51 protein-coding genes and 1 tRNA gene (1 of these 52 cut by a window edge) are annotated in these 56309 nt (G+C 66.0%); 32 read left to right on the top strand and 20 right to left on the bottom strand.

Annotation, left to right across the window (positions count from 1 at the left end):
- The first annotated feature begins 22 nt into the window (after positions 1-22).
- The 6 genes from M4578_RS05040 (at position 23) to M4578_RS05065 (ending at position 4758) form a co-directional block, all read left to right on the top strand.
- Entirely contained in the window at positions 23-802 is a 780-nt protein-coding gene (locus tag M4578_RS05040) for an ABC transporter ATP-binding protein (protein ID WP_258092349.1), read from the top strand.
- 85 nt (positions 803-887) lie between these two features.
- Positions 888-1715 carry an ABC transporter ATP-binding protein gene (locus M4578_RS05045; RefSeq protein WP_258092350.1) on the top strand — a complete coding sequence of 276 codons (828 nt, stop codon included), beginning with the start codon at positions 888-890 and terminating at the stop codon, positions 1713-1715.
- Between the two features lie 19 nt (positions 1716-1734).
- Positions 1735-2100 carry a hypothetical protein gene (locus tag M4578_RS05050; RefSeq protein WP_258092351.1) on the top strand — a complete coding sequence of 122 codons (366 nt, stop codon included), beginning with the start codon at positions 1735-1737 and terminating at the stop codon, positions 2098-2100.
- Positions 2100-3110, top strand: coding sequence for a branched-chain amino acid ABC transporter permease (locus M4578_RS05055; RefSeq protein WP_258092352.1), 1011 nt, complete (start codon positions 2100-2102; stop codon positions 3108-3110). The genes M4578_RS05050 and M4578_RS05055 overlap by 1 nt, the downstream gene beginning before the upstream one ends.
- A complete protein-coding gene (locus M4578_RS05060; protein ID WP_258092353.1) occupies positions 3107-4396 on the top strand; it encodes a branched-chain amino acid ABC transporter permease in 1290 nt (429 codons plus the stop codon). The genes M4578_RS05055 and M4578_RS05060 overlap by 4 nt, the downstream gene beginning before the upstream one ends.
- Positions 4397-4527: 131 nt before the next feature.
- Positions 4528-4758, top strand: coding sequence for a hypothetical protein (locus tag M4578_RS05065; protein WP_258092354.1), 231 nt, complete (start codon positions 4528-4530; stop codon positions 4756-4758).
- 6 nt (positions 4759-4764) lie between these two features.
- Here M4578_RS05065 and M4578_RS05070 read toward each other — a convergent pair whose 3' ends face one another.
- A complete protein-coding gene (locus M4578_RS05070; RefSeq protein ID WP_258092355.1) occupies positions 4765-5385 on the bottom strand; it encodes a helix-turn-helix domain-containing protein in 621 nt (206 codons plus the stop codon).
- Positions 5386-5449: 64 nt separating this feature from the next.
- Here M4578_RS05070 and M4578_RS05075 point away from each other — a divergent pair, with 64 nt between their 5' ends.
- On the top strand, positions 5450-6961 hold the full coding sequence (locus M4578_RS05075; protein WP_258092356.1) for a class I adenylate-forming enzyme family protein: 1512 nt from the start codon (positions 5450-5452) through the stop codon (positions 6959-6961).
- Between the two features lie 161 nt (positions 6962-7122).
- Here M4578_RS05075 and M4578_RS05080 read toward each other — a convergent pair whose 3' ends face one another.
- From M4578_RS05080 to pdxH, 6 genes are all read right to left on the bottom strand, one after another.
- Positions 7123-7335: a DUF3892 domain-containing protein gene (locus M4578_RS05080; protein ID WP_258092357.1), complete on the bottom strand. Its 213-nt coding sequence runs from the start codon at positions 7333-7335 to the stop codon at positions 7123-7125.
- Between the two features lie 210 nt (positions 7336-7545).
- Positions 7546-11187 carry a vitamin B12-dependent ribonucleotide reductase gene (locus M4578_RS05085; RefSeq protein WP_258092358.1) on the bottom strand — a complete coding sequence of 1214 codons (3642 nt, stop codon included), beginning with the start codon at positions 11185-11187 and terminating at the stop codon, positions 7546-7548.
- Between the two features lie 522 nt (positions 11188-11709).
- Positions 11710-11786 (bottom strand) — tRNA-Pro (locus M4578_RS05090).
- Between the two features lie 45 nt (positions 11787-11831).
- Positions 11832-12299, bottom strand: coding sequence for a DUF192 domain-containing protein (locus M4578_RS05095; RefSeq protein ID WP_258092359.1), 468 nt, complete (start codon positions 12297-12299; stop codon positions 11832-11834).
- Complete coding sequence (locus M4578_RS05100) at positions 12272-12814, bottom strand: cold-shock protein (protein ID WP_258092360.1); 543 nt, start codon at positions 12812-12814, stop codon at positions 12272-12274. Before M4578_RS05100 ends, M4578_RS05095 begins: the two co-directional genes overlap by 28 nt.
- A 106-nt stretch (positions 12815-12920) precedes the next feature.
- Positions 12921-13526, bottom strand: a complete 606-nt coding sequence (gene pdxH, locus M4578_RS05105) for a pyridoxamine 5'-phosphate oxidase (protein WP_258092361.1) — start codon at positions 13524-13526, stop codon at positions 12921-12923.
- Positions 13527-13630: 104 nt separating this feature from the next.
- On the opposite strand from pdxH, the gene fabI reads away from it, so the two are divergent.
- Positions 13631-14437, top strand: a complete 807-nt coding sequence (fabI, locus tag M4578_RS05110; RefSeq protein WP_258092362.1) for an enoyl-ACP reductase FabI — start codon at positions 13631-13633, stop codon at positions 14435-14437.
- An 11-nt stretch (positions 14438-14448) separates the two neighbouring features.
- Entirely contained in the window at positions 14449-14949 is a 501-nt protein-coding gene (gene gpt, locus M4578_RS05115) for a xanthine phosphoribosyltransferase (protein WP_258092363.1), read from the top strand.
- A gap of 99 nt (positions 14950-15048) precedes the next feature.
- Here the strand turns inward: gpt and M4578_RS05120 are convergent, their stop codons facing one another.
- Positions 15049-15918: an NmrA family NAD(P)-binding protein gene (locus M4578_RS05120; protein WP_258092364.1), complete on the bottom strand. Its 870-nt coding sequence runs from the start codon at positions 15916-15918 to the stop codon at positions 15049-15051.
- 96 nt (positions 15919-16014) lie between these two features.
- On the opposite strand from M4578_RS05120, the gene M4578_RS05125 reads away from it, so the two are divergent.
- The 4 genes from M4578_RS05125 to trpE all read left to right on the top strand — a co-directional run bounded on the left by M4578_RS05125 (position 16015) and on the right by trpE (position 21122).
- The gene (locus tag M4578_RS05125; protein WP_258092365.1) at positions 16015-16434 is read left to right on the top strand and encodes a winged helix-turn-helix transcriptional regulator; all 420 of its coding nucleotides are present in this window, start codon (positions 16015-16017) and stop codon (positions 16432-16434) included.
- A gap of 79 nt (positions 16435-16513) precedes the next feature.
- Positions 16514-17716, top strand: coding sequence for an aminotransferase (locus M4578_RS05130; protein WP_258092366.1), 1203 nt, complete (start codon positions 16514-16516; stop codon positions 17714-17716).
- Between the two features lie 35 nt (positions 17717-17751).
- Positions 17752-19599: a peptidyl-prolyl cis-trans isomerase gene (locus M4578_RS05135; RefSeq protein ID WP_258092367.1), complete on the top strand. Its 1848-nt coding sequence runs from the start codon at positions 17752-17754 to the stop codon at positions 19597-19599.
- 8 nt (positions 19600-19607) lie between these two features.
- Positions 19608-21122, top strand: coding sequence for an anthranilate synthase component I (gene trpE / locus M4578_RS05140; RefSeq protein ID WP_258092368.1), 1515 nt, complete (start codon positions 19608-19610; stop codon positions 21120-21122).
- A 24-nt stretch (positions 21123-21146) separates the two neighbouring features.
- Here trpE and M4578_RS05145 read toward each other — a convergent pair whose 3' ends face one another.
- A complete protein-coding gene (locus M4578_RS05145; protein ID WP_258092369.1) occupies positions 21147-21449 on the bottom strand; it encodes an SH3 domain-containing protein in 303 nt (100 codons plus the stop codon).
- A 253-nt stretch (positions 21450-21702) separates the two neighbouring features.
- Here M4578_RS05145 and M4578_RS05150 point away from each other — a divergent pair, with 253 nt between their 5' ends.
- The gene (locus M4578_RS05150; RefSeq protein ID WP_258092370.1) at positions 21703-23286 is read left to right on the top strand and encodes an ABC-F family ATP-binding cassette domain-containing protein; all 1584 of its coding nucleotides are present in this window, start codon (positions 21703-21705) and stop codon (positions 23284-23286) included.
- Between the two features lie 130 nt (positions 23287-23416).
- Here M4578_RS05150 and M4578_RS05155 read toward each other — a convergent pair whose 3' ends face one another.
- Positions 23417-25531 (bottom strand): Ig-like domain-containing protein, encoded by a 2115-nt coding sequence (locus M4578_RS05155; RefSeq protein ID WP_258092371.1) that lies wholly within the window; start codon positions 25529-25531, stop codon positions 23417-23419.
- 771 nt (positions 25532-26302) lie between these two features.
- Entirely contained in the window at positions 26303-28039 is a 1737-nt protein-coding gene (locus tag M4578_RS05160) for a sugar phosphorylase (protein WP_258092372.1), read from the bottom strand.
- A 292-nt stretch (positions 28040-28331) separates the two neighbouring features.
- On the opposite strand from M4578_RS05160, the gene purU reads away from it, so the two are divergent.
- A complete protein-coding gene (gene purU / locus M4578_RS05165) occupies positions 28332-29216 on the top strand; it encodes a formyltetrahydrofolate deformylase (protein WP_258092373.1) in 885 nt (294 codons plus the stop codon).
- A gap of 100 nt (positions 29217-29316) precedes the next feature.
- On the opposite strand, the gene M4578_RS05170 is transcribed toward purU, so the two are convergent.
- From M4578_RS05170 to M4578_RS05180, 3 genes are read right to left on the bottom strand one after another with little or no spacing between them, the layout of a single operon-like run.
- Positions 29317-30210 (bottom strand): endonuclease/exonuclease/phosphatase family protein, encoded by an 894-nt coding sequence (locus M4578_RS05170; protein WP_258092374.1) that lies wholly within the window; start codon positions 30208-30210, stop codon positions 29317-29319.
- Positions 30211-30228: 18 nt separating this feature from the next.
- Complete coding sequence (mfd, locus tag M4578_RS05175) at positions 30229-33705, bottom strand: transcription-repair coupling factor (protein ID WP_258092375.1); 3477 nt, start codon at positions 33703-33705, stop codon at positions 30229-30231.
- Between the two features lie 33 nt (positions 33706-33738).
- The gene (locus M4578_RS05180; RefSeq protein WP_258092376.1) at positions 33739-34266 is read right to left on the bottom strand and encodes a component of SufBCD complex; all 528 of its coding nucleotides are present in this window, start codon (positions 34264-34266) and stop codon (positions 33739-33741) included.
- A 101-nt stretch (positions 34267-34367) separates the two neighbouring features.
- Between M4578_RS05180 and hemB the strand changes: the two genes are divergently transcribed.
- Together hemB and M4578_RS05190 are read left to right on the top strand one after the other, a co-directional pair.
- A complete protein-coding gene (gene hemB / locus M4578_RS05185) occupies positions 34368-35366 on the top strand; it encodes a porphobilinogen synthase (RefSeq protein WP_258092377.1) in 999 nt (332 codons plus the stop codon).
- 126 nt (positions 35367-35492) lie between these two features.
- Complete coding sequence (locus tag M4578_RS05190; RefSeq protein WP_258092378.1) at positions 35493-36047, top strand: lipid-binding SYLF domain-containing protein; 555 nt, start codon at positions 35493-35495, stop codon at positions 36045-36047.
- A 223-nt stretch (positions 36048-36270) separates the two neighbouring features.
- Here the strand turns inward: M4578_RS05190 and M4578_RS05195 are convergent, their stop codons facing one another.
- Positions 36271-36540 carry an usg protein gene (locus M4578_RS05195; RefSeq protein WP_258092379.1) on the bottom strand — a complete coding sequence of 90 codons (270 nt, stop codon included), beginning with the start codon at positions 36538-36540 and terminating at the stop codon, positions 36271-36273.
- A 231-nt stretch (positions 36541-36771) separates the two neighbouring features.
- Here M4578_RS05195 and gyrA point away from each other — a divergent pair, with 231 nt between their 5' ends.
- The 3 genes from gyrA to M4578_RS05210 all read left to right on the top strand — a co-directional run bounded on the left by gyrA (position 36772) and on the right by M4578_RS05210 (position 41484).
- Positions 36772-39468: a DNA gyrase subunit A gene (gene gyrA / locus M4578_RS05200; protein ID WP_258092380.1), complete on the top strand. Its 2697-nt coding sequence runs from the start codon at positions 36772-36774 to the stop codon at positions 39466-39468.
- A 203-nt stretch (positions 39469-39671) separates the two neighbouring features.
- On the top strand, positions 39672-40367 hold the full coding sequence (locus M4578_RS05205; RefSeq protein ID WP_258092381.1) for a M48 family metalloprotease: 696 nt from the start codon (positions 39672-39674) through the stop codon (positions 40365-40367).
- Between the two features lie 214 nt (positions 40368-40581).
- Complete coding sequence (locus M4578_RS05210; RefSeq protein ID WP_258092382.1) at positions 40582-41484, top strand: hypothetical protein; 903 nt, start codon at positions 40582-40584, stop codon at positions 41482-41484.
- A 155-nt stretch (positions 41485-41639) separates the two neighbouring features.
- Here M4578_RS05210 and M4578_RS05215 read toward each other — a convergent pair whose 3' ends face one another.
- Positions 41640-41945 (bottom strand): hypothetical protein, encoded by a 306-nt coding sequence (locus M4578_RS05215; protein ID WP_258092383.1) that lies wholly within the window; start codon positions 41943-41945, stop codon positions 41640-41642.
- A gap of 217 nt (positions 41946-42162) precedes the next feature.
- Here M4578_RS05215 and thrS point away from each other — a divergent pair, with 217 nt between their 5' ends.
- From thrS to M4578_RS05240, 5 genes are all read left to right on the top strand, one after another.
- A complete protein-coding gene (thrS, locus tag M4578_RS05220) occupies positions 42163-44112 on the top strand; it encodes a threonine--tRNA ligase (protein ID WP_258092384.1) in 1950 nt (649 codons plus the stop codon).
- Between the two features lie 305 nt (positions 44113-44417).
- Positions 44418-44723 carry a BufA1 family periplasmic bufferin-type metallophore gene (locus tag M4578_RS05225; RefSeq protein WP_258092385.1) on the top strand — a complete coding sequence of 102 codons (306 nt, stop codon included), beginning with the start codon at positions 44418-44420 and terminating at the stop codon, positions 44721-44723.
- Between the two features lie 60 nt (positions 44724-44783).
- Positions 44784-45647, top strand: a complete 864-nt coding sequence (gene bufB, locus M4578_RS05230) for an MNIO family bufferin maturase (protein ID WP_258092386.1) — start codon at positions 44784-44786, stop codon at positions 45645-45647.
- On the top strand, positions 45644-46390 hold the full coding sequence (locus M4578_RS05235) for an HvfC/BufC N-terminal domain-containing protein (protein ID WP_258092387.1): 747 nt from the start codon (positions 45644-45646) through the stop codon (positions 46388-46390). The genes bufB and M4578_RS05235 overlap by 4 nt, the downstream gene beginning before the upstream one ends.
- Complete coding sequence (locus M4578_RS05240; RefSeq protein WP_258092388.1) at positions 46387-46956, top strand: DoxX family membrane protein; 570 nt, start codon at positions 46387-46389, stop codon at positions 46954-46956. The genes M4578_RS05235 and M4578_RS05240 overlap by 4 nt, the downstream gene beginning before the upstream one ends.
- 8 nt (positions 46957-46964) lie before the next feature.
- Here the strand turns inward: M4578_RS05240 and M4578_RS05245 are convergent, their stop codons facing one another.
- Entirely contained in the window at positions 46965-47285 is a 321-nt protein-coding gene (locus M4578_RS05245; RefSeq protein WP_258092389.1) for an ArsC/Spx/MgsR family protein, read from the bottom strand.
- Between the two features lie 228 nt (positions 47286-47513).
- Between M4578_RS05245 and M4578_RS05250 the strand changes: the two genes are divergently transcribed.
- On the top strand, positions 47514-47720 hold the full coding sequence (locus M4578_RS05250; RefSeq protein ID WP_194135753.1) for a cold-shock protein: 207 nt from the start codon (positions 47514-47516) through the stop codon (positions 47718-47720).
- Positions 47721-47795: 75 nt separating this feature from the next.
- Here the strand turns inward: M4578_RS05250 and M4578_RS05255 are convergent, their stop codons facing one another.
- Positions 47796-48701 (bottom strand): LysR family transcriptional regulator, encoded by a 906-nt coding sequence (locus M4578_RS05255; protein WP_258092390.1) that lies wholly within the window; start codon positions 48699-48701, stop codon positions 47796-47798.
- A 97-nt stretch (positions 48702-48798) separates the two neighbouring features.
- On the opposite strand from M4578_RS05255, the gene metF reads away from it, so the two are divergent.
- The 4 genes from metF to M4578_RS05275 all read left to right on the top strand — a co-directional run bounded on the left by metF (position 48799) and on the right by M4578_RS05275 (position 52805).
- Complete coding sequence (gene metF / locus M4578_RS05260) at positions 48799-49665, top strand: methylenetetrahydrofolate reductase [NAD(P)H] (RefSeq protein ID WP_258092391.1); 867 nt, start codon at positions 48799-48801, stop codon at positions 49663-49665.
- Positions 49666-50061: 396 nt separating this feature from the next.
- Entirely contained in the window at positions 50062-50844 is a 783-nt protein-coding gene (locus tag M4578_RS05265; protein WP_258092392.1) for an HAD-IIB family hydrolase, read from the top strand.
- Complete coding sequence (locus M4578_RS05270) at positions 50845-52065, top strand: glycosyltransferase family protein (protein WP_258092393.1); 1221 nt, start codon at positions 50845-50847, stop codon at positions 52063-52065.
- Between the two features lie 95 nt (positions 52066-52160).
- Entirely contained in the window at positions 52161-52805 is a 645-nt protein-coding gene (locus M4578_RS05275) for a bifunctional 4-hydroxy-2-oxoglutarate aldolase/2-dehydro-3-deoxy-phosphogluconate aldolase (RefSeq protein WP_258092544.1), read from the top strand.
- Between the two features lie 4 nt (positions 52806-52809).
- On the opposite strand, the gene M4578_RS05280 is transcribed toward M4578_RS05275, so the two are convergent.
- Positions 52810-53928: a DUF6456 domain-containing protein gene (locus M4578_RS05280; protein ID WP_258092394.1), complete on the bottom strand. Its 1119-nt coding sequence runs from the start codon at positions 53926-53928 to the stop codon at positions 52810-52812.
- Between the two features lie 225 nt (positions 53929-54153).
- Here M4578_RS05280 and M4578_RS05285 point away from each other — a divergent pair, with 225 nt between their 5' ends.
- Positions 54154-54438, top strand: coding sequence for a DUF6477 family protein (locus tag M4578_RS05285; protein ID WP_258092395.1), 285 nt, complete (start codon positions 54154-54156; stop codon positions 54436-54438).
- A gap of 15 nt (positions 54439-54453) precedes the next feature.
- Here the strand turns inward: M4578_RS05285 and M4578_RS05290 are convergent, their stop codons facing one another.
- The gene (locus M4578_RS05290; protein ID WP_258092396.1) at positions 54454-55998 is read right to left on the bottom strand and encodes a trimethylamine methyltransferase family protein; all 1545 of its coding nucleotides are present in this window, start codon (positions 55996-55998) and stop codon (positions 54454-54456) included.
- Positions 55999-56298: 300 nt separating this feature from the next.
- Here M4578_RS05290 and M4578_RS05295 point away from each other — a divergent pair, with 300 nt between their 5' ends.
- Positions 56299-56309, top strand: the 5' end (the start) of a protein-coding gene (locus M4578_RS05295; protein ID WP_258092397.1) for an OmpP1/FadL family transporter. Its footprint extends 1249 nt past the window's final position; only the first 11 of its 1260 coding nucleotides appear in the window; the start codon lies at positions 56299-56301; its stop codon lies off the right edge, out of view.

Here is a 56309-nt window from a genome sequence, read left to right on the forward strand (position 1 = left end):
CGCCTCTGGGGATAGACACAACGTGATCCGGGTCGAGAACCTTCACCGCCATTTCGGCGGCTTCCGTGCCGTTGACGGCGCATCGCTTGAGATCGCCACCGGCTCGATCACCGGGCTTGTGGGGCCGAACGGCGCGGGCAAGACGACGCTGTTCAACGTGATCGCGGGTGCCCTGCCGCCGACCAGCGGACGCGTGATCATGGACGGAGAGGACATCACCGGACTGCCGCCACATGCCTTGTTTCACAAGGGGTTGCTGCGGACCTTTCAGATCGCGCATGAGTTTTCCTCGATGACCTGCCGCGAGAACCTGATGATGGTGCCGGGCGGTCAGGCGGGCGAGACGCTGTGGAACGCCTGGTTCGGACGCGGCCGGATCGCGCAGGAAGAGGCCGTACTTCTGAAGAAAGTCGACGAGGTTCTTGATTTCCTGACGATTTCCCATCTCAAGGACGAGAAGGCCGGGAACCTCTCCGGCGGGCAGAAGAAGCTGCTGGAACTGGGCCGCACGATGATGGTGGACGCCAAGATCGTGTTTCTCGACGAGGTCGGCGCGGGGGTGAACCGCACGCTGCTGAACACCATTGCCGACACGATCCTGCGGCTGAACGCCGAGCGCGGCTATACCTTCTGCGTGATCGAACACGACATGGATTTCATCGGCCGCATCTGCGACCCGGTCATCGTCATGGCCGAGGGCAAGAAGCTGGCCGAGGGCACGCTGGATCAGATCAAGGCCAATGACGCGGTGATCGAGGCCTATCTCGGCACTGGCCTCAAGAACAAGGAGGCGGTCGGATGAGCCCCGCCCTTGCCAAAGCGCCGCGCGGGCGGATCCGCCGCGCCGTTTGCGTATTTGTGAAAGAGAAGAAGATGCGGGGGCGGAGATGAGCGGCGGCGACGGCTATGGCGACCGGGGGAACCGGGATCTCAGCATCGCCAACGCCGGGGGCATGGGAGAGGACTCGCCGGTGCACGAAGGCGGGCACGCCTTTGTCGCGCCGGGCGGGCCGTTCCTGATCGGCGAGGCGATGACCGGCGGCTACGGGCGCGGCGCGGATATTCTGCACGGCTGCACCATCGCGGTGGAGCGCGGCGAGATCGCGGTGATCGTGGGGCCGAACGGCGCGGGCAAGTCGACCGCGATGAAGGCGGTCTTCGGCATGCTCAATCTGCGCGAGGGCGCGGTGCGGCTCGACGGCGAGGACATCACCGGGCTGAGCCCGCAGGCGCGGGTGCGCAAGGGCATGGGCTTTGTCCCGCAGACCCACAATATCTTTGCCTCCATGAGTGTGGAGGAGAACCTCGAGATGGGCGCCTTTATACGGCGCGACGATTTCCGGGACACGATGGCGCAGGTCTATGACCTGTTTCCGATCCTCAAGGAAAAGCGCCGCCAGGCGGCGGGCGAGCTGTCGGGCGGGCAGCGCCAGCAGGTCGCCGTGGGCCGGGCGCTGATGACCCGGCCCAAGGTGCTGATGCTCGACGAGCCGACGGCGGGCGTGTCGCCCATCGTGATGGATGAATTGTTCGACCGGATCATCGAGGTGGCGCGCACCGGGCTGCCGGTGCTGATGGTGGAACAGAACGCGCGGCAGGCGCTGGCGATCGCCGACAAGGGCTATGTGCTGGTGCAGGGGCGCAATGCGCATACCGGGACCGGCAAGGGGCTCCTGGCCGATGACGAGGTCCGGCGCAGTTTCCTGGGCGGCTGAGCGCGTGGAGGGGCGGGGTTTGCGTATTTTGAAAGAGAAGAAGGGGCTTGGGGCGGTGCTTTTGAGCTGCGGTCTGGCAGGGCCGGCGGCGGCGCAGGAGATGCGTTGCGTAGCCGAAGAGCAATGCCGGGGCGATGCCGAGGCCATGTGCGCCCCCTCGGAGCTGAGCATCGACATCGCGCGCAACGGCGCGGCGGCGGCACGGCTCTGGATCGACCTTCAGGGCCCCTATCCGGCGGCACTGGAGCGGCGGGAGGACGGGATGCGGCTGGTGCTCGACGCTTTCGGCGGCGGCTATGAGATGGAGATCGGTGCGGACGGCGCCTTTGTCTATCGCGGCAACCGGGGCAAGCGCTATCTGGGAACCTGTGAGGGAGCGCTCTGATGGAGATCCTCAACGCGCTTGTGGCGCTGTCCAATTTCGTGCTGATCCCCGCCATCGCCTATGGCAGCCAGCTCGCGCTTGGCGCGCTGGGGGTGACGCTGATTTATGGCATCCTGCGGTTTTCCAACTTCGCCCATGGCGACACCATGGCCATCGGCACCATGGTGACGATCCTCGCCACCTGGGGCTTGCAGGCTTTGGGCGTGAGCCTCGGGCCGCTGCCCACCGCGCTGCTGGCGATCCCGGTGGGCATCGCCGGGGCGGCGCTGCTGGTGCTGGGCACCGACCGGCTGGTCTATCGCTTCTACCGCGAGCAGAAGGCCAAGCCGGTCATCCTGGTGATCGTTTCCATGGGGGTGATGTTCATCTACAATGGCATCACCCGCTTCATCATCGGGCCGGACGACCAGAATTTCGCCGATGGCGAACGGTTTCTGATCACCGCGCGGGAGTTCAAGGAGATGACCGGGCTCAAGGAAGGGCTGGCGCTGAAGACCACCCAGGGGATCACCGTGATCACCGCCGTGCTGGTGGTGGCGCTGCTCTTCTGGTTCCTGAACCACACGCGCACCGGCAAGAGCATGCGCGCCTATTCCGACAATGAGGATCTGGCGCTGCTCTCGGGCATCAACCCCGAGCGGGTGGTCATGGTGACCTGGCTCATCGTCGCGGCGCTGGCCACCGTGGCGGGCACGCTTTACGGGCTCGACAAGAGCTTCAAGCCCTTCACCTATTTCCAGCTTCTGCTGCCGGTCTTTGCCAGCGCCGTGGTGGGCGGCATCGGCAGCCCGCTCGGCGCCATCGCCGGCGGGTTCGTCATCGCCTTTTCCGAGGTGGGCATCACCTATGCCTGGAAGAAGGTGCTGGTCTATCTGATGCCCGAGAGCCTGGAGCCCTCGGGGCTCGTGCAGCTTCTGTCCACCGATTACAAATTCGCCGTCAGTTTCGTGATCCTGATCATCGTGCTGCTGTTCCGTCCCACGGGGCTTTTCAGGGGGCAATCCATATGAGAACCGCGGGGCTTTTCGCGCTGGTCGCGGCGCTGATCCTGGGAACGGGGTTCCTGCAAAGCTGGAACTCGGCGCTGATCATCCTGAACATGGGGCTGGTGAGCGCGATCATGGCGCTGGGGGTGAACCTGCAATGGGGGCTTGCCGGGCTCTTCAACGTCGGCGTCATGGGCTTTGTGGCCCTGGGCGGGCTGGCGGTGGTGCTGACCGCCGAGGCGCCGGTGCCCGAGGCCTGGGCGGCGGGCGGGCCACGCATCCTCGGCGCGCTGCTGCTGGGGGTGGCCACCATCGCGGCCTCCGCTCTTGCCTGGAAACGGCTGCCGCGCGGGCGGCGCGGCTGGGCGGTGGCGGCGCTGAGCATCGGCGGCTTCTTCCTCTACCGCGCGGTATTGGACCCGGCGGTGGACGCGGTGGAGGCGGTGAACCCCGCGGCAACCGGTTATCTCGGCGGGCTCGGCCTGCCGGTGCTGCTGGCCTGGCCGGTGGGCGGGCTCTTGGCGGCGGGCGTCGCCTGGCTCATTGGCAAGACCGCGCTGGGGCTGCGTTCGGATTATCTCGCCATCGCCACGCTGGGCATTGCCGAGATCATCATCGCGGTGATGAAGAACGAGGATTGGCTGGCGCGCGGCGTCAAGAACGTCATCGGCCTGCCGCGGCCCCTACCCTATGAGATCGACCTGCAAAACGATCCAGGCTTTGTGGAGCGCGCCGCCGGGCTGGGGCTCGACCCGACCACCGCCTCGACGCTTTACGTCAAGCTGGGCTATTCGCTGCTGTTCACCGCCGTGCTGGTGATCGTGCTGGTGCTGGCGCAGCTTGCGCTGAACTCGCCCTGGGGCCGGATGATGCGGGCGATCCGCGACAATGAGGAGGCCGCCGAGGCCATGGGCAAGGACGTGACCGCGCGGCATTTGCAGATCTTCATCCTCGGCTCGGTGCTCTGCGGCATGGCCGGCGCGATGATGACCACGCTGGACGGCCAGCTCACACCGTCGAGCTATCAGCCGCTGCGCTACACCTTCCTGATCTGGGTGATGGTGATCGTCGGCGGCTCGGGCAACAATCTGGGCGCGGTGCTGGGCGGCTTCCTGATCTGGTTCCTCTGGGTGCAGGTGGAGCCCATGGGGCAATGGCTGATGGCGGCGGTGACGTCGGGCATGGCGGAGGGCTCCTGGCTCAAGGGGCACCTGCTGGACAGCGTGCAGCATATGCGCCTGCTGACCATGGGGGTGATCCTGCTGCTGGTGCTGCGCTTTGCCCCGCGCGGGCTTTTGCCCGAGCGCTGATAACCCTCTGTTAAACCCTTCGGTGCATGGTGGCGCCGGTTGCGGGTCTACCGGCGGCGGGCGGGTCATCACCTGCCCCGCCCGGTCCGGGCCCGGACCGGCTTTGCGGGACATTTGGGAGGGATCGCGCGATGGAATGGAAACAGGTCACCCGGAACTGGGAGGCGGTGGCGGCGCGTCTCAAGGCGCGCTTTCCGGAGATTGATCCGGCGGCGCTGCATCACCCGCCGGCCCAGATCGAGGCGCTCGCCGAGCATGTGGCAGAGCGCCACGATCTGACCCTCTACGAAGCGCATGACGAGGTGGAGCAGATTCTCTTCGCCGACAGCCTGTCGTTTCAGATCCGTCGCATGGCGGGATAACGGCGCTCAGCCGAGCGAGGTCACCCAGAGGATCGTGGCATCCTCCGGGCTGACCGAAACCACGTTATGGCCCATCGTGGCATCGTAATAGGCGCTGTCGCCCCGGCGCATTTCGATGGGTTCGTAGAATTCGGTGTAAAGCCGGATGATCCCGGTCAGCACATAGAGGAATTCCTCGCCGTCATGGCGTACCCAGCCGTCGAATTCCTCCATGCTGCGGGCCCGCACACGGGCGCGATAGGGCAGCATCTTCTTCTTGGTCAGGCTTTCGGCCAGAAGCTCGTGTTCGTAGGTCACCGTGACCTGGGTCTGCCCCGCGCCATCGCGGGTATGCACCATGCGGCCCGACACCTGTTCCTTCTTCGGCGGGGTGAAAAGCTGCGGCACGCCGATCCCAAGGCCGACGGCGAGCTTTTTCAGCGCATCATAGGTGGGCGACATCTGGCCGTTTTCGATCTTCGACAGGGTGGAGCGCGCCAGCCCCGCCTGTTTCGCCGCCTGTTCCAGCGTCCAGTCGCGCTCCTTGCGCAGCTCGCGCACGCGCGCGCCCAGATCCAGCGGCTCGGCCGAGGCTTCTTCGCCGGTTTCCCGGGCAAGGCGGATCAGGGTCTTCGGGTCGCGCGTCATGCCCTTGCTATAGGACCGCCGCCAGCCCCTTGCAACCACGCCGCGACGGGCCTAAGCCCGGAGCATGCTTTCGGAATTCGATGAAGGCGCCTTTGCGCCCTGCCCCGCGCCCTTCAACCTCGCCGCCCATGTGCTGGCGGCCGGAGAGGCCACGCCCGACAAGATCGCGCTCGCCATCGTCAAGCCCACAGGCGCCGAGCGCTGGTCATATGCGCGGCTCACAGCGGCGGTGCGCGGCACCGCGACGGGGCTTTTGCAGGCGGGGCTGAAACCCGGTGACATCCTGCTCATGCGGCTCGGCAACACGGTGGATTTCCCCATCGCCTATCTTGGCGCCATCGCCGCCGGGATCGTGCCGGTGCCGACCTCCTCGCAGCTCACCGCGCGCGAGGTGGCCCCGATGCTCGCCCATCTGCGCCCGGCGGCGATCCTGCTGGGCGACGGCATCGCCTGCCCCGAGACCGCGCTGCCGGTCTTCGACCGCACCACCTATGAGGGCTGGCACAAGCTGCCGCCCGCGGACTACGCCATGGGCGATCCGGAGCGGCTGGCCTATATCATCTACACCTCCGGCACATCGGGCGTGCCGCGCGCCGTGGGCCATGCGCATCGCGCGATCTGGGCGCGGCAGATGATGATGATGGGTTGGTACGGGCTCACCTCCTCTGACCGGCTGCTGCATGCCGGCGCCTTCAACTGGACCTATACGCTGGGCACCGGGCTGATGGACCCCTGGACCATGGGCGCCACGGCGCTGATCCCGGCGGCGGGCACTGATCCGGCGCAGCTCGCGCTGCTGCTCAAGCGCAACGACGCGACGGTGTTCGCCGCCGCCCCCGGGGTTTACCGGCAGATCCTGAAATATCCGTTACCGCCGATGCCCAAGCTGCGCCACGGGCTGGCAGCGGGCGAAAAGCTCTCCGCCCCGATCCGCGAGGCCTGGGCCGAGGCCACCGGCACCGCGATTTACGAGGCCTATGGCATGTCGGAATGCTCCACGTTCATCTCGGCCTCGCCTGCGCATCCGGCGGCGCCGGGTGCGCTCGGGCGGCCTCAGACCGGACGGCGCATCGCGCTGCTGGGGGAGGATCACAAGTCGGTGCCGCGCGGCACGCCGGGCATGATCGCCGTGCATCGCTCCGATCCGGGGCTGATGCTGGGCTATGTCGGCGCCGCCGAAGAGACGGCGGCACGTTTTGCCGGCGACTGGTTCCTGACCGGCGATCAGGGGATCATGAATGAGGACGCCCAGATCGCCTATCTGGGCCGCGACGACGACATGATGAATGCCGGCGGTTACCGCGTCTCGCCGCTGGAGGTCGAGGCGGCGCTGGCCGATCTGCCCGGCGTGACGGAGATCGGCGTGACCGACCTGGTGGTGAAGGAAGGTGTTTCCGTCATCGCCGCCTTCTACGTCGCCGATGCAGAGCTGGACGAAGACCTGCTCAAAAGCCGCGCCGCCGAGCGTCTGGCCCGCTACAAGCAGCCCCGCGCCTTTGTCCGCGTCGATGCGCTGCCGCGCAATCCGAATGGCAAGCTCATCCGCAAGGCGCTGAAGGATCACGTTCTTTCGTGATTTCGGGAAACCCCGAAAGAGCGTTCTCCACGAAAAAAGGGCCTCCGCGTGGGAGGCCCTCAGGTTCGCCGACAAGGCTCAATTATGTTACCGCCCGTTTTGTCTCTGCCTGCGGCCTTGTCTGCGCGGGATGAGCGCACCCATCCCGTGTTCAATGGGGGTTAGCCCAGATTGTCGTTCTCACTTCCGTTCGGATTGGAGCGCGGGATCCGACGCCCGTCGGGCAGCTTCTGGACGTGATAGTCCGGATGCTGCCCGCGCTCGATTTGATCGGCCAGACGTCCTCTGGTAATTTCCCCCTGGCCAGGAACATTGAAGTGCGTGTTCAGGCCGCTCTCAGATTCACGGGTTACCGTGATGCGTTTCTTAGCCATAGCTAAGTCTCCTTATCCACAGGCTGCGAGCATAAGTTGGTGGCAAGCCTGTGTGTAACACAGCACGTTATTGATCCGCTTTCTCGTCCATGGTCTTGGTCTCCCATCGACCCGAGAGGGCCGAGTTTCGCTTGTCCCGCACTGTGCTGCTTACATGCGGGATAGGCTGGGGGATGGTGCGCCAACACTGTCCCCCAACCCTCAATTCTCTCAGCTACACCCGCTCGTCGAGCCGCAGGTGTTGCACTTCATGCAGGTGCCGTTGCGTACCAGCGTGTAGTTGCCGCATTCGCCGCAGGCCTCGCCCTCGTAGCCCTGCATCCGCGCCTTGGCGCGCGCATCCATGGCCAGCGAAGAGCTGGTGGCGGTCAGCGTCGCAACCGTGGTCTGCGTGGCCTCGACCGTTTCCGGCATCAGCCCGCTCAGCGCGCCGCCGGTCTGGCCGCCCTGCAGCACCACCAGCTCCTGCGGCAGACGCTTGCGGAGATAGCCGGTGGAGGAGATCTGCTTGAGCACCTCCAGCGAGCGCGACGCGGCGGTTTCCGACAGTTCCTTGACGTTCGACACGCCCTCTTCCTCGCCGCGACCGAGATCGTCGAAGGTGGCGCCCTGCGGGGCCACATGCGCCAGATCGGTGCGGTCGAGATAGCTCACCGCCAGCTCGCGGAAGATGTAGTCGAGGATCGAGGTGGCGTTCTTGATGCTGTCGTTGCCCTGCACCATGCCCGCCGGTTCGAACTTGGTGAAGGTGAAGGCATCGACGAATTCCTCAAGCGGAACACCGTATTGCAGGCCGACGCTCACAGCGATTGCGAAGTTGTTCATCATCGCGCGGAAGCCGGCGCCTTCCTTGTGCATGTCGATGAAGATCTCGCCCAGGCTGCCGTCCTGGTATTCGCCCGTGCGCAGATAGACCTTGTGCCCGCCGACGATCGCCTTCTGGGTATAGCCCTTGCGGCGCTCGGGCATCTTGGTGCGACCGGCGCGGACCACTTCCTTGACGACCACCTTCTCGACGATCTTCTCGGCGATGACCTGGGCCTTTTCCTGGAGCGAGCCGCTTTCCAGCACCTCCATCGCCTCGTCGTCGTCCTCGACCAGCGCGGCGGCCAGCGGCTGCGACAGTTTCGAGCCGTCGCGGTAGAGCGCGTTGGCCTTCACCCCCAGCGACCAGCTCAGCTCATAGGCCTTCTGGCAATCCTCGACCGTCGCCGCGTTGGGCATGTTGATGGTCTTGGAGATCGCGCCCGAGATAAAGCTCTGAGCGGCGGCCATCATGTAGATGTGGCTGTCGACCGAGAGGTAGCGCTTGCCCTTCTTGCCGCAGGGGTTGGCGCAGTCGAAGACCGACAGGTGCTCGGGCTTCAGATGCGGCGCGCCTTCGAGGGTCATGGTGCCGCAGACATGGTCGTTGGCCGCCTCGACGTCGCGCTTGGCAAAGCCCAGATGCTTGAGCAGGTCAAAGCTCGGGTCCACCAGCTTTTCCGCCGGGATGCCCAGCGTGTCGCGGCAGAAGGCTTCGCCCAGCGTCCACTGGTTGAAGACGAAGCGGATGTCGAAGGCGGTGGCGAGCGCGCTTTCCACCTTCTCGATCTGTGCCGGGCCGAAGCCATGGCCGATCAGCGCGGTGTGGTTGATGCCCGGCGCGTTGCCCAGCGTGCCGTGGCCCACCGCGTAGCTGATGATTTCCTCGATCTGGCTGGAGCTGTAGCCCAGCTTGACCAGCGCCGAAGGCACCGAGCGGTTGATGATCTTGAAGTAGCCGCCACCGGCGAGCTTCTTGAACTTCACCAGCGCGAAATCGGGTTCGATGCCGGTGGTGTCGCAATCCATCACCAGACCGATGGTGCCGGTGGGCGCGATGACCGAGACCTGCGCGTTGCGGTAGCCGTGCTGTTCGCCAAGGCGCAGCGCCTCGTCCCAGCTCGATTTCGCCAGCGCGACCAGCGCCTGGTCGGGGCAGTTGGCGTGATCGAGCGCCACCGGCTTGACGGCGAGACCCTCGTAACCGTCGGTCTTGCCATAGGCGGCGGTGCGGTGGTTGCGGATGACGCGCAGCATGTGCTCGGCGTTGCGCTCGTAGCCGGGGAACGTGCCCAGCTCGCCGGCGATTTCGGCCGAGGTGGCGTAGGAGACGCCGGTCAGGATCGCGGTCAGCGCGCCGCAAAGCGCCCGGCCCTCGTCGCTGTCATAGCTGAAGCCCATGTTCATCAGCAGCCCGCCGATATTGGCGTAGCCGAGGCCCAGGGTGCGGAAATCATAGGAGAGCTGGGCGATTTCCTTGGAGGGGAACTGCGCCATCAGCACCGAGATTTCCAGCGTCAGCGTCCACAGACGGGTGGCGTGGATATAGCTTTCCGCGTCGAACTTGCCGTCATGCAGGAAGGTCAGCAGGTTCATCGAGGCCAGGTTGCAGGCCGTGTCGTCGAGGAACATGTATTCCGAGCAGGGGTTGGAGCCCCGGATCTCGCCATCCGCCGGGCAGGTGTGCCAGGCGTTCACGGTGTCGTGGAACTGGATGCCCGGATCCGCGCAGGCCCAGGCGGCATGGCCGATCTGCTCCCACAGCTCCTTGGCGTCCACGGTCTTGGCGACCGAGCCGTCGGTGCGGCGGATGAGTTCCCAGGGCTTGCCCTCTTTCACCGCTTCCAGGAAGGCGTCGGTGACGCGGATCGAGTTGTTCGAGTTCTGACCCGAGACCGAGGCATAGGCCTCGCTGTCCCAGTCGGTGTCATAGGTCGGGAACTCGATCGAGGCATAACCCTGACGCGCGTAATCCAGCACGCGCTTGATATAGGTCTCGGGGATGGCGACCTTTTTCGCCTCGCGGATCGCCTTTTTCAGCGCCGCGTTGGCATTGGCCTCATAGGCGTCGCTTTCCAGCCCGTCCCAGCTCCGGATCGCCTCGAAGATGCCGTTCAGCATCTTTTCGTGCATCTTGGAGCCGGCGACGATGCTCGCCACCTTCTGCTCTTCCTTGACCTTCCAGTTGATGAATTCCTCGATGTCCGGGTGGTCGGCATCGACGATCACCATCTTGGCGGCGCGGCGGGTGGTGCCGCCCGACTTGATGGCGCCGGCAGCGCGGTCACCGATCTTGAGGAAACCCATGAGACCGGAGGATTTGCCGCCGCCGGACAGACGTTCGCCCTCGGCACGCAGCGAGGAGAAGTTGGTGCCGGTGCCCGAGCCGTATTTGAACAGACGCGCCTCGCGGACCCAGAGGTCCATGATGCCGCCATCGCTCACCAGATCGTCGGCGACGGACTGGATGAAGCAGGCATGCGGCTGCGGATGCTCGTAGGCGGATTTGGATTTGGTCAGCTTGCCGGTCTTGTAATCGACGTAATAGTGGCCCTGGCCCGGACCGTCGATGCCATAGGCCCAGTGCAGGCCGGTGTTGAACCATTGGGGAGAGTTCGGCGCGGCGGTCTGGGACGCCAGCATGTGGCGCATCTCGTCGTAATAGGCCTGGGCATCGGCTTCGGTCGAGAAATAGCCGCCCTTCCAGCCCCAATAGGCCCAGGCACCGGCCAGACGGTCAAAGACCTGCTTGGCAGAGGTTTCACCGGTGCGGGGCGTGTCGGAGTTTGCAGGTGCAGAGCGCCAGAGGAATTCGGGCACGCCCTTTTCGGCGACCTTCTTCAGCTCGGTGGGAACACCGGCCTTGCGGAAGTATTTCTGCGCGATGACGTCCGAGGCAACCTGGCTCCACTTCGCGGGCACTTCCAGTGTGTCGAGTTTGAACACGGTGCTGCCGTCGGGGTTGCGGATTTCCGAACTCGTGGTGACGAATTCGATACCTGCGTAAGCGTCCTGCCCTGCCTTGGTATATTTTCTTTCGATCTTCATCGCTGCCTCTGCTCCAGCATGTCCCCAGTTCCAAACCGGCGCTCGGGAACAGACGGATCGGGCAGCGGTGAGAGTGCGTCACCGCCGGCATGACATGTTGTATGCAAATTCGGTCTGTCCCCGCCGATAGCCACTATATCTTGTGGCTTTTCGTCCGGCCTGCACAAACTGGCGCAAAATCCGGTAGAGGGTCAACGGCTTTTTTCTCGAAAACATCACATATTTTGTGTTGACGCTGGAGGGGCACACAAGGGCTATGGCTTGTCCTCGATTCATCCACATCCCGGGGGCGCCTTGCCGTCATCGCGATTAAAGCGAAAATCGCCCGCTGAGGGGGAAGTTATCCACAGGTGTTGAGAAATCGCCTGAAGACGGGCGGAACATCCGGCAAGGTTCTGCCGAGCGACGCAATGACGCTGGGGAAATTTGAGGGCCTGCTGAAAATTCGGGCAGCGAGCGCGACTCGGTGTGCTGTGCACGGAGGGCGCAGCGGATCGGCTGGAGGTGGGAAAAAGCAGGGAATGGTCGGGGCGGCGAGATTCGAACTCACGACCTTCTGTACCCAAAACAGACGCGCTACCAGGCTGCGCCACGCCCCGACGGACCCCGCATATAATCTGGCCGGGGCTTTGAAAAGGGTCAAATCACTCGCAGGGCCAGGCGGGCTCGGCAATTGCGGGATGTTGCATTTCGCTGCCCGGCGCAATGCCAAGCTGCGCCGCCAGCCCGCCGTTGATTTCCAGCACGAACTGCACCGGCGCGCCGCTGGGGATCGCGGTTTCGTCATGCGGCACCGCATTGGAATGCACGGACACCACCCGCCCCTCCGCATCGGCAAAGATCATGTCGAGCGGGATCAGCGTGTTCTTCATCCAGAAGGCGGCGGGGCGTTCCTGCGGATAGACGAACAGCATGCCCGAGGCGGCGGGCATCGACTCGACGAACATCAGGCCGCGGGCGCGTTCCTCGGCGTCATCGGCCACGTCGACGCGGAATCGCGCACTGCCCCAGTCTCCGCGCAGCCAGAGCGTATCCTCCCGGCATTGCGCGGAAACCTCGCCTGCGGCAAGCGCCGCGGCGGCGATCAGGAGGGCTGCAGCGCGGCTTCCCATGCACAAACCTCGGTGGCCATCAGGCCCCGTTTGCCGTCGATCACCCGGATCGCCAGCGCCTCGCCCGGCTGAAGATCGGCCAGGCCCGAGCGGCGCAGCACCTCGATGTGGATGAACACATCTTCCGGGCGGGCGAAGACATTGGCAAAGCCAAAGCCCTTGGCCTTGTCGAACCATTTCACCCGCGCGGGTTCCAGCGGCGCGGCGCGCATCACCTCGGGGTCGATTCCTTCGAAATCCGCAAGCGGCGCACCCGCCGGAACTTCCGGCGGTTCGATCCGATGCACCTCGGTCGCCTGAATGCCGCGCTCGGTACGTTGCACCTCGACCTCGATCCGCGCGCCGTCGGCCACGGAACTCTGGCCGAAGTTGCGCAGAACATTTGCGTGCAGCAGAATGTCCGGCCCGCCCTCGTCAGCGACTACGAATCCAAATCCTTTAACAGGATCGAACCATTTCACCTTACCGAGAACGCGACGCGTTCCTTCGTCATGCTGTGTCAACTGCGTTTCCATTGATCGTCTAGCGTATCCCCAGACCCTCTTGCGATAAGGCGAGGAGGAAATGCAAGCCTTCGCTACCTGTATTTTGTGACTGTTCGCAGTTCACGTTACGTGAAATTCACGGGTTCAGCCGGGTGATATTCCAGTCATCGGCGGGGTTCCGCCGCCGCCAGACAAAGCGGTCGTGCAGCCGGAAGGCGCCATCGGCCCAGAATTCGATTTCCACCGGGGTGATGCGGAACCCGCCCCAGAACGGCGGGCGCTTGGGCATCGGCCCCTGGGTCGCGGTCACCTTGGCGACTTCGGCCATCAGCGCGGCGCGTGACGCAAGCGGTCGCGACTGCTCCGAAGCCCAGGCGCCGAGCCGCGATTTCAGCGAGCGCGAGGCGTAATAGGCATCGGCCTGGGGCCCCTCCTCACGAGTGACGGGGCCGCGCACGCGGATCTGCCGGCGCAGCGACTTCCAGTGCATCACAAAGGCCGCCTTGCCGGTGGCGGCGATCTCCTGCCCCTTGGCCGAGCCGTAATTGGTGTAGAAGACAAAGGCCGCATCCTCGATCTCTTTCAGCAGCACCATGCGCACATTCGGCAGCCCGTCCGCGTCGGCGGTGGCCAGCGCGATGGCGTTGGGATCGTTGGGTTCGGATTTCTCCGCCTCCGCCAGCCAGCTTCTGGCCAGCGCGAACGGATCGTCGCCCGCAAAAATTCCGGTCCGGTCGGACATGACCATGTCTCCTTTGTGAGCGATATCAGGCGCGAAGCCTTGAAGCCCCCCCGGCCTTGGCCTAAAGGACAAGCTCAAACACCAATGCCGGGTGGAGGAAGGGTATGTCAAACACTCTGATGGCGGGCAAGCGCGGCCTGATCATGGGGCTCGCCAACGACAAGTCGATCGCCTGGGGCATCGCAAAGGCGTTGCACGAGGCGGGCGCCGAGCTTGCCTTCTCCTATCAGGGGGAGGCCCTGAAGAAACGTGTCGATCCGTTGGCGGCGCAATTGGGCTCGGACCTTGTCCTGCCCTGCGACGTGTCGGACGAAAGCTCGATCGACGCGCTGTTCGACGGGCTCAAGGCGCGCTGGGACGGGCTGGATTTCGTGGTGCACGCGATCGGCTTTTCCGACAAGAACGAGCTGCGCGGCCGCTACGTGGACACCACGCGGAACAATTTTACCACCACCATGGACATTTCGGTCTATTCCTTCACCGCGGTGATGAAGCGGGCCGAGAAGATGATGCCGCCCGGTGGCGCGGCGCTGACCCTCACCTATTACGGTGCCGAACGGATCATGCCGCATTACAATGTGATGGGCGTGGCCAAGGCGGCGCTGGAGGCCTCGGTGCGCTATCTGGCCGAGGATCTGGGCAAGGACGGCATTCGCGTGAACGCGATCTCGGCCGGCCCGATCAAGACGCTGGCCGCCAGCGGCATCGGCGATTTCCGCTACATCATGAAGTGGAACGAATACAATTCGCCGCTGCGCCGCAATGTGACCATCGAGGATGTGGGCGGATCGGCGCTGTATCTGCTGTCGCATCTGGGCGCGGGGGTGACCGGCGAGACGCATCACGTGGATGCGGGCTATCACGTCGTGGGCATGAAGGCCGTCGACGCGCCGGACATCGCCAAGGGCTGAGGAGGCTTTCCATGGATCGCTTGCCGCACGAGAAGGGCTTTCACGTCAGCTGGGACCAGCTTCACCGCGACGCGCGGGCGCTGGCCTGGCGCCTGCAGGGCCACGGCCCCGAGGAGAACGGCGAATGGCGCGCGGTGGTGGCAATCACCCGCGGCGGCATGGCGCCGGCGATGATCGTGGCGCGCGAGCTCGACATCCGCATGGTCGATACGATCTCGGTGAAAAGCTACAATCACCAGACGCAAAGCGCGCCCAGGGTCATCAAGTTCCCCGATATGTCGGTGATGGGCGACGGGTCCGGTGTGCTGATCGTCGACGATCTCGTCGATACCGGGCGCACGCTCGAGGTGGTGCGCAGCCACCTGCCCAAGGCGCATGTGGCGACGGTCTATGCCAAGCCCAAGGGCAAGCCGATGGTCGACAGCTATATCACCGAGGTGAGCCAGGACACCTGGATCTTCTTCCCCTGGGATATGGCGCTGCAATATGTCGAGCCCTATCGCGGCACCTGACCACTCCCTTGATACCGCAAGAGTTTTCGAAAACTCTTGCAAATTCCTTCAAAGGAATTTGCCCGCCCCGCGCCCGATCATGGCGCGGGGCGGTTTGCGTCAGAGCGCGGCCTTCAGCGTCTCGCGCCAGGGGGTCGTGGGCCGTCCGATGAGCCGCGACAGCGTGCCGTCCTCGCTGAAGAGCCCGCCCTGCGACGCCCCTGCCTCGCTGTCGGCCAGCATCTCGGCCAGCGGTGCCGGAAGCCCCGCGCCGACCAGCGCGCCGGCAAAGGCCTCGGGCGACATGTTCGTGTAGCCGACCGGCTTGCCCGACAGCTCCGACAGCGCCGCCGCGAATTCCGCCAGCGTGTAGGACGTGTCGCCCGCCAGCTCATAGACGGTGCCCGAGGCCGGCAGGTCGCCGGTCAGCACGGCGGCGGCGGCGGCGGCGTAATCGGCACGCGCGGCGCTGGAAATCCGCCCCTCGCCCGCCGCGCCGATCATGCCGCCATGTTCCAGCGCCATGGGCACGCCCATCGTGTAGTTCTCGGTGTACCAGCCGTTGCGCAGCAGCGCGTAATGCAGCCCGGAAGCCGCCAGCGTCTGTTCGGTCGCCACATGCTCGCCCGGCAGCACGGTCAGCGGCGAGTTGTCGGCCTTCAGGATCGAGGTATAGGCGACAAAGCCCACCCCCGCCGCCTTCGCCGCGGCGATGGCATTGGCGTGCTGTGCGGCGCGCTGGCCGACCTCGCTGGAGGAGACCAGCAGCAGCCGCTCGACGCCGGCAAAGGCCGTCTCAAGGGCCGCCGGGTCGTCATAGGAGGCGACGCGCACGGTGACGCCCTTGGCCTCCAGCGGGGCCGCGGCCTCGGCGCGGCGCACCAGCGCGCCGACCTCGGAGGCGGGCACGGTTTCGAGCAGCGCGTCGATCGCCAGCGCGCCAAGCTGACCCGAGGCGCCGGTGACCAGGTATTTCAACGATCCGGACATGGGATCTCCTTTCCTTTTGCGATATGTCGGTCTACTTCTGCAATATGGTCTCGGATGTAGACCGCCATCGGGCGCCCGTAAAGGAGGCACTTTTTCATGACCAGGGAACAGTCAGGTAACCACCCCGCCCGCGAGACGCTTGCCGGGATGGCGGCGCTGCACGGTGCGCCGGAAAATCCCGCCGCCTGCCCGATCCGCGACGTGCTCGACCGGGTCGGACAGAAATGGACCCTGCTCATCCTCATCGCGCTGATGCCCGGGCCACGGCGGTTCTCGGCGCTGCAACGGCGGGTCGGCGACATCTCGAAACGCATGCTGACCCAGAGCCTGCGCGAGCTCGAGCGCGACGGGCTGATCTCGCGTCAGGTCTATCCGACCAAGCCGCCGGCGGTGGAATACGCGCTGACCGCGCTGGGGCGCTCGGCGCTGGATCCCATCGCGGTTCTGACCGACTGGGCCGACCGCAATCACGACCGGATCCGCGCCGCGCGCGCAGCCTTCGACGCGGCGGCCTGATCGCCTTTGCCGGGCCGCCCCTTTTCCCCGTCGGATCCTGCTGCTAGCGTGCCGCGACTTCTCGGGGGACCCGCAAGACATGCCGCATCTGAGCCGCACCGAATCCACCTTCACCCCGCCCGTTCCGGAGGCCAAGCGCTGGATCGAGGGCGTCACCTTTCCGCCCGACCGCCCGCTGATCAATGTCAGCCAGGCGGCGCCGGTCGATCCGCCGCCGCCGGCGCTGCGCAAGGCGATGGCCGAGGCGCTGGAGCTGCCCGAGACGCATCTTTACGGCCCGGTTCTGGGCCTGCCGGCGCTGCGCCGGGCGCTGGCGGAGAACTGGAGCGCGCATTACGGCGCCGCGGTCACGCCCGACCGGGTCGCCATCACCGCCGGCTGTAACCAGGCCTTTGCCGCGACGCTGGCGGCGCTGTGTGGGGAGGGAGATGAGGTTCTTCTTCCAACGCCTTGGTATTTCAACCACAAAATGTGGCTCGACATGCAGGGCGTTGTGACCGTTCCGTTGCCCACCGACGCGGCGCTTCTGCCGCAGGCCGAGGTGGCGCGCGGCCTGATCACCGCGCGCACCCGCGCCATCGTCGTGGTCTCGCCCAACAATCCCGGCGGCGTGGAATACCCGCCCGAGACGCTGCGCGCGCTTTTCGATCTCGCCCGGGAGCATGGCCTGCGGCTGATCGTGGACGAGACCTACAAGGATTTCGACAGCCGCAGCGGCCCGCCGCACGATCTTCTGTCGCTGGAGGGGCACGAGACCACGCTGATCCAGCTCTACAGCTTCTCCAAGGCCTACCGGCTCACCGGCCACCGCGTCGGCGCCATCATCGCCGATCCGGCGCTGCTGCACGAGATCGAGAAGTTCCAGGACACGGTGGCGATCTGTGCGCCGCAGCTCGGTCAGCACGCGGCGCTCTGGGGGCTGGAGAATCTCTCGCAATGGCTTGCTGGCGAGCGTGACGAGATCCTCGCGCGCGGCCGTGCCATCGCGGCCCAGATGCCCCGGCTCGAGGCCAAGGGCTGGCGGCTGAAGGGGCTGGGCGCCTATTTCGCCTATCTCGAACATCCCTTCGCCGATCCCGCCGATGTGCTGGGCCCGCGGCTGGTGCGCGAGGCCGGGGTTCTTGCCCTGCCCGGCACCATGTTCGTGCCGTCCGGCGACCCCAGCGGCGCCCGGCATTTCCGCCTGGCCTTCGCCAATCTCGATGCCGCGGGGATCACAACCCTGTTCGACCGGCTGGCGGCGCTGGACTGGCCCCTTGCGGGGCCGGACAGCGCGGCGTAGACACGGGCGCCAGACACATAGGGGAAGAGGCAGCCATGGCAGGCGGCAAGAGCGGCATCACGAAATACATCGTCTGGGGGATTCTCATCGCCTCCTTCCTGGGCTTCGGCGCCTTCGGGACGGTGAATTTCTCGGGCGGGGTCGGCAGCATCGGCTCGGTCGGCAACACCGACATCTCGACCAACGACTATGCCCGTGCCCTGCAAAACGAGCTGCGCGCCATCGAGGCGCAGACCGGCCAGCCCATGACGCTCGAACAGGCGCGTCAGCTCGGGCTGACCGATCAGGTTCTGGCACAGGTCGTGACCAATGCCGCGCTCGATGACGAGGCCGCGCGCATTGGCCTGTCGGTGGGCGACGCGCGCGTCGCCGAAGAGCTGCGCAACGTCTCGGCCTTCCAGGGCCCCGATGGCAGCTTCGACCGCAGCGCCTATACCTATGCGCTTCAGAATGCCGGCATGAAGGAGGCCGAGTTCGAGGCCGGTCTGCGCCGCGACAGCGCGCGCTCGATGCTTCAGGCGGCGGTGATCTCGGGCACCACCCTGCCCGACACCTACGTGACCACGCTGCTCGATTATGCCGGCCAGACGCGCGGCTTTACCTGGGCCGCGCTGGGGCGCGACACGCTGACCACCGGCCTGCCCGTTCCCTCCGAGGAGGAACTTCTGGCCTGGTACGAAGCGAATCTCGACCGCTTCACCCTGCCCGAAACCAAGGTCATCACCTTCGCCTGGCTGACGCCGGACATGATCGTCGATACGGTCGAGGTCGACGAGGCGGCGCTGCGCGACGCCTATGCCGAGCGCGAGGCCGAGTTCAACATGCCCGAGCGGCGGCTGACCGAACGCCTGGTCTTTGGCAACGAGGCCGAGGCGCAGGACGGCATGGAACGCATCGCGGCGGGCACGGCGGATTTCGAAACGCTGGTTGCCGAGCGCGGGCTCGAGCTGTCCGACACCGATATGGGCGATCTTTCGCGCGCCGAGCTGGGCGCGGCCGGCGAGGCGGTCTTCGCGGCCGCGGTCGGCGATGTGGTCGGCCCCGCCTATTCCCCGCTTGGCCCGGCGCTTTACCGGGTGAACGGGGTGCTGGCGGCGCAGCAGACCTCCTTTGAGGAGGCCATCCCCGATCTGCGCGATGCGCTGGTGCTCGACCGCGCGCGCCGGGTGATCGAGGGTATGGCGCAAAGCCTCGACGACGAGCTGGCGGGCGGCGCCACGCTGGAGGATCTGGCGAACGAGACCGATATGGAACTGGGTCAGATCGACTGGACCCAGACCAGCGATCTGGGCATCGCGGGATACGATTCCTTCCGCGAGGCCGCGCAGGCGGTTACCGAGAACGACTATCCGGCGATCGAGGATCTGGGCGACGGCGGCATTTTCGCGCTGCGGCTCGACGAGCTGCGCGCGCCCGCGCCGCAGCCCTTCGAGGAGGTGCGCGGCCAGGTCGAGGCGCTCTGGGAACAGGATCAGGCCACCGAGGCGCTGGTGGCGCAGGCCCAGGATCTCGCCACCCGCATCGCCGGCGGCGAAGGCTTTGACGACGCCGGGCTGAACGCCAACACCGAAAGCGGCCTGACCCGCGACGCCCGCGTCGAGGGCCTGCCTGCGTCGGTGCTGGAGGCGGTGTTCGCGCTGGAGCCCGGCGAGGCGCGCGCCCTGCCCGGCAATGGCGAGGCGCTGGTGGTACGGCTCGACAGCGTGACCCCGGTGGATATGGACAGCGATCAGGTGCAGGCGCTTTCGGGGATGCTGCGCGATCAGGCGGCCAACAGCGTGGCGAACGATCTGTTCCGCGCGCTCAATGCCGACATCCAGTCCCGCGCCGGCATCAGCATCGACCAGGCGGCGGTCAACGCCGTGCACAGCAATTTCCGGTAAGGCACGAAATGGCCACGCTCATTCCCGCTTACGAAGATTTCGCCCGCGCCTATGAGGCCGGGCAGAACCAGGTGGTCTATGCGCGGCTGGCGGCGGATCTCGACACACCGGTCTCGCTGATGCTCAAGCTGACCGGCGCCGCCAAGGATGCCTTCATGCTGGAATCGGTCACCGGCGGCGAGGTGCGCGGGCGCTATTCCATCATCGGCATGAAACCGGATGTGGTCTGGAAATGCCACGGCACCGAGGCCGCGATCAACCGGCAGGCGCGGTTCGACCCCGAGGCGTTCGAACCGCTGGAAAGTGATCCGCTGACCGCGCTGCGCGCGCTGATCGAGGAAAGCCGCATCGCCCTGCCCGACGATCTGCCGCAATCGGCCGCCGGGCTTTTCGGCTATCTCGGCTATGACATGATCCGGCTGGTCGAGCATCTTCCGAACGTGAACCCCGATCCGCTCGGCCTGCCCGATGCGCTGATGCTGCGGCCTTCGGTGGTCGCCGTGCTCGACGGGGTCAAGGGCGAGGTCACCGTGGTGTCGCCGGCCTGGGTCAATGCGGGGCTCTCGGCGCGCGCCGCCTATGCGCAGGCCGCCGAGCGGGTGATGGACGCGGTGCGCGATCTCGAACGCGCGCTGCCGCAGGCGGGCCGCGAACTGGGCGAGGCGCATGAGACCGGCGCGCCGGTGTCGAACTTCACCCGCGAGAGCTACAAGGCGGCGGTCGAAAAGGCCAAGGACTACATCCGCAAGGGCGACATCTTTCAGGTGGTGCCGGCGCAGCGCTGGACGCAGGAGTTTCCGCTGCCGCCCTTCGCGCTCTACCGCTCGCTGCGGCGGACGAATCCGTCGCCCTTCATGTTCTATTTCAATTTCGGCGGCTTCCAGGTGATCGGCGCCAGCCCCGAGATCCTCGTCCGGGTCTTTGGCCGCGAGGTCACCATCCGCCCCATCGCGGGCACCCGCCCGCGCGGCGCCACGCCCGAGGAGGACCGCGCGCTCGAGGCCGATCTGCTGGCCGACAAGAAAGAGCTGGCGGAGCATCTCATGCTGCTCGATCTGGGCCGCAACGACACCGGCAAGGTGTCGAAGATCGGCACCGTGCGCCCGACCGAGAAATTCATCATCGAGCGGTACAGCCACGTCATGCATATCGTGTCGAACGTGGTGGGCGAGCTGGCCGAGGATCAGGACGCGCTGTCGGCGTTTTTCGCCGGCATGCCGGCGGGCACCGTTTCCGGCGCGCCCAAGGTCCGCGCGATGGAGATCATCGACGAGCTGGAGCCGGAAAAGCGCGGCGTCTATGGCGGTGGCGTGGGGTATTTCTCGGCGGGCGGCGATATGGACATGTGCATCGCCCTGCGCACCGCCATCGTGAAGGACGAAAAGCTCTATATCCAGGCCGGGGGCGGCGTTGTCTATGACAGCGATCCCGAAGCGGAATATATGGAGACCGTGCACAAATCCAACGCCATCCGCCGCGCGGCGGCGGATGCGGCCCGGTTCACCGGCACGGGCAACGGCTGAGGCCGCTGCCCTGACCGGCGCCGCTCAGATCTCTCGCAGATAGGCCCAGGACACCCAGCCCTTGAGGCTGCGCGCGCGGTCCAGCGACACCTTGCACCAGCGCGTGCCGCCGGTCTGGGTGCATTCGATCAGACGCACCACCGTGCCGTTCGGCAGCCCGACATAGACGTCGAACCCGATGCCGGGGCCGCCGCGCATCTTCAGCATGTCGCCCTCTTCGACACCGTATACCTCGTAACGGTCGCGCCACCCGGCGGCGGCCGGGTCCGGCTGGATCGCCGCAGCCAGAAAGCCGAGCGCCAGCGCCTTGAATACGAATCCGCGCATGTTTTTTTCCTGTTCGTTGCCTCGCCCGCAGCCTACCCGTTCCGGGGCACCGGCGAAACGGTCAGCGCAAGCGCCGCGCGGCGGCGGTTCACCGGGTCGGGCAACGGCTGAACACATCGTCCCGGTCACGGCCCTTGCGAAACCGCAACGGCGCCCCTACCTACGCTCCAGCCACCCCTTGGAGATGCTTTCGACATGGATCTGCCCCTCGCAACCGTTCGCCCACTGGTTTCGCTGCGAGAAGTCCTGCTCCATGTCTGCCTCCGTGTCCCTTTCCGGCCTGTCCTGGTCCACCCCTGACGGCACGCCGCTTTTCACCGATCTCACCCTGACCTTCGGGTCCGAGCGTACCGGCATCGTCGGTCGCAACGGCACGGGCAAAAGCACGCTTTTGCGACTGATCGCGGGCGATCTGCGTCCGGCCTCCGGCCAGTTGCGCGTGACCGGGCGCCTGGCGAAGATGCGGCAGGAGGGCCTTGCGCATCCCGGCGAGACCGTCGCCGATCTCTTCGGCGCCCGCCCGGCGCTCGACGTGATCGACCGGGCCGAGGCCGGCCACGCCTCGGCCGCCGAGCTGGCGGAGGCGGACTGGACGCTGCCCGCGCGCCTCGAGGCGGCGCTGGAGCGCTGCGGCCTGCCCGTCGCGCCTCAGACCCCGCTTGCCAGCCTCTCCGGCGGGCAGCGCAGCCGGGCGTCGCTGGCCGCGCTGATCTTCGCCGAGCCGGATATGCTGCTGCTGGACGAGCCGACGAACAACCTCGACCGTGCCGGGCGCCGGGCGGTGTCCAGGTTGCTGCAAGGCTGGACTGGCGGGGCGATCGTCGTCAGCCACGACCGCGCGCTGCTGGAAGAGATGGACGCCATCGTCGAGCTGACCTCGCTGGGCGCGACCCGCTATGGCGGGAATTACACCGCCTTCCGCCAGCAGAAGGATCTTGAGCTGGAGGCGGCGGCCGAGGCGCTCGCCCATGCCGAGAAGAGCCGCAGCGACGCCGCGCGCCGCGCGCAGCAGGCCGCCGAGCGCAAGGCGCGCAAGGACGGTGCCGGGCAGCGGGCGCGGGCCAGGCGCGATCAGCCCAAGATCCTCATGGATGCGGCCAAGGAGCGGTCCGAGGCCTCGGGCGGCGCCGCGGCCCGGCTGCGCGAGGCCCGGCAGGCAGCGGCGGAGACGGCGCTTGCCGCCGCCCGCGAGAGGATAGAGGTGCTGCAACCGCTGCGCATGGAGATCCCCCCGACCGGCCTGCCGGCGGCGCGAACGGTGTTGAATCTGGATCAGGTGACCGGCGGATACGATCCCGAACAGCCGGTGATCCGCGATCTGTCGCTGAGGGTCACCGGCCCCGAACGCATCGTCATCGCGGGGCCGAACGGCAGCGGCAAGACCACGCTTCTCAAGCTCGTCACCGGCCAGATTCCGCCTCTGCGGGGGCATGTGACGGTGCCAGTCCCGTTTGCGCTGCTGGACCAGCATGTCGGGCTGCTCGATCCCGACCGGAGCCTTCGGGACAATTTCCGCGCCCTGACCCCGGCGGCGGATCCGCATATGGCCCATGCGGCGCTGGCCCGCTTCGGGTTCCGCGCCGGCGACGCCCTGCGCCGCACCGGCGATCTCAGCGGTGGAGAGCGTCTGCGCGCCGGTCTGGCCTGTGCCCTTGGCACGCAGCCGCCGCCGATGCTGCTGATCCTCGACGAGCCGACCAACCACCTGGATCTGGACGGGCTCTCGGCGCTGGAGGCGGCGCTTGCCGCCTATGACGGCGCGGTGCTGGCGGTCAGCCACGACGCGGCGTTCGTCGAAGCGCTGGCGCCGGACCGGTTCCTGACCCTGCCGCAGTGAGCGCCGGAGGCGGTGCATGCTCAAAACAGAAAAACGGAGCGGTGATTACCGCTCCGTTTCCCCTGTTCGTTCCGGCGCAGGGTCGAAAAGCACCGGAACGAGCTGCATATGCCGTTCCGGGGCCCGACGCTTACTTGGTCAGAAGCTGCGCCTCGTGTTTCTTCAGCGAGCGGCGGGCCGAGCCATAGGCCTTGAGCCCTTCTTCATGTTCCAGCTCGGGGAACAGTTCGAAGATCTCCTGACGCTGCGCGTCGCCGATGCCTTTCAGCGAATGGTCGCCGGGCTGGAAGCTCTCGCTCCACGCGCCGTTCGACAGCACCACTTCGTGGTTGTCGAACATCATGTGGATATAGGTCACGCCGAGGGTTTCGACCTCGTCCACACCGTCCAGACCGGTGAGGTGCTTGGCCGCGGCCAGAACCTCGCGCTCTTCGAAGTAGAGCGCGGTCTTGTCGTTGGCCACCAGCACGCGGTGGTTCGGCGAGACCAGCAGATCGTGCTCGGGCAGGTTCTTGCCCAGAGCGCCCTGCTGGATCAGCACCGGACGCAGATGCGGCTTGCGGGCCAGCTCGTGACCGGTGAGGTCCTTGCGGCCGATCCAGCGGATCTCCTGGATGCCGTTGTCGCGGGTGATCACGCGGTCGCCGACTTCCAGATCCTCGACCAGACGCTCGCCCTGCGGCGTCGCGATGAGCGTGCCGGGGGTGAAGCAGGGCTGCACCTCGACGGTGACATAGGAGCTGGCGGTGCCGCCGTTGCCGTCGTCGATCGTGTAGGCGAAGGAGTCGTAGCCGGTGAAGCCCTCATCGGCGACAAAGGTCACGGTGCCGTCGTCGTTCAGCGTCACGGTGCCATTCGGTGCGTCGCCCACCGAGGTGACGGTCAGTTCGTCGCCATCGGGATCGGTGTCGTTCAGCGTCGGATCGAAGGTCGCCGGCGAGGTCAGCGTGGTGTGATAGAGATCTTCCACCGCGGTGGGCGCGTCGTTCTCGCCCGGGTTCGGATCGACGGTGCCGACCGTCACGGTCACGGTGCCGGTGTCGGTGCCGCCGTTGCCGTCGGACACGGTGTAATCGAAGGTCGCGTCACCGGTATAGCCGTCTTCCGGGGTATAGGTCACGGTGCCATCGTCGTTCAGGACCACGGTGCCGCTGGTGGGATCGGTCACCCCGGTCACCGCCAGGTCGTCGCCGTCCACATCGGTGTCGTTCAGGCTCGGGTCGAGGGTGACGGGCGTGTTCACGCCGGTGGTGGTGCTGTCATCCACCGCGACGGGCGCGTCGTTCACCGGGTTCACGGTGACATCGACGGTGCCGGTGGCGGTGTTGCCGGTCGGATCCTCGATCGTATAGGTGATCTCGGCGGGGCCGTTGTAATCGGGGTCGGGCGTGAAGGTCAGGGTGTTGTCTTCGTTGACCGTCACGGTGCCGTTGGTCGCCGTGGCGCCGGTCACGCTCAGATCGCCGCCTTCGGGATCGCTGTCGTTGCCGAGCACGTCGATCACGACCGGCACGTCCTCGTCGGTGGTGGCCGCGTCATCGACCGCGATCGGGGCTTCGTCGCCGCCAGCCTCGGTGGTCGAGAAGCTCACGTCGGAGATCAGCACGCCCTGAACCGCGTTGCCGCCGTTCTCATAGACGACTTCGATGCGCGAGACCGGGCCGGCGATGTTCACCTGAACGGTGCCGTCCTGCTCGGCGAAGTTGGTCACCTCGGTGCCGGTGGCGGTGTCGCCGGTGACGCTGGTGCCGGCGCCCAGAACGGTCATGGTCACATCGACCGGGTTGCCTTCGGCGTCATAGGCCAGAACGGTGACGTTGTCCTGGAAGCTGAAGGTCGGGCCGGTGCCGCTCAGCGCGTATTCGGCAAGGTCGCTCAGGTCGCCGCCGGAGCCGCCATCGACGTCGTTCAGCAGGAACGAGACGTTCTGCACGTTGTCGCCATAGGCTTCGTCCGAGGCGCTGAAATCCAGCACGGTGGTCGAGGTCGGGGAGATGATGCCCTCACCGTCGCCGCCTGCGCCGAAGAGCTTGAGATGCGAGTTCGGATCGACGTCCGAGCCTTCCGGCACGTACCCGTCATAGGTCACGGTGAAGGCCTGGGCCTCATCGTCCTGCGCGGTAAAGGTGATGTCCACGGCAACGCCGCCGGTTTCCACCGTCGTGGTCACTGCGTCGGGCGCAGTGTTGTCAAGGTTGGTGCCATACGCGCCGAGCGCGCTCCAATCCAGAACCAGATCAGCCATTGTTTTCGACCCTCATTACTTCAGACGGGACATTGCCCGAACCGCATCCACGGCAGCGGCGCACTGGGGCACCGCAGGTTTCCATCGCTCGTCATGCCTGCAAGTTCTGCATAGGGATCGCGCGCCTCAGTCCCACATTCTTACGTGTGGTCGAACAACGCAGTTCGTGGCGGCGGGGATTCTTCCCCTCACGCTTCCCTACGCATCCTTGCGGATGCCTGACAGTTCAGCGGCCGCCCCCGTGGCCAGCAGTCTTTCACCCCCCAGTAGGGCTTGCCGAAATTAATAAAGGCAGTGAAGTGCCGCTCAAAGGAGAAAATGGCGCAAACGGGGCGCATGCAGCGGAGTTGAGAAGCAATTTATCCAAATTTGCAGTGAGTGTTTCCAGTCTTTGAGACAGTATTGTTTCCAGTTTTCCGAGGCGGATCGGGCCACCGGATCAATGAAACAAGGCGATTCCCGAAAAGTCGCCCGTGAGGCCGCTGGAAGATTGTGCGTACTTCAGAAACAATTGACAGGGCCTTGTGATCGCCTCACTTTTTTGAGGCGCAAAAATGAAATATGGCCTTGGTTGTCGCGGGGCCGTGATCAATCTTGGGCCCCTGCGGGGATTAAACAGAATGCCCCGGAGACAAGGTAAACGAATCGCGAATCATTTGACGAAAAATTGGCGTGCCCGCGGGCGGCGCCAAACCCGGATCTGGCGGGCTGCCGGGGCTCTGAGGGCGCTCAACGCGCCTTCAGACGGGTCGTGAGGCCCAAAGAAGGCGCTCATTCGACGAGGTTGGTGATCCAGCGGCATTGATACGGGGCCATCTCGACGGCGCCGGCGGTGACCTCCTCGCCGCTCAGCAGGTCGATCCAGCGTTCGTCCGCGATCAGGTTCAGATCGCCGGCCGGAATCTCGACCGTCTCGCCGCTCACGTTGTGCAGCGCAAAGATCGACTGCGCCCGGTCGAGCGACTGACGCCAGAGCCCGAAGATGCGCTGATCGAGGTTCAGCGTGAACTGCGTGGCATTGGGGTGGAAGCCCGGCTGCTCGGCGCGCAGCTTCAGCCGGTCCGACAGCGCCGCGAGCACCTGCGCATGCAGGGTCTCCGGGGTGTCGAGCTTTTCGAGCAGCTCGGGATAGTTCCAGCGGTGCCGGTTGATCGCCCGGTTCATGCCGCGCCGCTCGACCCCTTCGAGGTCGTTGGGCGTGGCCAGCATCGAGTGGATGTAGAAGGCCGGAATGCCTTCGAGCGACATCACGATGGTCTGCGAGCAGAGGAACCGTGCGAGATGGCTGTCGTCGGCGCCTTTGAACGTGCGGCCCATCGCCTCGAAATACGAGCAGTTCAGCTCATAGGGCGCCTCGCCCCCGCCGGGCAGCGAGCGCATGGAGACCAGACCGCCGATCTCGCGGATGGTCGCGATGATCTGCGAAATCTCGTCGGGCGGCAGCAGCCCCTCGGCGGGGCGCATGCCGATGCCGTCATGGCTGGCGGTGAAGTTCAGATAGGCGCAGCCCAGCGGCGCCGGCGGCATGGTGCGCTGCCAGTCGATGAGGTATTTCGCGCTGCCCGCCATCATCGCATGCAGGATCAGTGGCGGCAGCGGGAAGTTGTAAACGACATGCGCCTCGTTGCGGTGGCCGAAATAGCTCAGGTTCTCGGCCTTGGGCACATTGGTCTCGGTCAGCAGGATCACCGTCTCGGTGGCGTAATCCACCAGCAGCCGCAGCATCTGGATCACCGCATGGGTCTGCGGCAGGTGGATGCAGTTGGTGCCGATCTGTTTCCACAGGAAGGCCACCGCATCCAGCCGGATGATCCGCACGCCCATGTCGATATGCAGCCGGATGATGCGGACGATCTCGAGCAGCACGTCGGGGTTGCGGAAATCGAGGTCGATCTGGTCGTGGCTGAAGGTGCACCAGACATAGCGGGTGCCCATGGCCGTCTCGACCTCCTGCAAGAGCGGCGTGGTGCGCGGGCGGACCACCATCGACAGATCGTCCGAGGGATCGGCCTCGAAGAAGAACTTGTCATAGGGTTTCTGGCCTTGCCGGTAGGCGTTGAACCACACGCCCTGCGAGGAGACGTGGTTCAGCACCAGGTCCGACATCAGGTGAAACTCGCTGCCGATGCGGGTGATGTCGGCCCATTCGCCGAGCTGCGGGTTCACCTTGCGGTAATCGGTGACCGCGAACCCGTCATCCGAGGTGAAGGGGAAGAACGGCAGGATATGCACCCCGTTCACCACCCCCTTCATATGGGTCAGCAGGAAATCGTTCATCAGATCGAGCGGTTTGTGATGCCCGTCGATCAGGCTGTCGCCATAGGTGATCAGCACCGCGTCGTTCTGCGTCCAGAGATTGTTGCCCGGTTTGCGCGGCTTCTTGCGGCGATGCTTCTCCTCTGGCCAGAACGCCTCGATCACCTGACTGGCGAGGATATGGGCGTCCACCTCAGGGTAGATGAAGTGGAGGAGTTCGGACAATCTTGCGCTGAAGGAGCTCTCGGTCATGAAATCTCTTTGGCGTAGGGTGGTCTGACGGAGGCCCGGCGGGGCCCGGCGGCTTGGGGAGACACTCCCCGCGACCATTTGCAGCAGGACGCTAGAGTCCTCGGTTAAGCCCTTCAAAGCGCTTTCACAAGTCAAATGTCTTGCACCCCCGAGCGGCGATGTCGCTGCGCGATGCGATCAGGTCGCGCCCGTGCCGCGCCGCGCGGGCGATCCGCGATAGAGGCGAAGCGCGGACGGGCGCCAGCCGGCGCGGGCCGCACCGCTTGTGCAACCGCAGACCAGGATCCGCCAGATGCGCTCTTATGCCCTGACCGTCAAATGCCCCTCGACCCGGGGCATCGTCGCCGCCATTGCCGGGTTTCTCGCCGAGCAGGGCTGCAACATCACCGACAGCGCCCAGTTCGACGATCTCGAGACCGGCCATTTCTTCATGCGGGTGAGTTTTCAGAGCGAGGGCGGCACCGCCCTGGAGGCGGTCGAGGCGGCGTTTGCCGCCGTGGCGGGCCGCTTCGGCATGGACTACGCCTATCACGACGAGACCGAGAAGATGAAGGTCGTCATCATGGTCTCGCGCTTCGGCCACTGCCTGAACGATCTGCTTTATCGCTGGCGGATCGGCGCGCTGCCGATCGAGATCGTCGCGGTGATCTCGAACCACATGGAGTACCAGAAGGTGGTGGTGAACCACGACATCCCCTTCCACTGCATCAAGGTCACGAAAGAGAACAAGCCGCAGGCCGAGGCGCGGATCATGGAAGTGGTGGCCGAGACCGGCGCCGAGCTGATCGTGCTGGCCCGCTACATGCAGATCCTCTCGGACGAGATGTGCCGGACGATGTCGGGGCGGATCATCAACATCCACCATTCTTTCCTGCCGAGTTTCAAGGGGGCCAACCCCTACAAGCAGGCCTTCGAGCGTGGTGTGAAGCTGATCGGGGCGACCTCGCATTACGTGACCGCCGATCTGGATGAAGGCCCGATCATCGAGCAGGACACGGTGCGGGTGACCCATGCGCAGAGCCCCGAGGATTACGTTTCGCTGGGGCGCGACGTGGAATGCCAGGTGCTGGCGCGCGCGGTGCATGCGCATATCCACCGCAGGGTGTTTCTGAACGGCAACAAGACCGTGGTGTTCCCGGCCTCGCCCGGCTCCTACGCCTCGGAACGTATGGGCTGAGGGTACGCGCGCGCCGCGGCGCCGGTCTTCTGGCCGGCGTTCCGGGTGAGTATTTGCGGAAAGATGAAAGCCGGGGGTTTTGGGGGCGGGCCCGCGCCGCTCAGAGGCCCGGCAGGTCGAGCATCAGCGCCGCGTGATCGCTGGCATGAGGCCGGTGGTGGCCCACGCCGGGCAGCCGCGTGCCCTGCCCCGGCCCCGCCTCATGGCCGAGCCCGCGATGCAGGACGCGGGGCACCGCCCTGGGGAAGCGCTCGGCCAGCGCCGGAGAGGCGATCAGCGCGTCGGGACGGTGATGCGCGCCCACATGCGGTTCGTAGTAGGTCCAGCGTCCGGCCTCGGGCAGCCGCAGCCCCAGATCCACCCCCGCCTCTTCGAGCGGCGCAATCGCCCGCGCGCCGCTGTCGCGCGGCTCGTTGAGATCGCCCACCACCAGCCAGAGCGCCTCGCGCCCCCGCGGCAGCAGCCGCCGCACCGCCTCGGCCTCCATCCGCCGCAGCGCCCAGGCGCGGGCGGGCTCGGGAGACGGGGCCTTGAAATGCACCACGAAGAGCGTCAGCGCGCCGAACCGCGCCTCGAGACAGTCGCGGCGAAAGACCGGCTGCGCGGGCGCCATGCCCTCGGGCGGCGCAAGCCCGAGATCCTCGGGCGTCAGCCCCGCGTGGCTGGTCACCTCGTCCCAAGGCCGCCGCGCCATCAGCGCCACATCCAGCCCGCGCCCGTCATTGCCGGGCAGGCAGAGCCTGTAGGGGTAGCGCCCGGCGCGCGGCGCCAGATAGCGGTCGTGGAAGAAATCGAGGCTCTGAACATCGAACACCTCTTGCAGCGCCAGCACGTCGGCGCCGGTGGCGGCCAGCAGCTCGGCGGTGAGGCGGCGGTCGGCCTCGTCATGCCGGGTGTCGGGGGCTTCGTCGCGGTCGCGCGCGCCGTGCAGATGGCCGCCCGTCTCGTCGGGCAGCAGCCGCAGGTTCTGCATGTTGAGCGAGGCGATGCGCATCCGCCCCCTTCCCGGCCCTCAGGCCTCTTTTTTCAGCCGGATCGCCCCGGCCTTTTCCGCCAGATCGCGGGCGATGGCATAGGCACCCTTGATCTTGTCGCTGTCGCGCGCCCAGTCGCGCCGCACCACGATCTTGTTGTCCCTGATCTTGGCAAGCCCGTTCTGGTCCTGGATGAACGAGACCAGCCCTTCGGGTTTCGCGAACTTGTCGTTGTGGAACTGGATCGTCGCGCCCTTGGGGCCGCCGTCGAGCTTGGCAATCCCCGCACGCTTGCACATATCCTTGATCCGCACCACCAGAAGCAGGGTGTTGACCTCTTTCGGCAGCTTGCCGAAGCGGTCGATGAGCTCGGCGGCAAAGCCCTCAAGCTCGACCTTGGAGGTGAGTTCGGACAGGCGCCGGTAAAGCCCCAGCCGCACGTCGAGGTCGGGCACATAGGCCTCGGGGATCAGCACCGGCACACCGAGATTGATCTGCGGCGCCCATTGCCCGTCCTCGTCCAGAAGCCCCTCGGCCTCGCCGGATTTGATCTTGGCAATCGCCTCTTCCAGCATCTGCTGGTAAAGCTCATAGCCCACATCGCGCATCTGGCCGGACTGTTCCTCGCCCAGAAGATTGCCGGCGCCGCGAATGTCGAGATCCTGCGAGGCCAGCGTGAACCCCGCCCCCAGCGTATCGAGCGACCCCAGAACGCGCAGGCGCTTTTCGGCGGAATCGGTCAGCTTGGCACGCGGTTTGGTGGTGAGATAGGCATAGGCGCGGGTTTTCGAGCGCCCGACCCGGCCACGGATCTGATAGAGTTGCGCGAGACCAAACATATCGGCGCGATGCACCACCATGGTGTTGGCGGTGGGGATGTCGAGGCCGCTCTCCACGATGGTGGTGGCCAGCAGCACGTCGTATTTGCCGTCGTAGAAGGCGTTCATCTTCTCGTCGAGCTCGCCCGCCGCCATCTGGCCATGCGCCACGACATAAGACACTTCGGGCACCTGTTCGCGCAGGAATTCCTCTATTTCGGGAAGATCCGAAATGCGCGGCACCACATAGAAACTCTGCCCGCCCCGGTAATGCTCGCGCAAAAGCGCCTCGCGGATCGTCACCGCGTCGAATTCGCTGACATAGGTGCGGATCGCCAGACGGTCGACCGGCGGCGTGCCGATGATCGACAGATCCCGCACGCCGGACAGCGACAGTTGCAGCGTGCGCGGGATCGGCGTCGCGGTCAGCGTCAGAACGTGGATGTCGGAGCGCAGCTGCTTCAGCCGTTCCTTGTGGCCGACACCGAAATGCTGCTCTTCGTCGATGATCAGCAACCCGAGGTTCTGGAACCGGATGCCCTTGGCCAGCAGCGCGTGGGTGCCCACCGCGATGTCCACGGTGCCGCGCGAAATGCCCTCGCGGGTCTTGGCCGCCTCGCCCGAGGAGACGAAGCGCGACAGCGGCGCCACATTGACCGGAAAGCCGCGAAAACGCTCGGCAAAGCTCTTGTAATGCTGGCGAGCAAGCAGCGTCGTGGGCGCGATCACCGCCACCTGCACCCCGGACATGGCGGCGACAAAGGCCGCGCGCATGGCGACCTCGGTCTTGCCAAAGCCCACGTCGCCGCAGATCAGCCGGTCCATCGGCTGGCCGCTGTCCATGTCGGCCAGCACATCCTCGATGGCGCGGATCTGGTCGTCGGTCTCGGTATAGGGAAAGCGCGCGCAGAAGCTTTCCCAGGCGCCCGGCGGCGGGTCGATGACCGGCGCCTTGCGCAGCGCGCGCTCGGCGGCGACGCGGATGAGCTTGTCCGCCATCTCGCGGATGCGCTCCTTGAGCCGCGCCTTCTTGGCCTGCCAGGCGCCGCCGCCGAGACGGTCGAGCAGACCTTCCTCGTGGCCGTAACGGCTCAGCAGTTCGATGTTCTCGACCGGCAGGTACAGCCGCGCCTGTTCGGCATATTCGAGCAGAAGGCATTCATGCGCGGCCCCGGCGGCGGTGATCACCTCCATGCCCTGATAGCGCCCGATGCCATGGTCCACGTGCACCACCAGATCGCCTGGAGACAGCGATTGAGCTTCGGTCAGAAAGTTTTCGGCTTTCCTGCGCTTTTTCGGCGCACGGATCAGCCGGTCGCCAAGCACGTCCTGCTCCGAGATCACGGTGATGCGCTGGCCGGATTTCGGATCGCCCCAGGGCGCCTCGAACCCGGTTTCCAGCGCCCAGACCGCAAGATGCAGCCCGTGTTTGCCAATCCGGGTGCCATTGCCGACCGGAATCGCCTCGGCCAGCCCCTCATCCTCGATAAGCCCGGTCAGACGTTCGCGCGCGCCTTCGGACCAGGAGGCGATGAGCACCGGCCCATCTTGCATCTTCTTCTTAACATGATCCGCCAGCGCACCGAAAAGGCTGATGTTTTCCTGCTGACGCTCCGGCGCGAAATTGCGCCCGATACGCCCGCCCGCATCCACCACGCCGGGGCCGGACGCCTGTTGCAACGGATGGAACTGCACCGCCCGGCGCCCCTCCAGCGCCGCCTCCCAGGCGGCATCGTCGAGATAGAGCTGCCCCGGCGGCACGGGCTTGTAGACCGAATCCATCCGGCCCTTTTGCAGCATCGCGTGGCGGCGGGTTTCGTACTGGTCCGCGATGCTGTCCCAGCGCGCCAGCCGCGCGGGCGTGAGCTGGTCGTCCATCAGCACCGGCGCGCCGGGCAGATAGTCGAAAAGCGTCTCCATCGTCTCGTGGAAGAACGGCAGCCAGTGCTCCATGCCCTGCTGCTTGCGCCCCGCGCTCACCGCCTCGTAAAGCGGATCGTCGGCACCGCCCGCGCCGAACTCCACGCGGTAGTTCTGCCGGAAGCGCAGGATCGCCGCCTCGTCCAGAATGACCTCGGAAACCGGCGCCAGCTCGACCAGCTCCAGCTTTTCCGTGGTGCGCTGGGTGGCGGCGTCGAAGCGCCGCGCCCCGTCCAGCACGTCGCCGAACAGATCGAGCCGCACCGGCCCACCCTCGCCTGGCGGAAAGATGTCGATGATGCCGCCGCGAATGGCGTAATCGCCGGGTTCGGTCACCGTGGGCGCCTGGCTGAACCCCATGCGCACGAGGAAGGCGCGCAGCGCCGCCTCGTCGATGCGCGAGCCCACGCGCGCGGTAAAGGCCGCCTCGCGCAGCACGGCGCGGGCGGGAAGGTATTGCGTTGCCGCCGACAGCGTCGTCAGCAGCACGAAGCGCTGCGGCATCCCGTGTACCAGCCCCGCCAGCGCCGCCATGCGTGCCGCCGAGATGTCGGGGTTGGGCGATACTCGGTCGTAGGGCAGGCAGTCCCAGGCCGGAAAACTGACCACCGGCATGTCGGGCGCGAAGAACCCAAGCGCCTCGCGCAGCGCCGCCATGCGCTTGTCGTCGCGCGCGATATGGATGACCGGACCGGCGGCCTTCTCGGCCTCGGCCAGAACGAGCTTTGCGTCAAAGCCCTCGGGCGCGCCGCCCATGGTGATACGGGAATGTGACATGACCAAGGGATGTGACCCGCGCGCGGGCCGCCGTCAACCGCCCAGAGCGGTGAAGGACATGTTCTGGAACATGCCCCAGAGCGCGGTGATGAAGATCGAGATCATTCCGGTCACCTGGGTCCAGAACCGGTGCCGGCCCAGCGTCTTCCACAGCGGCGCGCCGCTCAGCGCGTTGCGCTGGATGCGGGCGGCGGTGGCGACGCTCATGAGGGCCACCAGCGACATCGGGAAGGCCAGCAGGAACAGCGCCTGGGTCAGCTCGACCCCATAGACAAAGCCCGAAACCGCCATGGCGCTCAGCACCGCCGAGCCCAGAGCGATGGCCCAGACCCCGGTCTCGTCGGCGATGAACAGCAGCCGGTTGGTGTTGATCCGCACCAGATCCTCGAGATCCTGTGCCGCCTGCCCGCCGTTGCGCCGCGCCCGCGCCACCATGTCGAAAGGCACACCCAGCACCCAATGGCTGGCGGTGGACCAGGTCACCGCCAGAGCGATCCAGAACCACAGGTTCGAGAAGGAGCGCATGTCGATGGTTTCGAGAACGATGCGATACCAGTCCAAGGGAGCTCGAAGTCCTTCTGCGGGCGGCCCTCTTCATGGGGGCCTTGTGACAGCCGTCTTTCCATGCCACCCAAGGGGCGCGTTTACAAGAGAGGCCCCCGATGAAACCCACGATTGCCGCCTTTCCCGCCACACGGCTGCGCCGGCTCCGCAAATCTCCGGCGATCCGCGCGCTTGTCGGCCAGTCGGTGCTGACGCCGGGCGACTTCATCTGGCCGGTCTTCGTGCGCGACGGCGAAGGCGTGGTCGAGCCCATCGCCTCGATGCCCGGGGTCAACCGGCTCTCGGTCGACAAGGTGGTCGAGGCGGCGCGCGAGGCGCATGCGCTTGGGATCCCGGCGATCTGCCTCTTTCCCTATACCGACCCCGCGAAGAAGACCGAGGATTGCGCCGAGGCCTGGAACCCCGAGAACCTGTCGAACCGCGCCACCCGCGCGATCAAGGCGGCAGTGCCGGATCTGGCGGTGATGACCGACGTGGCGCTCGACCCCTATAACGCCAACGGTCACGACGGTTTTGTCGTGGGCGACGAGATCGTCAACGACGAGACCGTCGAGGCGCTGGTGAAACAGGCGATGAGCCAGGCCCGCGCCGGCGCCGACATCATCGGCCCCTCGGATATGATGGACGGGCGCATCGGCGCGATCCGGACCGAGCTGGAGCGCGAGGGCTTCCGCAACACGCTGCTGCTCTCCTACGCGGCGAAATACGCCAGCGCCTTCTACGGCCCCTTCCGCGACGCGGTGGGCGCCTCGGGCGCGCTCAAGGGCGACAAGACCACCTATCAGATGCAGCCCGGCAATTCCGACGAAGCCATGCGGCTGATCGAGCGCGATCTTTGCGAGGGCGCCGACATGATCATGGTCAAGCCCGGCATGCCCTATCTCGACATTTGCCGCCGCGCCAAGGAGATGTTCGGCGCGCCGACCTTCGCCTATCAGGTCTCGGGCGAATACGCGATGCTGACGGGCGCCGCCGAGCGCGGCTGGCTCGACCACGACCGGGTGATGCTCGAAAGCCTGACGGCGTTCAAACGCGCCGGCTGCGACGGCGTTCTGACCTATTTCGCCCCCGCCGCCGCGCGCCTGCTGAACGGCTGAGGCGGAATGCCGCGCGCTCGGTCCGTTGCGGCGTGACAGCGGCGACACGGGCCGCTATAGTTTTGCCACAACCGGCGAGACAGCCGGACCAGAGGCATCGGCACAAACAGGAAAAAGAGCAGATTCATGGATATGACCCGACGCACGCTCACCCTCGGCCTGGGGGCAATGGGCGTTTTGACCGCTTGCGGCAATGGCATCGGCAGCCCCGGCAGCGCCAAGATCGACGCCCGCGCCGACGCCACGCTGAGCCAGATGTACAGCCAGTACCCCGGCACCCGCGCGCTGACCGACAAGGCGGCGGGCATGCTCGTCATGCCGCTGGTGACCGAGGCCGGGCTGGGCCTGGGCGGCGCCTATGGCCGCGGCGCGCTGCGCATCAACGGCGTGACGGTGGATTATTACTCGCTGGTCAGCGGCTCTGGCGGGCTTCAGATCGGCGCGCAGCAATATGCGCATGTGCTGTTCTTCATGACCGATGACGCGCTGCTGAATTTCCGCCGCTCGCCGGGCTGGGCCGCGGGCGCCAATATCGAATACGCGACCCCGGAAAAGGGCGAGACGCTGGCGGCCGAGACCACCACCTCGATGGCGCCGGTGATCGCGGTGATCTTCGGCCAGTCCGGCCTGCGCGTCGGCGCCACGCTGGAAGGCACCAAATACACCCGTATCATTCCCTGATACGTCCGGCCATTTTCGCCTCCGGCGGGCGTATTCCGGCGTTTCGGGTAGGATTCCACAGGTCTGTATCGGCAATGTCCCGATAGCGCATGGCGCGTCAGGGCATTGACGATCCAACTTTTCCCGAAACGCCTTGCAGAAAGATGAAGCGCATAAGTCTTTCATCTTTCTGAAAAATACGCCCGCCGGAGGCATCCCGAACCCGCCAGGCCGTGCAAGGCCCTCAGTGATAGCGGAACTCGCCCACCACCTGGCGCCATTCGCCGGCGGAGACCATCTTGCGATGGGTGAAACGGATCGAATGCAGCGGGCCCTCGATCTCGTCCTGCCAGAATTCGATGAACTTGAAGAGCCTCGGATGATCCGGCGCCAGATCGTAATCCTGCCAGACGAAGGTGTTGAGAACGTTGCGGTAATCCGGCATCCGGTAGAAGATTTCCGCAGTGGTCAGGCCATAGCCCTTGAGCATGAGTTCCGTCGGCGTTTCCTGCATGGCTTTACCTCATCGTTTTTTGATGTCTATAAGTCTGCGGGTTGAGTCGTTATTTTTCAACAAAAACAGATTGTTAGCAGGCAATCCCGGTGGCTGCCAGATTTGTGGCGCCGCTGCCATTGCGCCCCATATCCTGTCTCTGATATAAGGGTTTTCAACAACATATAGCATAACGACGGACAGGCGAGCATCGTGACCGACACGCCGGAACCCCCTGAAAACGATGAAGAAATGAGCGGACCCGAGCGCCCGAGCTACAGCGGCCCCGCGATTTCGATCATCGACGAGATGAAATCGAGCTATCTCGATTACGCCATGAGCGTGATCGTGAGCCGCGCGATCCCCGATCTGCGCGACGGCCTCAAGCCCGTGCACCGGCGCATTCTTTATACGCTCTGGGAGAACGGGCAGACCAAGTCCAAATCCTACCGCAAATGCGCCACCGCCGTGGGCGACGTGATGGGCCGCTACCACCCGCATGGCGACTCGGCGGTCTATGACGCGCTGGTGCGCATGGCGCAGGATTTCTCCATGTCGCTGCCGCTGATCGACGGTCAGGGCAATTTCGGCTCCATGGACGGCGACCCGCCCGCCGCCTACCGTTACACGGAATCCCGGCTCGAACGCTCCGCCGAGGCGCTGCTGGAAGACATCGACAAGGAAACCGTCGATTTCGTCCCGAACTACGCCAACGAGCGGATGGAGCCCACGGTGCTGCCCGCGCGCTACCCCAACGTGCTGGTCAACGGCGCCGAGGGTATCGCGGTCGGTATGGCGACGCGCATCCCGCCGCACAATCTGGGCGAGGTGATCGACGCCACGCTGGCGCTGATCGAGAATCCCGACCTGTCGTCGGAACAGCTCATCGACTATATCCCCGCCCCGGATTTCCCCACGGGTGGCGTGATCCTCGGCCGCTCCGGCGCGCGCAAGGCGTATCTCGAGGGCCGTGGCTCGGTGATCATCCGCGCCAAGACCCGCATCGAGGAGATCAAGCGCGACCGCTACGCCATCGTCATCGACGAGATCCCCTATCAGGTGAACAAGGCGACGATGATCGAGCGTATCGCCGAGGCGGTGCGCGACAAGAAGATCGAGGGCATCGCCCATGTGCAGGACGAATCCGACCGCAACGGCGTGCGGGTCGTGGTCGAGCTCAAGCGCGACGCCACCGCCGAGGTGGTGCTGAACCAGCTCTTCCGGTTCACCCCCATGCAGACCTCCTTCGGTTGCAACATGCTGGCGCTGAACGGCGGCCGGCCCGAGCAGCTCACGCTGCGGGCCTTCCTGACCGCCTTTGTCGATTTCCGCGAAGAGGTGATCGCCCGCCGTACCGCCTATCTGCTGCGCAAGGCGCGCGAGCGCTCGCATATCCTCTGCGGTCTCGCCGTGGCGGTGTCGAATGTCGACGAGGTGGTGGCCACCATCCGCGCCTCCGCCGACGCGGCGGAAGCGCGCGAGAAACTGATGTCGCGCCGCTGGCCCGCGCATGAGATCGCGCCCTATATCCAGCTCATCGACGACCCGACCCACAAGATGAACGAGGACGGGACCTACAATCTGTCGGAAACCCAGGTCCGCGCCATCCTGGAGCTGCGGCTTCAGCGTCTGACCCAGCTTGGCGTCAAGGAGGTCACGGACGAACTCGAAGAGCTGGCCGCGAAGATCAAGGAATATCTCGACATCCTCGGCTCGCGCGAGCGCATCATGGAGATCATCACCAACGAGATGATCGCCGTGAAGGAACAGTTCGCGGTGCCGCGCCGCACCGAGATCGTCGACTGGGCCGGCGATATGGAAGACGAGGATCTGATCGAGCGCGAAGACATGGTCGTGACGATCACCCAGTCCGGCTATATCAAGCGCACGCCCCTGGCCGAGTTCCGCTCGCAGAAACGCGGCGGCAAGGGCCTGTCGGGCATGTCGACCAAGGACGACGACGTGGTGACGCAGCTGTTTGTGGCCAACACCCACACGCAGCTTTTGTTCTTCACCACGGCGGGCATGGTCTACAAGCTCAAGTGCTGGCGTCTGCCGCAGGGCGGACGCACGGCCAAGGGCAAGGCGATCATCAATATCCTGCCGATCCCGCAGGGCGTGTCGATCGCCGCCATCATGCCGGTGGACCGCGACGAGGACGATTGGGACGATCTGCAGATCGTCTTCGCCACCTCTGCGGGCGACGTGCGCCGCAACGCGCTGTCGGATTTCACCAATGTGATGCGCAACGGCAAGATCGCCATGGAGCTGCCCGAGGATGTGGAGCTGGTGAACGCCCGCATCGCCTCCGAAGACGACGACGTGATGCTGGTCACCGACTCGGGCCGCGCGATCCGCTTCCCCACCACCGATGTGCGCGTCTTCAAGGGCCGCAAATCCACCGGCGTGCGCGGCATCCGCCTGACCAATGGCGACCGCGTGGTCTCGATGGCCGTGATCCGGCATTTCGAGGCCAGCTCGGACGAGCGCGCCGCCTATCTCAAGATGCGCCGCCTGATGGCGGGCGTCACCGAGGAAGCGGAAGGTGACGAGGATGAGGGCAATGCCGACAGCGTGCTGCCGCAGGAGCGCTATGCCCAGATGTCGGCGGCGGAGAACCTGATCCTGACGATCTCGGCCAAGGGCACCGGCAAGCTGTCCTCCTCGCACGACTATCCGGTGCGCGGACGCGGCGGCATGGGCGTGCAGGCGATGGACAAGGCGATGCGCGGCGGCCCGCTGGTGGCCTGTTTCCCGGTGGAGATGGACGACCAGATCATGCTCGCCACCTCCACGGGCCAGTCGATCCGCGTGCCGGTCGAGGGCATCTCCTTCCGCTCGCGCAGCGCCGGCGGCGTGCGGGTCTTCAACACCCGCGAGGGCGAGACCGTGGTCTCGGTCGCCTGGATCGCCGATCAGGGCGAGGACGAGGACGACGCCGAGAGCTGATCTCCCCCACAGCGCGATGTTTCCGCATCCCGGCCGGGGGTCTTGGCCGGGATGTTTTTTTGCGTATTTTCAGAAAGATGAAAGACCATCTGCTTTCATCTTTCCGATAAATACGCACCTCACGACGCTGGGGGCCCCGCGAGAGCGCTGGACAAAGGTAGGGCACTCTTGGCCCGGCGGTGCGGCGGCCCCATATTGCGGATATGCTGAAGTTCACACCGATCCTGCTGGCCCTGCTCTACGCGCTTGCGATGTATCGCTTTTCCACCTGGCGCACCGCGCGCGAGCTGGACGCGAATTCGACCGAGCTGGCCGATGCGCGGCTCAAGGCGCTCACCGACAGGATGGCGCAGGCGCTCGATCTGCCGCGGATCAAGGTGCATATCTACGAGATCGAGCCGGTGAACGGGCTGGCGGCGCCGGACGGGCGGATCTTCATCACCCGGGGCTTCTACAACCGCTACCGCGCGGGCGAGGTCACGGCGGAGGAGATGGCAAGCGTCATCGCTCATGAGCTGGGCCATGTGGCGCTGGGGCATGCGCGCCGCCGGATGATCGACTTTTCCGGACAGAACGCGCTGCGCACCGCGCTGGCCATGGTGCTGTCGCGGTTTCTGCCGGGGATCGGGCCGTGGATCGCCAATACGCTGATGTCGCTGCTGGCGGCACGGTTGTCGCGGAGCGACGAATACGAGGCCGATGCCTATGCCGCCGCCCTGCTGCACAAATCAGGCATCGGCGTGGGGCCGCAGAAAGCGCTTTTCTCCAAGCTGGAGGCGCTGACCGCCAACCGTGGCGGTGCAATGCCGGCCTGGCTTCTGTCGCATCCCAAGACGCAGGAGCGCATCGCGGCGCTGGAGGCGCTCGAGGCGCGATGGTCGGCCAGGCCGGGCGGCTGAGCCCCGCATCTCCTAGGCGGTCTTTGCCGTTCCGACAGTCCCCTCTCTCTAGGTCGATGGAAACGATGTGTTTCCGCCGTGCCGGGATATTTCATGTCTAAAATGCGCCTCTTGCGTGCTATTTGCGTCACATTGTGGCGTTGACGCGACGGTATCCACGGTCCTTGCGGCCCAGACAAATCGGAAGAATTCCGTTCAATAAGAAGGGGAAGCTATGCCTGACTATTCGAAGATTTTTACCTATGAGGTGGACGGTCTGTCCTACACGGTCTCGCTCTATGAGCAGGACGGCGCTTTTCTGGCGGATATCTCCGTTCTCGAAGGCGGCATGGATGTGAACGCGCTCTATTTCGGGGATGACGATTTCTCTGGCGAGAGCGTCTCTCTGGAGGGTCCGCTCAACATGAACGGCGCCCAGCTCGATGGCGAGGATATCCAGTGGGACGACGCCGAGGCGCTCAGCGACCCGGGGCTCGGGCCGGAGGGCGAGGACAAGGAAACCTATATTTCCGCAGGCGACACGCTGACTGTCGAGCTCGATGTCGAAAGCCTCGACGAGATCGACGTGTTCGGCATCCGCGCGACCTCGACCAGCACCGAGTCGGGGTCGATCAAGGCGGTCTCGGACGATCCGGAGGAGCCCGAAGAGCCCGAGGATCCCGAAGAGCCGACCTTCGAGAAGGTGTTGTTCGGCACCGATGTCTCGGAAAGCGGCGAGGTTTTCGACGGGGTATTCGTGGTCGACGAACCGCGCGAGGGCTATGACTATTCTCTGCCCGAGGGCGAGGAGCCGACCTTCGAGAATTTTCTCAGCTATTACGAGACTGAGGTCGAAGGTTACGACATCCCCTCGCTCGACTCGATCATCTTCTATTCCTTCCACGAGGACGGCTATCCGGTCGAGATGTTCCGCATCGACGCGCCCGAAGGCGGGTTCCAGACGGCCGATGAGGTGCTCGACGCCTATGATGCCGCCATCGAGGCGGGGGCGCTCGACCCCGAGGAGGCCGCCAGCGGCGACCTGATCGCCGCGCTAAGCCTCGGTGAAGAGGACGACATGCCGGAAGACGGCATCGAAGACGGCGGCGAGATCGCAGACGACCTCGAAATGATCTGACGCTCTGGACGGGCGCTACGGCGCCCGTCCCTCTCTCTCCCGCGGGCCGGAGATGGCACGGACCCGAGGCGGGACCGATAGCGCGGCGTCGCGCGGTGGTCGCTCTGCAAGCGCAGCGACCCCTTCCTTTTCAGTCGGGCGGTTCGGTGCCTGTCTCAGAGATCGAGCAACCATTTGATGCGACCGCGCTTGTCGGTGTCGCTGCGGTCGCCGTAGAGGATCGCGCGCAGCCGGCTGTTTAGCATCTCCGGGATGGTGGCGGGGTCGAGTCCGGGCACCAGAAACATCAGCTTCTGCTGCTCGCCATAGGTCAGCGGAACCGGTTGTCCGAAGCTGAACGGAAGGTCGCGCGTATCGACCTGCGATCCATCGGCCGCGGGCGCCGCAGTGGGCAGCCAAAGGGCGGACAGGACCGCGAAACAGAGTGCGCCGGAGATCTTTGCCGGAAAACGCTTTGGCATCGGGCAGGCCTTTCTCATTCGTTAAAGATAATCTTTCTATATGTATAACCTGTCAGTCCTGCGTCACAAGCCTTTGACCTTGCTGCGGGACGCGGGTTTCTGCCGGAAGCGCCCCCCATCTTGACACCCCCTTCCCCGCGCGCCACAAGGCGGCACCGAAATAGAACCCGCAACCGGGCGTTCCGTGGGCGCCAAACCGACGAGGAGAGCCAGACATATGGCCCAAATCTCTCTTACCTTTCCCGATGGCAATGCGCGTGAATTCGACACGGGTGTGACCCCTGCCGAGGTCGCCGCGTCGATCTCGAAATCGCTCGGCAAAAAGGCCATCTCGGCCATGGTCGACGGTCAGCACTGGGATCTGCAATGGCCGATCGAGGCCGATGCGCAGATCGCCATCAACACGATGCAGGACGAAGCCCCCGCGCTGGAGCTGATCCGGCACGACCTCGCCCATGTGATGGCCCGCGCCGTGCAGGAGATCTGGCCCGCCACCAAGGTCACCATCGGCCCTGTGACGGAACACGGCTGGTTCTACGATTTCGACCGTGCCGAGCCCTTCACGCCGGAGGATCTGGGTCAGATCGAGGCGAAGATGAAGGAGATCATCAACGCCCGCGAGCCCATCACCACCGAGATCTGGGAGCGCGACCGCGCCCGCAGCTTCTATGAAGAGAATGGCGAGCCCTACAAGGTCGAGCTGGTGGACCGCATCCCCGAGGACGCGGCGATCCGCATGTACTGGCATGGCGGCTGGCAGGATCTCTGCCGTGGCCCGCATCTCCAGCATACCGGCCAGCTTCCGGCGGATGCGTTCAAGCTCATGGGCGTCTCCGGCGCCTACTGGTTCGGCGATGTGAACCGGCCGATGCTTCAGCGTGTCTCGGGCGTGGCCTTCCGCAACCGCGACGATCTGAAAAAATACCTCAATTTCCTCGAGGAAGCCGCCAAGCGCGATCACCGCCGGCTCGGCCGCGAGATGGATCTCTTCCACATGCAGGAAGAGGCGCCCGGCCAGGTGTTCTGGCACCCGAACGGCTGGACGATCTACACCACGCTGCAAGACTATATGCGCCGCCAGCAGCAGCGCGGCGGCTATGTCGAGGTGAACACGCCGCAGGTCGTCGACCGCAAGCTGTGGGAGAAATCCGGCCACTGGGAGAAATACCAGGAGAACATGTTCATCGTCGAGGTGGACGAGGAACATGCGCGCGAGAAATCGGTGAACGCGCTGAAGCCGATGAACTGCCCCTGCCATGTGCAGATCTTCAACCAGGGGCTCAAGAGCTATCGCGACCTGCCGCTGCGCATGGCCGAATTCGGCTCGTGCAACCGCTACGAGCCCTCGGGCGCGCTGCACGGGATCATGCGGGTGCGCGGCTTTACCCAGGACGATGCGCATATCTTCTGCACCGAGGCGCAGATCGCTGAAGAGACCGAGAAATTCATCGGCTTCCTTGCCGGCATCTATCGCGACCTCGGTTTCCCGAGCTACAAGATCAAGTTCTCCGACCGGCCCGACACCCGTGCCGGCTCGGACGAGGTCTGGGATCGCGCCGAAACCGCGCTGATGGATGCCACGCGCGCGGTCACCAACGATGTGGAGCTGAACCCGGGCGAAGGCGCCTTCTACGGGCCCAAGCTGGAATTCGTGCTGACCGACGCCATCGGGCGCGACTGGCAATGCGGCACGCTTCAGGTGGATTTCGTGCTGCCCGAACGGCTGGATGCGACCTATGTGGGCGCGGATGGCGAAAAACACCGTCCGGTCATGCTGCACCGTGCGACGCTGGGCTCCTTCGAGCGCTTCATCGGCATTCTGATCGAGGAACATGCCGGCAAGCTGCCGTTCTGGCTGGCGCCGCGTCAGGTGGTGGTGGCCTCGATCACCTCGGAGGCGGACGCCTATGTCTATGAGGTCGTGCAGACGCTGACCGCGGCGGGCGTGCGGGCCGAGGCCGATACGCGCAACGAAAAGATCAACTACAAGGTGCGCGAACATTCGGTGGGCAAGGTGCCGGTGATCCTCGCCGTGGGCCATCGCGAGGTCGAGGAGCGGACCGTCACCGTCCGCCGTCTGGGCGAGAAGCAGACCCAGGTCTGCGCGCTTGCCGAAATCGCCGAGGAGCTGGGCGTCGCGGCCACGCCGCCGGATCTGCGCGGCTGATCCAGCCTGCCTGTAACAATTCTCACGCCCGGCCCCCGCAGTCTCTGCGGGGGCCGGTTGCGTTGTAACATCTGCACTTCCGGATCGCGCATGACGCGGCGGAATGTTGCAGGTTCTTCGAAAAACCAATTCTTCCCAAAGAGATATGCAGCTTTCCCACTGACGGGACGCTGACGGCGCCTGACACACGCGTGAGCAACGGCGCCGTGAGTGGCCCGTGGCGGATTGTCGCGGCAGGCTTTGAGAGCCCGAGGGAGATCCCCGCCGGGCTGTCAACGGGACATTCACATAAGGGAAGTATGACAATGTCGAACACCGTGAAATCCGCCGCCCTGATGGGCGCCGTCGCCGCCGCTCTGACGCTGAGCGCCCCCATGGCGCAGGCGCAGGAGAAGGAGAAATGCTTCGGTGTGGCGCTGGCCGGTCAGAACGACTGCGCCGCCGGCCCCGGCACCACCTGCGCCGGCACCTCCAAGGTCGATTATCAGGGCAATGCCTGGTCGCTGGTCGATGCCGGCACCTGCATGGAGATCGACCTGCCCGCCATGGCCGACGGGTCGGCGCGCATGGGCGCGCTCGAAGCGCTCGACCGCGATCTGCCGCAATCGTGACCCTGCTGCCGGGGCGGGCGCCGCGCCCGCCCCGCGCACCCTGTTCTCCGGAGCCCGCCCATGCCCCCGTCCCCCGCCCGCCACACCGCCCTGCCCGCCGCCCCCGGCGTCGGCTACAAGCCGCAGCATTACGCGCAGATCCTCGACACCCCCGGCCCCGTGCGCTGGCTCGAGATCCACGCCGAGAACTACATGGGCGACGGTGGCCGCCCGCTGGCGCAGCTCCGCGCGCTGGCCGAACGGTTTCCGATCTCGGTGCATGGGGTGGGCCTGTCGATCGGCGGCGAGGCCCCGCTCGACGCGGCGCATCTCGCGCGGCTGGAACATCTTCTGGGCTGGCTCGCCCCGGCGCGGTTTTCCGAACATCTCGCCTGGTCGACCCATGACGGCGCCTTTTTGAACGATCTGCTGCCGCTGCCCTATACCGATGCCACCCTGACGCGCGTGGTGGACCATATCGACCGGGTGCAGGAGGTGCTGGGACGGCAGATGCTGCTGGAAAATCCGTCCTCCTATCTGGCCTTCGCCGAAAGCACCTGGGACGAGCCGGCCTTCCTTCAGGAAATCGCCCGCCGCAGCGGCTGCGGGCTGCTGCTCGACGTGAACAATGTCTTTGTCTCGGCGGTCAATCTGGGCTTCACCCCGCAAAGCTATATCGACGCCTTTCCGCTCGATCTGGTGGAAGAGCTCCATATCGGCGGCCACGACACCGACGAAGACGACCACGGCGCGCCGCTGCTGATCGACAGCCACGGGCGCGCCGTTGCCGATCCGGTCTGGGCGCTGCTCGATCACACGCTCGCCCGCTCCGGGCCGAAACCGGTGCTGATCGAATGGGACACCGACGTGCCCGACTGGCCGGTTCTGGCCGAGGAAGCCCGCAGGGCCGAGGAGGCGCTCGCCCGCCCGAGGCTCGCCGCATGACCCAGAGAGCCTTTCATCAGGCGCTGCTCGACGCCAGGCGCCCGGTCCCGCCGGCCCTCACCGATGGCGCCGGCCGGCCCGCCGGGCGGCGCTACGCGGTCTATCGCAACAATGTCGCCGTCTCGCTAACCGAGGCGCTGGCCAGCGGCTTTCCCGCCTGCGCGGCGCTGCTGGGCGAGGCCAATTTCGCCCGGGTCGCCGGGCGCTTCCTGCGCCAGCATCCGCCCGCCACGCCCGTGATCCTGCATTACGGCGCGCAGTTCCCCGCCTTTCTCGACGGGCTCGACGGTCTCGCCCGCCTGCCCTTCCTCGCCGATGTCGCCCGGCTCGAACTGGCCCTGCGCCGCGCCTATCACGCCGCCGATGCCCCGCCCGTCGCACCCGAAGCGCTGGCGGCACTCTCCGCGCCCGCGCTCTCGGCGGCCCGGCTGCGGCTGGCCCCGGCGGTGCAGCTCGTGCGCGCGCCCTGGCCCATCGCCGAGATCCGCGCCTATGCGCTGGGTCAGACCGCCCGGAAACCGCAGGGCGGCGCGCAGGAGGTGATCGTCCTGCGCCCGGGCTACGATCCAGCCGCCCATGTGCTGCCCGCGCGGGGCCATGTCTTCGTCTCGGCCCTGCAAGCCGGCATGGCGCTGGCCTCGGCCAGCCTTCAGGGCGGCCCCGGCTTCGATCCCACGGACACGCTGGCGCTGCTGCTCGCGCATGGCGCCATCACCCGCATCGACACAGGAGAGCCCGCATGATCCCGCTGCTCCGCCTCTACGACCGCGCGGTCGGCACGCTCGAGCGCCGCACCTCCGGCGCGCTGCCGCTGCTGGCCCGGTTCGGCTTCGCCGCCACCCTGCTCGTCTATTTCTGGGCCTCCGCCCGCACCAAGCTGGGGCCGGGGCTGGCCGGGGTGCTGACGCCCTCGTCCGGCGCCTATGCCCAGATCTTCCCGCGCCAGTTCGAAGCGGTGGGCTATGACGCCGGCCAGCTCGGCGCCCTGCACTGGGCGGTGACGGTGGCCGGCACCTGGGCGGAATTCCTGCTGCCGCTGCTGATCGTGCTTGGCCTTTTCACCCGCGTCGCGGCGCTGGGGATGATCGGCTTTGTCGCCTTGCAGAGCCTGACCGATCTCTACGGCCATGGCGGCATCGCGCATGCCGAAACCCTGGGAGCCTGGTTCGACCGGGCCCCCGATGCGGCGATCCTCGATCAGCGCCTGTTCTGGATGCTGATCCTGCTCACCCTCGTGCTGAAGGGCGGCGGCTGGCTCTCGCTCGACCAGGTGCTGACACGGCGCCTGACGCACAGGCCGGGCGCCTGACGCCCGCTTCAGGCCGCCGCGCCCAGGGCCGCCTGGGTGGCCTTGTCCCAGCCCAGATACAGCGCGTCGCCCTCGGCGATCAGCGGTCGTTTCATCAGTGTCGGCTGCTGCGCCAGAAGCTCCAGCGGCGGGCGCGCCCGCTCCTCTTCGGACAGTCCGCGCCAGGTGGTCGAGCGCGTATTGACCAGCTTTTCGCCAAACCGCGCATAGGCCGCCGCCAGAAGATCGGCCGGTACGCCCTCGGTCCGGACGTCCACAAATGCCGCCTGCGGCAATGCCTTCAGCGCCTTTCGGCAGGTGTCGCAGTTTTTCAGCCCATAAAGAACCATCTCGCCCTCTCCTTCGCCTCGCCCGCACAATTTATCGCCGATTGCTGCAAGAGCGAAGCGTTTCGCTTGATTTTTACATCACCTGTGCAACCCTTTCCGGGTGACCTTCGACGATCAGCCACGGAAGACCAGTGCTCGTGCTGACTTTCCCTGAAAGGCGAATGTGACGACGGGGCGCCCGGCTTGGCCGGGCTAAACATTAGGAAAGACTGGAAGGAGCACGGGAAGATGCCGAACGGCACCGTGAAATGGTTCAATACCACCAAAGGCTACGGCTTCATCGCGCCCGAAGAGGGCGGCAAGGACGTCTTCGTTCATATCTCGGCGGTGGAGCGCTCCGGGCTGACAGGTCTCGCCGACAACCAGAAGGTGAGCTACGAGCTCAAGGAAGGCCGTGACGGACGGATGATGGCCTCCGATCTCAAGACCCTCTGAAACAAACCGATTTTCCCGCTTCGGCCCGGCAAGGGGCCGGGGTCAGGCGCGGCGCGGAGCCGGGGCCCGTCGCGCCTATCGGGACTGCAACCGCCGTGCCTCCTGCCCGGCGAGCCGAATCAGATCCTGCATGTAAGGCTTTTCAAGGTCTTCGCTGCGCGTCGCTGCGTATAGGCTGCGGGTCAGCCCGTGTTCGGTCAGCGGGCGCGTGACATAGTCGGAATTGTATTTCACCTCGCGGACCACCCAGTCAGGCAGGACAGAGATACCGCGATTCGATGCCACCAGCAGCAGGATCACCGCCGTCAGCTCCACCTGCCGAATCGCGGATGGCTCAACCCTGGCGGGAGTGAGGAGCTGTGAGAACACATCCAGCCGCGAGCGCTCCACCGGATAGGTGATCAATGTCTCGCCACGGAAATCCTCGGCCTCGACCCAGGGTTTCGCCGCCAGCGGATGCGCCGCGGCGGCCACGAAGACCGGGCTGTAGTCGAAGAGCTGGGTAAAGGTGACGCCCGGCAGATCCTCGGGATCGGAGGAGATCACCACATCCACATCCTCCTTCTGCAAGGCCGGCAGCGCGTCGAAGGCAAGCCCCGGGCGGATGTCCACATCCACATCGGGCCAGCTTTTGCGGAACGCCTCCAGCACCGGGAACAGCCATTCGAAACAGGCGTGGCATTCGATGGCGATATGCAGCCGCCCCGACCGCCCGGCGCGCAGCGAGGCGAATTCCGCCTGCGCCGCCTCGACCTGCGGCAAGACCTGCTCGGCCAGCCGCAAGAGCCGCAGCCCCGCCACCGAAAGCCGCATCGGTTTCGACCGCCGCACAAACAGCTCGATCCCGGCCTGATCCTCCAGCCCCTTGATCTGATGGGACAAAGCCGATTGCGTGATATTGAGCTGATCCGCCGCGCGGGCCAGACCGCCGGCTTCGTGGATGGCCTTGATGGTGCGCAGATGACGAAGCTCGATGTGCATCCTATAGTTTCACTCATGTTGTTCTTGAGATTTATGAGTTTGTCTCACAATGCCCTTTGTGCCACAAGAGCCTCCGACACCAAGAGGACCCCCGGCCATGAAACGCCCCGAGATCTCGTTCGAATTCTTCCCGCCCCGCAACATCGAGGCGACCTTCCGCCTTTGGGACACGGTGCAGGCGCTGGCGCCGCTCGGCCCGCGCTTTGTCTCGGTGACCTATGGCGCCGGCGGCACGACCCGCGAGCTGACCCGTGATGTGGTGGCGACGCTGCACAAGCATTCCGGCCTGAAGGTCGCCGCACATCTGACCTGTGTGGACGCCACCAAGGCCGAGACCCTGGCGATTGCCGAGCAGTTCCATGCCGCCGGTGTGCGCGACATCGTCGCCCTGCGGGGCGACCCGCCCAAGGGCGCCGACGGGTTCACCCCGCATGAAGAGGGCTTTGCCAGCTCGGTCGAGCTGATCGAGGCGCTGCGCAATACCGGCGATTTCAACATCCGCGTCGGCGCCTATCCCGATGTGCATCCCGAGGCGGCCTCGGGTCAGGCCGATATCGAGTTCCTCAAGCGCAAGTTCGATGCGGGCGCCTCCGAGGCGCTGACGCAATTCTTCTTCGAGGCCGAGACCTTCTTCCGCTTCCGCGACGCTTGCGAGAAGGCGGGCATCGACAAGCCGATCGTGCCGGGCATCCTGCCGATCGAGAACTGGAAGGGCGCACGCCGCTTTGCCGAGAACTGCGGCACCAAGATCCCCGGCTGGGTGATCGAGGCTTTCGACCGCGCCGAGCGCGACGGGCGGCAGGATCTGCTGGCCACGGCGATCTGCACCGAGCTCTGCTCGGAGCTGATCGAGGGCGGCGTGGACAAGCTGCATTTCTACACGCTGAACCGGCCCGAACTGACCCGCGATGTGTGCTTTGCGCTGGGGGTTGCGCCCGAGGTGAAGCTGGAGCACGTCGCCTGAGCACTCTTGCGTGCGGTGGGCAGATTGCCCACCCTACAGCGCCACGCTGGGAGAGCCGCGCCATCGCCGGCCCGCGGGTTGGCGATCTTCCCGCAGAACCTCTCGATTTATCCCAGCCAAGCCCGAAAGACCTCGACACGCGGCACTGACGTCACCAAATCGCCAGCCCGGGGGGCGGGCCGGCGATGGCGCGGCGGCCTGCGGCCTTGTTCCGCGCCTAGGCCCGCTCAAGTGTAAGGTGGGCAATCTGCCCACCATCCCGCCCAATTTCGCGCCTCTCTCTGCCCGGTGCGCCAAACTGCCCCTGCGCCACCCGCAAAGAATGTCCCGCCCGCGCTTCCCTCTCTGCCGCCGATGCGGTTACTGTGCCCGAAAACGGCGAGGGAACAGCAGCGCGTGCGGCTCATCGTATTCACGGATCTGGACGGCACCCTGCTGGACCATTCCGACTACAGCTATGATCCGGCCCGCCCCGCGCTGGCGGCGCTGAAGGCGCGCGGCATCCCGCTGATCCTCGCCAGCTCCAAGACCGCCGCCGAAATCCTACCTCTGCATCAAGAGCTTGGTCTGGGCGATGCGCCGATGATCGTTGAGAACGGTGCCGAACGTGTGAGCCCCGGCGCGGCAGCCACCGACCGCACAGCCTATGACCGGCTGCGCGGCATCCTCGATACGCTGCCCGAGGATCTGCGCGCGCCCTTTCGCGGCTTTGGCGACATGAGCACTGCCGAGGTGGCCGAAATCACCGGCCTGCCCCCCGCCTCCGCCGCCCTCGCCCGGCAGCGCAACTTCTCGGAGCCGGGTCTCTGGCAGGGCACGGACGCGCAGCGCGACGCCTTCCTCGCGGCGCTGGCCGCGCAGGGTGTCTTGGCCCGCAGCGGTGGCCGCTTCCTGACCCTGTCCTTCGGCGGCACGAAGGCGCAGCAGATGGCGGGCATCATGGCCGATCTCGGCGCCGACACCGCCATCGCCCTGGGCGATGCGCCCAACGATGTGGAAATGCTGGAAAGCGCCGATTACGGCGTCATCCTGCGCAACGATCACGGCAAGGGCATCCCCGCCCTGCCCGGTGAGGACAGCGGGCGCATCGCGCGCACGACCGAGCCCGGCCCCAAAGGCTGGAATATTGCGGTCCTCGCCCTTCTCGACAGGCTCGGACGGAACGGGAGAGCAGAGTAAATGGCCGATTTTCATCAGAACGGCAATATCGCGCAATTTCACAACCTCCGCTCGCGTCCGATCGAAGAGCTGATCTACGAGCTGGAGACCTTTTCGCAGAGCCGCAAGATCTCGCTGATCCTGCCCTCGCTCTATTCCGAGCTCGAGGGCGACGCGCTGCCAAACATCCTGGCCGAGCTGAGCAAGGTCACCTATCTGCACCGCATCATCATCGGGCTCGACCGTGCCGACGAGGCGCAGTTCCGCCACGCCCGGCAGTTCTTTTCCGTGCTGCCGCAGCAGACCACGGTGATCTGGAACGACAGCCCCCGGATGCGCGCCATCATGGGGCGGCTCGATGCGCTGGGGCTCGCGCCGCAGGAACCGGGCAAAGGCAAGAATGTCTGGGGCTGCATGGGCTATCTGATCTCCTGCGCCGACAGCGCGGTGATGGCGATCCACGATTGCGACATTGTCACCTACAAGCGCGAGATGCTCGACCGGCTGGTCTATCCGGTGGCCAACCCGACCTTTTCCTACCAGCTTTCCAAGGGCTTTTACCCCCGCGTGGGTCAGGGCCGGCTGAACGGGCGGGTCACGCGGCTGCTGGTCTCGCCGCTGCTGATCGCGCTGAAACGCACCATCGGCGACCGCGATTACATCGACTATCTGCGCAGCTTCCGCTATCCGCTCTCGGGCGAGATGGCGCTGCGCACCGGGCTTCTGCCCGATCTGCGCATCCCCTCCGACTGGGGGCTGGAAATCGGCGTGCTGTCGGAAGCCTGGCGCAACCTCGGCCCGCGCCAAGTCTGTCAGGTGGAGATCGCCGACAGCTACGATCACAAGCATCAGGATCTGTCCGCCGAGGACAGCTCCAAGGGGCTGTCGCGCATGTCCACCGACATCTGCAAGGCGATCTACCGCAAGCTCGCCGCCGACGGGACGGTGTTCACCCCGCATGTGTTCCGCACGCTGAAGGCGACCTATTACCGCTCGGCGCTGGATCTGCTCGAAGCCTATTGGGCGGATGCGAAGATGAACGGGCTCTCCATCGACCGCCATGCCGAGGAGCGCAGCATCGAGATGTTCGGCGAAAACATCACGCTGGCCGGGCAGATGTTCATCGAGAACCCGCAGGAAACCCCCTTTATCCCGACATGGAACCGGGTGCATTCCGCCGACCCGACGCTGCTGGCCGATTTCCGCGCGGCGGTGGCGGCGGATGAGGCCGAATTCGGCTGACCGGGCCGGTTTATGCCGGTGTTAGCGCCCTACAAGCGGCGGGCAGGTTGTGATAGAGCGGTGCCAGGCACCCCCATTCGAAAGGCCAAGGAATGATGACTCCCGCTGATGCCAGCCTCGAAGCCGAAAAGCTCTGCCGTCTTGCCCCGGTGATCCCGGTTCTGGTGATCGACGAGGTCGCGCAGGCGCGTCCGCTGGCCGAAGCGCTGGTGCGCGGCGGTCTGCCGGCGCTGGAGGTCACCCTGCGCACGCCCGCCGCGCTCGAGGCCATCGCCGAGATGGCGGCCGTGCCCGGCGGCGTGGTCGGCGCGGGCACGCTGATCACCCCCGAGGATGTCGCGGCGGCGGTCGAGGCCGGGGCGAAATTCGGCGTCTCTCCGGGGGCGACGGACCGGCTGCTCGATGCCTGCGCAGAGGCCGGGCTGCCGCTGCTGCCCGGCGCCGCCACCGCGACCGAGGCGATGGCGCTGCTCGAGCGGGGCTATACCGTCCAGAAGTTCTTTCCCGCCGAAGCCTCGGGCGGGGCGTCGGCGCTCAAGGCCATCGGCGCCCCGCTGCCGCAGATCCGCTTTTGTCCCACCGGCGGGGTGAGCCTCGGGAACGCGCCCGAGTATCTGGGCCTGTCCAATGTGCTGTGCTGCGGCGGAAGCTGGGTGGCCCCCAAGGACAAGCTGGCCGCCGGGGACTGGGCCGGGATCACCGCGCTGGCATCCGAGGCTGCGGCCCTGCCCCGAGGCTGAGGACCTAGCCGATCAGCCCGCCGCCCGGCGCGACGGTATCGTCATAATAGCGGCGCAGCCGCTGTAGCGCGATGCGCAGCACGACCTTGCCCGAACGCGCGGCCCAGCCCATGCGCCGTTCGGTGTTTTCCAGCCCTTCCATGTAGCAGCAGCATTGCAGCGCCACATCGCCCAGCCCCGGCCCCAGATCGCGCAGCGCCGCGATAAAGCGCTCGCGTGCCGCGCCGGGACCCTGCGCAAACCCCTGCCCGCCCGCGCTGTCGATGCCGCCGGTCAGGAACTGATCCCAGTTCTGCGTTACCCGCGGCCCCATCTGCGCCAGTTCGAAATCCTCGCGCAGCCGTTCGCCCGCGCGCACCAGATCGTCGGAGAGGAATGGCGCGCCGTTGCGGTCGCGGCGGCGCGCCAGCAGCACCAGCGGGCTTTCGGTCATCAGATGGCGCCGCCGGGTCTGCGGATCGGCGGCGGCGGCATCCATCGCCGCTTCGGCCTCGGCCGCCGACCCGAAGCCGGTCTGCGCCTCGGCGAAGCCGCGCAGCTTGCTTTCCTGCTCGGCCAGCAGCTTGCTCAGCGCACCGCGCCCGGCAGCCGTGATGCGGTAGCGCGAAATGCGCCCGGGCGCCTCGCAGGCGATCCAGCCCTTCAGCGCCATCGCCTGGGCCACCGGCGCATCCACCACCGCGGTGCGGGTCGAGCCGCCGTCGCCGGTGTCGCGCACGACCACCGCCTTGTCCATTTCCGCAGCCACCGCCAGCACCGCGCCGCTTTCGCACAGGCGCCGCAGCACCCGCCGCGCCTCGCGCGCCAGCATCGCGGCGTCCGGCGTGATCTCATCCCGGAGAGGCTCTCTCATCCGCTCGAACTCCTTCTTGGTCTCAAGCTCCGCCGCCCGTGCCCGCAGCGCTCCCAGCCGCCGCAGCGCACCGTCCACCAGCGGATCGTCCCGCAGCGTCTCGATCCGGCGCACCTGGCGCAGAACCGTCGAGGCGTGACAGCCCGCCAGTCGCGCCAGCTTTCGGATCGCCTCCCCGCCTTCGGTATGGGCCAGATAGTGCTTCGCATCCTCCGGCACCCAGGCCGGCAAACGTTCGGCGACATTGGTGTCATAATGGCAGATCATCATTGCATGTCCCCTTGGTCAGTCATTTATCCACAGGGTTATCCCCAAGACCGACGCAACCTTGGCGTGTGCCAGTTACCTGTTCGTTAACACTCGATCAGGTTTCTTCAAATTATCCCCAATTTATAAACAATTCTGAACGAACCGTTCTCAGCGGGGCGGCTTGCCGCAACACCCCGTTCCGTCGTGCCACCATCGCCCCGCACTCACCAAATGGGGACCGGTTCGATGCAAGACATTCTCAGCCTTCTGGAAACTCTGCGCCGCCCGCGGCTGCTGATCCGCGCCGCGCGGATCGGGGCCGACGACTATCGCCGCGACACGCATCTGAGCCGCGTTCTGGGGCTCACCGCGCCGCAACGCAGCGGCCCAGCGATCCTGAAACTGATGGAGATCGAGGCGACGCTGGAGGCGCGCCGCCGTGCCGCCGATGGCGGCTATTCCATCGCGCGCCATGTCGAGGTGCTGGCCGCGATGATGGCCGAGGCCCGCCAGTTGCGCGAAAGCGCCTGAGCGGCGCGCGCCCTCCTACATGAAGCTGTCGGGCACCGCGGATTTCTTGCGTGCGACATACTCGGCCAGCGCCTCGGCGACCCCCTGGTCCATCGCGGGCTGCTCGTAGCTGTCGAGCAGCTTGCGCACCCGCGCCGAGGCCAGTTGCATCGTGTCGCGCGCGCCTTCCTCGCTCCAGGTCTCGAAGGGCTTGTAGTCGAGCAGCTCCGAGCGCCAGAACGCCTCCTTGAAATGCGCCTGGGTATGGGCGCAGCCAAGGTAATGGCCGCCCGGCCCCACCTCGCGCAGCGCGTCCAGCGCCTGGGCGCTTTCGTCCATCGCAACGCCTTCGGCCATCTTGTGCAGTGCGCCGAGCTGATCCGCGTCCATGACGAATTTCTCGTAAGAGGCCACCAGCCCGCCCTCGAGCCAGCCGCAGGCATGCAGCATGAAGTTGACCCCCGCCAGCAGACCGTTGTTGAGCGTGTTCGCGGTCTCATAGGCGGCCTGCGCGTCGGGCAGCTTCGACCCGCAGAACGACCCCGCCGAGCGGTAGGGCAGCCCCAGCCGCCGGGCGAGCTGCCCCGCGCCATAAGTGATCTGCGCCGCCTCGGGCGTGCCGAAGGTGGGCGCGCCCGAGTTCATGTCGATCGAGGTGACGAAGGCGCCGAAGATCACCGGCGCGCCCTTGCGGACAAGCTGGCTGTAGGCGACGCCCGCCAGCACCTCGGCCAGCACCTGGGTCAGCGTGCCCGCCACCGAAACCGGCGCCATGGCGCCGCCGACGATGAAGGGCGAGACGATACAGGCCTGGTTGTTGGCCGCATAGATCTCCAGCGCGCCCATCATCGTGTCGTCGAAGGTCAGCGGCGAGTTGATGTTGATGAGCGAGGTCATCACCGTGTTGGCCTGCACAAAGTCCTCGCCGAAGAGCAGGCCGCACATATCGACGCTGTCCTGCGCCCGGCTGGGTTCGGTGACCGATCCCATGAAGGGCTTGTCCGACAGCGTCATATGGGCAAGCAGCATGTCGAGATGGCGCTTGTTCACCGGGATGTCGGTGGGCTCGCAGACCGTGCCGCCGGAATGGTGCAACCAGCGCGACATCTGCCCCAGTTTCACGAAATTGCGGAAATCCTCCAGCGTGGCATAGCGGCGCCCCTTCTCGGCATCGTGCACGAAGGGCGGGCCGTAGACCGGCGCCAGCACCAGGTTGCGCCCGCCGATCACGACGTTTTTCTCGGGGTTGCGCGCAGCTTGGGTGAATTGCGACGGCGCCGAAGCGCAAAGCGCCCGCGCCAGACCGCGCGGAATGCGCACCCGCTCGCCCTCGACCTCGGCGCCGGCGGCTTTCCAGCGCGCCAGCGCGCCGGGGTTGTTGACGAAGTTGACGCCGATCTCTTCCAGCACCGTTTCGGCATTGTGCTCGATGATCTCCAACGCCTCGTCGTTCAGAAGCGCGAAATCCGGGATCTTGCGTTCGATGAAGCGCGCCGTCTCGACAACCGTCGACCCACGCGCTGCGCGCCGTGCCGCACCGCCCCCGCTTCTCGTCCGCTTGCGCGTCGTCGCGTCCGCCATGTCCTCTCCCCGCACGAATCCGGGCGCCCCTTGCGCCGCCGCCTGTGTCCTTTGTAACGCGCTTGGGCCCCGCCGCTTGGCGCGATTGCGGCGCATGACGGGGAAAAGCGACATTGCCCGCCGCGCGCGCCACGCTGGCGCTAACAAAAAGACGTGACACGAGACATTCCAGCCCCTTAATATAATGATTCTGGAATACCTGTATTTTCTGAAAGGCGGCCGGCCCCCGTCACGGGCCGCGAGGAGAGACAAAGAACCATCCCGCCGAGGGAGACGGCGGAACAGGGAGGGACACCCCAAATGAGTTTTGA

The organism is Salipiger pentaromativorans, from assembly GCF_024721115.1.
Classification (GTDB): Bacteria; Pseudomonadota; Alphaproteobacteria; order Rhodobacterales; family Rhodobacteraceae; genus Salipiger; species Salipiger pentaromativorans.

Coding starts and splice junctions, on each gene's coding strand:
- M4578_RS05290 (WP_258092396.1), bottom strand. CDS start 55,998: ATGGCGGACGCGACGACGCGCAAGCGGACGAGAAGCGGGGGCGGTGCG.
- M4578_RS05150 (WP_258092370.1), top strand. CDS start 21,703: ATGTCTGCCTCCGTGTCCCTTTCCGGCCTGTCCTGGTCCACCCCTGAC.
- M4578_RS05095 (WP_258092359.1), bottom strand. CDS start 12,299: ATGGGAAGCCGCGCTGCAGCCCTCCTGATCGCCGCCGCGGCGCTTGCC.
- mfd (WP_258092375.1), bottom strand. CDS start 33,705: ATGTCACATTCCCGTATCACCATGGGCGGCGCGCCCGAGGGCTTTGAC.
- M4578_RS05075 (WP_258092356.1), top strand. CDS start 5,450: ATGCTTTCGGAATTCGATGAAGGCGCCTTTGCGCCCTGCCCCGCGCCC.
- thrS (WP_258092384.1), top strand. CDS start 42,163: ATGGCCCAAATCTCTCTTACCTTTCCCGATGGCAATGCGCGTGAATTC.
- purU (WP_258092373.1), top strand. CDS start 28,332: ATGCGCTCTTATGCCCTGACCGTCAAATGCCCCTCGACCCGGGGCATC.
- M4578_RS05255 (WP_258092390.1), bottom strand. CDS start 48,701: ATGCACATCGAGCTTCGTCATCTGCGCACCATCAAGGCCATCCACGAA.
- M4578_RS05120 (WP_258092364.1), bottom strand. CDS start 15,918: ATGTCCGGATCGTTGAAATACCTGGTCACCGGCGCCTCGGGTCAGCTT.
- M4578_RS05285 (WP_258092395.1), top strand. CDS start 54,154: ATGCAAGACATTCTCAGCCTTCTGGAAACTCTGCGCCGCCCGCGGCTG.
- M4578_RS05065 (WP_258092354.1), top strand. CDS start 4,528: ATGGAATGGAAACAGGTCACCCGGAACTGGGAGGCGGTGGCGGCGCGT.
- M4578_RS05235 (WP_258092387.1), top strand. CDS start 45,644: ATGACCCAGAGAGCCTTTCATCAGGCGCTGCTCGACGCCAGGCGCCCG.
- M4578_RS05155 (WP_258092371.1), bottom strand. CDS start 25,531: ATGGCTGATCTGGTTCTGGATTGGAGCGCGCTCGGCGCGTATGGCACC.
- M4578_RS05270 (WP_258092393.1), top strand. CDS start 50,845: ATGGCCGATTTTCATCAGAACGGCAATATCGCGCAATTTCACAACCTC.
- M4578_RS05135 (WP_258092367.1), top strand. CDS start 17,752: ATGGCAGGCGGCAAGAGCGGCATCACGAAATACATCGTCTGGGGGATT.
- M4578_RS05130 (WP_258092366.1), top strand. CDS start 16,514: ATGCCGCATCTGAGCCGCACCGAATCCACCTTCACCCCGCCCGTTCCG.
- M4578_RS05160 (WP_258092372.1), bottom strand. CDS start 28,039: ATGACCGAGAGCTCCTTCAGCGCAAGATTGTCCGAACTCCTCCACTTC.
- trpE (WP_258092368.1), top strand. CDS start 19,608: ATGGCCACGCTCATTCCCGCTTACGAAGATTTCGCCCGCGCCTATGAG.
- M4578_RS05280 (WP_258092394.1), bottom strand. CDS start 53,928: ATGATGATCTGCCATTATGACACCAATGTCGCCGAACGTTTGCCGGCC.
- M4578_RS05055 (WP_258092352.1), top strand. CDS start 2,100: ATGGAGATCCTCAACGCGCTTGTGGCGCTGTCCAATTTCGTGCTGATC.
- bufB (WP_258092386.1), top strand. CDS start 44,784: ATGCCCCCGTCCCCCGCCCGCCACACCGCCCTGCCCGCCGCCCCCGGC.
- M4578_RS05210 (WP_258092382.1), top strand. CDS start 40,582: ATGCCTGACTATTCGAAGATTTTTACCTATGAGGTGGACGGTCTGTCC.
- M4578_RS05045 (WP_258092350.1), top strand. CDS start 888: ATGAGCGGCGGCGACGGCTATGGCGACCGGGGGAACCGGGATCTCAGC.
- M4578_RS05190 (WP_258092378.1), top strand. CDS start 35,493: ATGGATATGACCCGACGCACGCTCACCCTCGGCCTGGGGGCAATGGGC.
- pdxH (WP_258092361.1), bottom strand. CDS start 13,526: ATGTCCGACCGGACCGGAATTTTTGCGGGCGACGATCCGTTCGCGCTG.
- M4578_RS05205 (WP_258092381.1), top strand. CDS start 39,672: ATGCTGAAGTTCACACCGATCCTGCTGGCCCTGCTCTACGCGCTTGCG.
- M4578_RS05060 (WP_258092353.1), top strand. CDS start 3,107: ATGAGAACCGCGGGGCTTTTCGCGCTGGTCGCGGCGCTGATCCTGGGA.
- M4578_RS05240 (WP_258092388.1), top strand. CDS start 46,387: ATGATCCCGCTGCTCCGCCTCTACGACCGCGCGGTCGGCACGCTCGAG.
- metF (WP_258092391.1), top strand. CDS start 48,799: ATGAAACGCCCCGAGATCTCGTTCGAATTCTTCCCGCCCCGCAACATC.
- M4578_RS05215 (WP_258092383.1), bottom strand. CDS start 41,945: ATGCCAAAGCGTTTTCCGGCAAAGATCTCCGGCGCACTCTGTTTCGCG.
- M4578_RS05275 (WP_258092544.1), top strand. CDS start 52,161: ATGACTCCCGCTGATGCCAGCCTCGAAGCCGAAAAGCTCTGCCGTCTT.
- hemB (WP_258092377.1), top strand. CDS start 34,368: ATGAAACCCACGATTGCCGCCTTTCCCGCCACACGGCTGCGCCGGCTC.
- M4578_RS05195 (WP_258092379.1), bottom strand. CDS start 36,540: ATGCAGGAAACGCCGACGGAACTCATGCTCAAGGGCTATGGCCTGACC.
- M4578_RS05100 (WP_258092360.1), bottom strand. CDS start 12,814: ATGGAAACGCAGTTGACACAGCATGACGAAGGAACGCGTCGCGTTCTC.
- M4578_RS05125 (WP_258092365.1), top strand. CDS start 16,015: ATGACCAGGGAACAGTCAGGTAACCACCCCGCCCGCGAGACGCTTGCC.
- gpt (WP_258092363.1), top strand. CDS start 14,449: ATGGATCGCTTGCCGCACGAGAAGGGCTTTCACGTCAGCTGGGACCAG.
- M4578_RS05085 (WP_258092358.1), bottom strand. CDS start 11,187: ATGAAGATCGAAAGAAAATATACCAAGGCAGGGCAGGACGCTTACGCA.
- fabI (WP_258092362.1), top strand. CDS start 13,631: ATGTCAAACACTCTGATGGCGGGCAAGCGCGGCCTGATCATGGGGCTC.
- M4578_RS05070 (WP_258092355.1), bottom strand. CDS start 5,385: ATGACGCGCGACCCGAAGACCCTGATCCGCCTTGCCCGGGAAACCGGC.
- M4578_RS05225 (WP_258092385.1), top strand. CDS start 44,418: ATGTCGAACACCGTGAAATCCGCCGCCCTGATGGGCGCCGTCGCCGCC.
- M4578_RS05250 (WP_194135753.1), top strand. CDS start 47,514: ATGCCGAACGGCACCGTGAAATGGTTCAATACCACCAAAGGCTACGGC.
- M4578_RS05170 (WP_258092374.1), bottom strand. CDS start 30,210: ATGCGCATCGCCTCGCTCAACATGCAGAACCTGCGGCTGCTGCCCGAC.
- M4578_RS05145 (WP_258092369.1), bottom strand. CDS start 21,449: ATGCGCGGATTCGTATTCAAGGCGCTGGCGCTCGGCTTTCTGGCTGCG.
- gyrA (WP_258092380.1), top strand. CDS start 36,772: ATGAGCGGACCCGAGCGCCCGAGCTACAGCGGCCCCGCGATTTCGATC.
- M4578_RS05245 (WP_258092389.1), bottom strand. CDS start 47,285: ATGGTTCTTTATGGGCTGAAAAACTGCGACACCTGCCGAAAGGCGCTG.
- M4578_RS05080 (WP_258092357.1), bottom strand. CDS start 7,335: ATGGCTAAGAAACGCATCACGGTAACCCGTGAATCTGAGAGCGGCCTG.